This is a genomic window from Collinsella sp. CLA-ER-H6 (genome assembly GCF_040092305.1).
GTDB lineage: Bacteria > Actinomycetota > Coriobacteriia > Coriobacteriales > Coriobacteriaceae > Collinsella.
Genome location: NZ_JBBNLS010000005.1, coordinates 1 through 57,671 on the forward strand (window position 1 = coordinate 1; position 57,671 = coordinate 57,671).

Here is a 57,671-nt window from a genome sequence, read left to right on the forward strand (position 1 = left end):
TCCGGGGAACGCGCCGTCTCCCATCTCCTCGTATTCGCGGGCCCACCTTCTCAGCGTCGAATCCTTTATGCCGAGTTCCTCCGATAGGCCTTTGACCGTCATTTCCCCGGACAGGACCACCTTTGCCTCCGAGACCTTGAACTGCCTGTCGTATCGCTTTCTTCTTTGGGTCATCTTGAACACCTTTCGCTCTTAACTAGGTGTCCAATTCATCATACCCACTCCAGCCTAGTCGCTATTTAGGGCGTCCAAGATTTGGGGCGCAGTTCAAATTCGGACGGGCTTCTGTGCTCGATATAAGGTTTACGCGGCGGGGCTGCAAGGCCCGGCGGTGTAGCTTAGCGTCGACGCTTCCAGATAATGCCGAGGATGATGACGATGATGCCGCCGATAAGGCACGCGCCAACTACTGCCAGCGTGCGGTCTCCCGTTGCGGCAAGCTTACCGGTCGTCTTCTTGGTGATGACCTTCGTGGTCGTCGTGTCCGTCTTAGGCGAGGGCTTAGGCGTCGGGGCCGGTGTGGGCGTGGGGTCCACGGCAGCGGAGCCGAAGCCGATGGTGCCCGCGAGCGAGGCCATCTTGCTCTCCCAGCTGTTCTGCCCGATCAGCGCCCTCAGCGCCGCCTCGCACGTGCCCCACTCGGTGTACTTGGTGGCGTGTGCAAAGGTGGGAAAGTCGGTCGTGTTGGTGATGATGTAGTTGTTGGTGGCGACGGTATAGGTCTTGGCGGGGTCGAGCGTGCTGCCGTCTTTGGTGAGTGTGGCACTCACAATGCGCTTGCCCTCGGGCTGTGTCCAATCAATCGTCACGTTGATGCCGCCAAAGGAGAGAACGCTGCCAGAGTCATCGCGCCACTTGTACTTGTCTTGCGCCTCCTGCTCGGTGTGACCGGCCGCCACATAAGCCTGCTGAAGCTCGTAGCTGTCGTTGCAATCGTCGCTGATTTGTAGCGAGTGCTCGAGCGCTGCGAGGAAGTCCGCGCCGGTCATGGCCCAGGTCTCCACGGTGTTGCCGTAGGGCGAGATGGCGATGACGTTGCCGGCGGCCACGTTGCCCGCCGCGATGCCGCCGCGGATGCCGCCAGCGTTTTCGATAGCGAGGTCCGCGCCCGTCAGGTCAAGATAGGAGCTGCAAATCACGTGGCCGATGGTCTGGGCCTTGGTGGTGTCGCCCTCCTTGCTGGGACGGAAATCGGTGGTGCGCACCATTTCCCAACCATGCGTGCCTGCGGCGTCCTCGCCGTAGAAATAGTTGGTGGTGGATGTGCCGAGCACCTTGTTCGATTCGTTTTCAAAGTCCTCGTCGAGCGGCTTGATCTTGTTGCGGACGGCTTCAAGGCAGCTTTGGTAGTCGGAGCCCTTGTCGGGGTCTGCCAAAAGGTCGTTGACGTTCTTGGCGGTGTAGAGCTTCTCGTCGCTGCCGTCTGCAGGGACCGTGACCGTGTCATCGTCGGTCGTCTCGGTGCCATTGGTGTCGTACTTGTACGGAATGGAAAGCAGCCCCACCTCGGCAAAGGCGCTGCCTGCCTCGACAACGTGGATCGTCTTGCCGTCGGCTCCCGTCACCTTCTCGTTAAGGTTGATGTGCTCGTGGCCTGCGATAAGGGCATCGATGCCACGGAGCCGTGTGGCAAAGGTCTTGGCGTTGAGCGTATGCGCGATACAGACGACAACGTTGCAGCCCTCCTTGCGCAGCTGCTCTGCCTCGGTATTGATGGCGTTCGTGGCACTCGAGAACGACGTGCCCGCGACCAGGTCCGCGCGCAGCGAGGATCCCAGCGACTCATCCATGGCACCCACGACGCCGACCTTGATTTTGTAGTCGAATGTGGAGTGATCCTCGCTATCCTCCCAGGTGCGATCGAGCGTTTTCGTGATGCTCGAGCTCCATACGCCGCTCGTAGACTTCGCGTTCGCGCAGAGCATGGCGAAGGGCGTGCCGGTGGTGCTGTAGCCGGTCATGGTGCGGAGCTTGTCCGCGCCGTAGCTCCAGTCGTGGTTGCCCGGCGTGGTCGCGTCGTAGCCGTCTACATAGAAGGTGTCCATGAGCTCGGCGATGCTCTTGCCCTCGCTCATGGTGGCGAAGGACTGCCCGTGGAAGGTGTCGCCCGCATCGAGCAAAAGATCGGGGGCGCTGTTTTGGGCGCTATAGAGAACCGCCAGCCCATCAAAGCCCACAGTGCCGGTGCCCTTGCTTGCGTTGTAGCTGTACTTGTAGCTGCCGTGGATGTCGTTGGTGTGCATGACGGCCACGGAGCCGTCAATAGCGGCGGGCAGGTTCCCCGCGAAAGCGAGGCTTGGGATGCCTGCGAGCGCGCCGGCAAACAACGCGGTGGCTAACGCAAGGCGGGGGAGTCTTTTCATGGCAGTTTCCTTAGTCCTTAGCCAGAATGTCTGGTTGAATATCGGATTATCGACATAATATGCGAAAACCGCCGCAAGGGCGCCTGTCCCTTAGCGGCGGTTTTGACGTTTGCGCAGATAAAACCTGCCAAAATAAACCTGTCCCTTTTTAGTAGGTTTAGCTTAGCAGCATGCGGTCGTTGGCGAGCTCGCCACCCGAGACCTCCTCGAATTTCTGCAGCAGGTCGGCTACGGTGAGCGACTTCTTCTCATCGCCCGCCACGTCGTAGATCACGTGGCCTTCGTGCATCATGATCAGACGGTTGCCCAGACGGATGGCGTCGTTCATGTTGTGCGTGACCATGAGCGTGGTCAGGTGGTTCTCGTCGACGATCTCCTCGGTCAGGTTGAGCACCTTAGAGGCCGTCTTGGGGTCGAGGGCCGCCGTGTGCTCGTCGAGCAGCAGCAGGCGCGGCCTGGTGAGCGTGGCCATCAGCAGGGTGAGTGCCTGGCGCTGGCCGCCCGAGAGCAGGCCGACCTTGGCGTTGAGACGCGTGTCAAGACCAAGGTCCAGGCGCTTGAGCAGCTCAACGTACTCGTCCTTCTCGGCCTTGGTGACGCCCCACGAAAGGCCGCGACGCTGGCCACGGCGCTTGGCGAGGGCCAGGTTCTCGGCGATCTGCATGTCGGCAGCGGTACCGCGCATGGGATCCTGAAACACGCGGCCCAGGTACTTGGCGCGCTGCGACTCGCTCAGGCGCGAGATGTCGGTGCCGTCGAGCTCGATAACGCCCGAATCGAGCGGGTACACGCCGGCGATCATGTTGAGCAGCGTGGACTTGCCGGCGCCATTGCCGCCGATCACGGTTACAAAGTCGCCGTCATTCAGGGTGAGGTCGACGCCGGTGAGCGCGCGCTTCTCGGTGACGGTGCCCTTGTTAAAGGTCTTCTTGACGTGCGAGAGCTTAAGCATCTGCCTCATCCCCCTTCGTGTAGGAGCTGCGGAGCTTATAGCGCTCCCAAACCACGGGCACGCACAGGGCCACAGCGACAATCACGGCGGAGAGCAGCTTCATGTCGTTGGCGTCCATGCCCAACTGCAGCACGATGGCGCGGATAAGGAAGTACACCACGGAGCCAAAGACGGCGGAGGCAAGACGGACGCTAAACTGCGTGAGGCCGCCGGGAAGCAGACGGCCGAGCACCTCGCCGATAACAATGGCGGCAAGACCGATAACGATGGCACCGGTGCCCATACCAATGTCGGCATACTTTTGGCTCTGGCAGATGAGCGCGCCCGAAAGGCCGATGAGGGCGTTGGAGAGCACGAGGGCGATCATCTTGGTGGAGTTGGTGTTGACGCCCAGAGCGCGGATCATGTACTCGTTGTTGCCGGTGGCTCGCAGCGCCGAGCCGATCTCGGTGCCAAAGAACCAATACAGGATGGCAACGATAGCCACGGCGAGCAGGATGCCCAAGATGATGGCAACGGTGGACTGCGGCAGACCGGTCATATTGCTGACGGCCGAGAACACGGTGCCTTTGGCAAGAATGGGCGTATTGGACTTGCCCATGATGCGCAGGTTGATGGACCACAGGCTGATCTGGGTGAGGATTCCGGCGAGGATCGCGGGAATCTCGAAGACGGTGGTCAGAATGCCCGTGACGGCGCCCGCGATGGCGCCGGCGCACATGCCGGCCAGCACGGCGAGCAGCGGGTCGACGTTGTTATTGACGATGAGCACAGCGCAGACGCAGCCGCCGAGGGCAAAGCTGCCGTCGCAGGTCATATCGGGAATGTCGAGCAGGCGGAACGTGATAAACACGCCAAGCACCATAATGCCCCAGAGGACGCCCTGCGAAACGGCGCCCTGCAATGCAATGAGCATGCTTCATACCTCCTAGGATAGGGTGGACACGTGATTCACCATAATAGCGGTAACAATGCATAGAAGAGCTACGGACAGACGTTTTGTTTTACCTGAAACAAGCAGGGCGGACGCCGGTCTACAGCGCCCGCCCCTGTGGCTCAGATATTGAATAACGCGGCTAAAGCGCGAGCACGGGCTCTAGACGCATGCCGCGTATGGCATTACGCGTCCAGGGCGGAAAGGTCGATGCCCAGGGCCTCGGCCATTTCGTCGTTCTTGACGACGACCAGGTCCTTGCTCGAGAGGTGCTTGATCGGCATGTCTTCGGGCTTGGCCTCGCCCTTCAGGATCTTAACGGCCATCTCGCCCGCGGCGTAGCCCAGATCCTCATAGTTGATGGAGAGGGTGAACAGGCCGCCGGCCATGCACATGCCCTCCTCGCCGGTCACGAAGGGGAGCTTGTTCTCCTTGCAGATCTGGCCGACCTGCGAGGCGCCCGCGGCGATGGTGTTGTCGGTGGGGGAGTACAGCGCATCGACCTTGCCCACGGCAGACTCGACGACGGACTGAATCTCGTTGGAGCTCGAGACGGTGAAATCGGTGTACTCCAGGCCCAGCTTGTCGAGCTCTTTCTTGGCGGCCTTGATCTGGACGTCGGAGTTGGACTCGGCGGTGCAGTAGAGCAGGCCGACCTTTTTAACGTCGGGCAGGACCTTCTGCGTCATCTCGAGCTGCTCGGCGACCGGGGTGAGGTCGGAAGCGCCCGTGACGTTGGTGCCGGGCTTGTCGTTGTCCTGGACCAGGCCGGAGGCGGCGTAGTCGGTGATGGCGCAGCCCACGATGGGGATATCGGCCGTGGCGCCGGCGGCAGCCTGCGCGGCGGGCGTGGCGATGGCATAAATCAGGTTGACGTTGTCGCCCACAAACTTGTCGGCAATGGACTTACACGTGGACTGGTCGTTCTGGGCATTCTTCTGGTCGATCTTGACCTTAAGGCCGCTCTCTTTGATGGCCTTGACAAAGCCGTCGTTGGCGGCATCGAGTGCGGAGTGCTCGGTGAGCTGCAGAACGCCGATGGTGTAGTCGGAACCGGCGGCAGCAGAGCCGGAGCCAGAGTTGCCGCCGCATCCGGCGAGCGGGGCGAGCGCGAGCAGGCCGGCGGAGACCAGAAGGCTCCTGCGGCTGATGGTGATGTCCTTCATATCATTACCCCCAGTATAAAAATGGCTGGAAACACTGCACTGGGACAAAGTGCAAGTGGAACTATAGTAGCGCTGATGTCCATTTTTACAACAGCCTGGCGGGTTTTTTAATACAGAATCGGATGGGCGGTACGGGTAGTCGAATGGGCGGCGGAGGGTCTTATGCGGCGGAGGAGGCGTCGTCCTCGTCTAGGGCGGCGAAGAGCTTCTTGCCGTCGAGGAGACGTGTGGTGACGTTTCTCATTCGGCCAATCTCTACGGTACGCAACGTGTCATCGGCGCCTCGGGCGTCGTAGACCGTTCCCAGTAGATACGAGATGCCATCGCGCTGCCTGATGGCAAAGGGACGGAGTGTCATCCGTGCTGCTTCGGTTTCGCCACGCGTCGTGACGCTCGAAATATCAAAACTCACCGTGGTTCCGTGGTCGATGGCCTGCTCGACGAGCTCGCACGTGTCGATGCGCTTGATGGGCGTGCGTGTTGCCTTGGTAGCCTTGCTGCCTGCGCTTGGAACGGGTTCGGGTGTATCGAGGTAGCCGCGAACGTCGGCACTCGCCATGGCAACTAAGTGCTGCGCCATGCTCTTGCGGATAGCGATAGGCGTGGAGCGGTTGCGCATGACCATACCGTGGAGCCGGATGATCTCTTCATCGGTGAGCGGACGGGTAAGAAGTTTGTAGCCCACGCCGCGTTTGTACTCAATTTCGTATCCGGCATGGCGAAGCGCGGAGATGGCGGTGTAGATGCTGCGCCGCGCCGCCGAGATGGGCATGCGGGCGGGGTCGTCGGGATGGGCGAGGCGCCGGATCAACTCATCGGAAAGCATGGCCTTGTCCTCGCCAGTGTTTTCGCTTAATAGTTGCAGGATGCGAACGGCGCGATAGGCTGCCATCGAGGCGGCGCCTCTCGTCGTGGTGTCGTAGGTTTCAACAGCGGCTTCGGTCATCGTGCCCACGTCCTTTCCGTTTTGGGTGGCGACGGTATGGAGCCTAGGACGCGGGGCTTTCCCAGGGGCGCAGGGCGCTCTGGGCGGTCGGTAGTCGTCGGCAAACGGCGGGTCGAGTTATCAACAGCCCTGCTCAACTGACCAAAAACTTGCCAAAAGCTTGACGGATGCTGTTGAAAAAAGCGTCTCTCGACCGATGTCGAGAGACGCTTGTGCGATGAGCGTTGGCGTGTGGCGACGCGAGCTAGCGTTCGACAATTAGAAGTCGGCGTTGCCCACGGTGCGCGGGTGCGGCAGGACGTCGCGGATGTTGCCCACGCCGGTCAGATACATGACCAAGCGCTCGAAGCCCAGGCCGTAGCCGGCGTGCTTGCAGGAACCGTAGCGGCGCAGGTCAAGGTAGTACTTGTACTGCTCGGGATTCATGCCCAGGTCCTTGATGCGGGCCTCGAGCAGATCCAGGCGCTCTTCGCGCTGGGAGCCGCCGATAATCTCGCCGATACCGGGAACCAGGCAGTCGGCGGCGGCGACGGTCTTGCCGTCCTCGTTCATGCGCATATAGAACGCCTTGATTTCGGCCGGGTAGTCGGTTACGAAGGTCGGGCGCTTAAAGTGCTCCTCGGTCAGGAAGCGCTCGTGCTCGGTCTGCAGATCGATGCCCCAGCTGACGGGGTAGTCGAACTTGTGGCCGGCGGCGACGGCCTGCTCCAGGATCTCGACGGCCTCGGTGTAGGTGACGCGGGCAAAGTCGGAGTTGGCGACATGGTCCAGGCGCTCGATCAGACCCTTGTCCACAAACTTGTTGAGCATATTGAGCTCGTCGGGGCAGGTGGCCATAACGTCCTTAAGAACGTACTTGAGCATGGCCTCGGCGTTGTCCATGTAGTCGTTGAGGTCGGCGAAGGCCATCTCGGGCTCAATCATCCAAAACTCGGCGGCGTGGCGCGTGGTGTTGGAGTTTTCGGCGCGGAAGGTGGGGCCAAAGGTGTACACGTCGCCAAAGGCCATGGCAAAGTTCTCGGCATTGAGCTGGCCGGACACAGTGAGGCTCGCATGCTTGCCAAAGAAGTCCTGGCTCCAGTCGACCTCGCCGGACTCGGTGAGGGGCGGATTTTTGGGGTCGAGCGTGGTCACGCGGAACATCTCGCCGGCGCCCTCGCAGTCACTCGTGGTGATGATGGGGGTGTTGACGTAGACAAAGCCCTGCTCCTGGAAGAAGCGGTGGATAGCGGCAGCCGCGACAGAGCGGATGCGGAACACAGCGCGGAACAGGTTGGTGCGCGGGCGCAGGTGCTGCTGGGTGCGCAGGAACTCGACGGTTGCGCGCTTCTTCTGCAGCGGGTAACCCGGGGCGCTGACGCCCTCGACCTCGATGGAGGTGGCAGAAAGTTCGAAGGGCTGGGGCGCATCGGGGGTCAGCTTGACGGTGCCGGTGCAGATGAGGGCGGCAGAGACGTTTTGGTGGGCGATCTCGTCGTAGTTGTCGAGCGCCTCGCGGTTCATGACGACCTGCAGGTCGCGGAAGCAGCTGCCGTCGTTGAGTGTGACGAAGCCAAAGTTCTTCATGTCGCGGACAGACTTGACCCAGCCGGCAACGGTGACGGTCTGGCCACCGAGCGACTCGGCATCGGCATAGAGCTGCGCGATTTTGGTGCGGTTCACGTATCCTCCCATAACGGTTGAATGATAGTTATCCATACAGTTCGATATTCTAGCAGCTCGGCTCATTTGAGCTATACAGATAAAGCATTGGCGGGATGGTTTTTCAAACGAAAAGCGCCCGCGGCCAAATGGTCGCGGGCGCTTGACGAGGTGCCTTTTGGCTGTGTGGCGTGGGGCCTGGCTACTTGGTCTTGGCAACCAGCAGCGGGTCGCCAAGCTTGACGAGCGGGTTGCCGCCGATAAGCGTTCCAGACTCGCCGACATGGTCGATGCTCTTAAGACGATCGAGCTCGGAGACGATGACGGTCACGATGTCCTCGTGACCAGCGGCCTTAATGGCCTCGCGGTCGAAGCTGATGAGCGGCTGGCCTGCCTTGACCACATCGCCCATCTCGACAAAGCGGGCAAAACCCTTGCCGTTCATTTCCACGGTGCCCAGGCCAACATGGATGAACACGCGCAGGCCGTCCTCGGTGATCATGCCGATGGAGTGGTTGGTGACAGTGGTGGCACCGATGCGGCCGTTGGCGGGCGCATAGATGGTGCCGGTAATGGGCTCGATGCCATAGCCCTGGCCAAGCATGCCCGAGGCGATCGTCTCGTCGGGAACCTCGTCCAGGTTGACGAGCACGCCGTTGACGGGGGCATAGATGACGCCTTCGCGGGTAGCGAAGCTTGCTGCGGGCGGAACGGACGCCTCGCCGGCCGAGGTGAAGGTGGACTTAAGCGAATCGAGCAGACCCATAGTTGCCTCCAACTTAAATAGGCGCATATCGCGCGTTTGGTTTGCCGGAAACGTTTCACATGTGTTTCGCGGCTTGGTCAACGCCCCTATTCTACGCTGCTCAACGATACCTCTGAACTGGGATTATGTGATATATCAGTTGAAGGGAAACTTATTGCCGGTGTGTTTCTGCTCCACGGGTTCAAGTGGGGTACGCTTGAAGGCGAAAAACAAGGGCGCATAATTTGCGCGAAGGGAGCACATATGATTGTCGAGAACCATGCGCTGTGGGGCGAGGAGCCGACCGAGGATTATCCGGCGACGTTTACGTATTTGGGTGCCGAGCCGCTGCCCGATAAACCGAATGGCCGCCGCCCCGCGGTGATCATCTGCGGCGGAGGCGGGTTTACGCATATCGCTCCGCACGAGCAGGACCCGGTGGCGTTTGCATTTTTGGATCGCGGCTACCAGGCCTTTGTGCTCAACTATGTCACGAGTTCTACGGGTGACGTGAGCTTTCCGCACCCCCAGGCAGATCTTGCCAAGATGGTCGCCACGGTGCGCGCCAACGCCGACGAGTGGCATGTCGATCCTAAGCGCGTGTGCGTCGTGGGATTCTCGGCGGGCGGCATGATCTGTGCCTCGCTGGCAACGCAATGGAAGACTGGTCCCTTCGCGGGCCTGGCAGGGGCGCGTCCGGACGACATTCGTCCCGATGCCGTGGTGCTGGGCTATCCATTGCTCGACTTTGCCTATGTGCGCGACATGCAGACGCGCGATCCGCGCATTGACTTGCGCGTGCCCAAGACGGGCGGCAAGACGGGGCGCGATTTGCTCAACGACTACCTGTCGATGGTGACGGGCGGCGAGGCAACTGACGAGCATTTGGCCGATATCTGCCCCACCACGCATGTTTCGCGTCAGATGCCACCGACCTTTGTGTGGGGCGTGTCCGACGACAAGACGGCGCCGATCGCGCAGGTCTACCCGTTTGCGCAGCGCATGGCCGAGGAGGGCGTTGCATGCGAGATGCACGTCTTCGACCAGGGCGGTCACGGCCTTTCGCTCGGCAACGCCAACACCGCGGTCGACAACGAGGACAAGCAGGTGGCAGTCCGTCCCTGGATTCGCCTAGCCTTCCGCTTCCTGGAGCGCCATCTGTAAGAGTCCCGGCATCCCAGCCCTTCAATAACTTGCGGTGAAATAGTTCCTATCTGGGGCATCAACCAGTCCATCCAGGAACTATTTCACCGCAATTTCGTTTTTGATGCCCCGCCCGGAAACTGCGTCCCAGTTTTGCCTTTCAAGGTGGGACGCAGTTTCCCATAGGGCCTCGACTGGGAAAGCGCGTCCCGTTTCGAGCGGGGATTCCGGGATGCATTTTCCGTAAGAGGCCTGTTTGGGAAACCATATCCCGTTTCGAGCCGGAATTCTGGGATGTAGTTTCCCCGAGAGGCCTCATCGGGAAACTATGGCCCTGAACTCTCCTGCCTGTCCCCATTGCGCCAATTTGCTGATTGAACATCGTTGCATGTTCGCGCTATCATGCATGGTTAAAATTGGTTAGCCATGGCAAACGGTTAGCCTTGGTGAACATAAATGCAACGCCCTGTGGGCGCCGGGGGAGGAACGCGGACGTGAGACTCGATACACTCGAGATTGGAAAGGACGCCGTTGTCGCATCGGTGGCATCGGACGACCAGGCACTCCGACAACATATTTTGGACATGGGCCTAACACCGGGCACCGAAGTCACCATGATGAAGTATGCCCCCATGGGCGACCCACTCGAGATTCGCCTACGCGGCTACGAGTTGACGCTGCGCAAGGACGATGCCGCTCGCATTGAGCTCGTAGATGTCCACGACACCGATACGGGTCCGCGCGCTAACGCCGCAATCGGCACGACGGAGCACCCGGCACTCGGCGAGGGGACGTATTCTCCCCGTGCGGCAAAAACGGCCGTGCCCGAGGGCGCACCGCTTCATTTTGCCCTCGCTGGCAACCAAAACTGCGGTAAGACCACGCTGTTCAACCAGCTGACGGGCTCCAACCAGCACGTTGGTAACTTTCCCGGCGTGACGGTCGACCGCAAAGATGGCACCATCCGCAACCATCCCGAGGCGAGTGTTACCGACCTGCCCGGCATTTATTCGTTGTCGCCGTACACGGGTGAAGAGATCGTGAGCCGCCAGTTTATCCTGGATGAGCATCCCGACGCCATCATCGACATCATCGACGCTACCAACATCGAGCGCAATCTGTACCTAACGCTGCAGCTTATGGAGCTTGATCGCCCCATGGTCATCGCGCTCAACATGATGGACGAGGTGACGACCAACGGCGGTGCCATTGACGTCAACCTGCTCGAGAGTCTGCTGGGCGTGCCGGTCGTTCCCATTAGCGCCGCGCGCAACGAGGGTATCGGCGAGCTGGTGGACCATGCCTTGCACGTGGCGCGGTTCCGCGAGCGCCCCGGCCGCCTGGACTTCTGCGCGCCCGATGGCCCAGACGGCGGCGCGCTGCATCGCTGCATTCACGGCATCGCCAACCTTATCGAGGACCATGCCGCGACGGCACACATTCCCGTGCGTTTTGCGGCGACCAAGCTGGTTGAGGGCGACGAGCTGGTGACCGAGGCGCTTCACCTGGATCGCAACGAGCTCGACGCTATCGAGCACATCATTACCCAGATGGAGGGCGAGGCGGGCACCGACCGCCTATCTGCGCTGGCCGATATGCGCTTTAGCTTTATCGGCGACGTGTGTGGGCGCTGCGTCGTCAAGCCACACGAGAGCCGCGAGCACGTGCGCTCCGTCAAGATCGACCGCATCCTGACGGGTCGCTACACGGCCATTCCGGCGTTTCTGGTGATCATGGGACTCGTTTTTTGGCTGACGTTTGGCGTGATCGGCGCGGCGTTGCAAGGGCTCATGGAGGACGGCATCGCTGCCATCATCGCTTCGGCCGATGCGGGCCTCAAGGCGTTCGGCACCAACGACGTGGTGCGTTCGCTAGCCGTCGACGGTGTACTCACGGGCGTGGGCAGCGTGCTGACCTTCCTGCCGATTATCGTCGTGCTCTTTTTGTTCCTCTCCATTCTGGAAGACTCGGGCTACATGGCGCGCGTCGCCTTTGTCATGGACAAAGTCCTACGTCGCTTTGGCCTGTCGGGCCGCAGCTTTGTGCCCATGCTCGTCGGTTTTGGCTGCACCGTGCCGGCTATCATGTCGACCCGTACACTCCCATCCGAGCACGACCGCAAGATGACGGTCATGCTCACGCCGTTCATGAGCTGCTCGGCCAAGTTGCCGGTCTACGGTCTGCTGTGCGGGGCGTTTTTCCCACAGGCAACGGTTCCCGCCATGGTCTCGCTCTATCTGATCGGCATTGCGGTTGGCTGTATCGCGGCTTTGGTGCTCAACCGCACGGCATTTAAGGGCGACCCAGTGCCGTTTATCATGGAGCTCCCCAACTACCGCCTGCCGAGCGTCAAGACGACGGTGATGCTGGCATGGGATAAGGCCAAGGATTTTATTACCAAGGCCTTTACCATTATCTTTGCCGCTACGGTGGTCATCTGGTTCCTCCAGACGTTCGATATCCGCTTTAATGTGGTCGCCGATCAGTCGCAAAGCCTGCTTGCGGGCCTCGGCAGCATTATCGCGCCGGCGCTGGCGCCGCTTGGCTTTGGCGATTGGCGCGCATCCACGGCGCTCGTCACCGGACTTATCGCCAAGGAGAGTGTCATCTCGACCCTCACCGTGCTTTTGGGCGCGACCTCGCCCGCGGCACTGTCGACCATGTTTTCGCCGTTTACCGCTTACGTGTTCCTGGTCTTTACGTTGCTGTACCCGCCCTGCGTGGCGGCCATCGGCGCCGTCAGGAGCGAGTTGGGCGCGCGCTATGCCGTTGCCGTGTTCGCGTTTCAAGTGACGGTCGCCTGGATCGTGGCGTTTGTCGTGCATTCGGCGGGCATATTGCTGGGGTTGGCTTAGTTATTTATTGACGGCGCAACCTCTGTGTATCGAATTGTTTCGGTCCCGTGTCCGTTACTGACGGATGCGGGACCGTTGCTATATAATCGCCTCCGCTCAAAATGATTGGAGATGTTATATATGAGTCAGGCAAGGCAAGACGGCATCACGCTCAGGCAGTGGCTCCCGCTCGTCGGGCTCACCTGCTGTGCGTTCGTGTTCAACACGTCGGAGTTTATGCCCATCGGCCTTTTGACTGATATCGCCGCGTCGTTCTCGCTTACCGAGGCCCAAGCTGGCATCATGATCTCGGTCTATGCCTGGGGCGTCATGCTGCTGTCGTTGCCGCTCATGGTGTTTGCCTCGCGCTTCGAGTTCAAGCGGATGCTGCTGGGCGTGCTTGCCGTGTTCTCGCTCGGCCAGTTCCTGTCCGCCGTGGCGCCCACCTATCCCATCCTGGTCTGCGCGCGCCTGGTGGTCGCTTGCGCACATGCCGTGTTCTGGTCAGTCGCCTCGATTATGGCCTCGCGCCTGGTCGACACTCGCCACGGCGCGCTCGCCATCAGCATGATCGCTACGGGCTCGTCCATCGCGCAGATCTTTGGCCTGCCTCTCGGTCGCGCCATTGGCTTGGCCGTGGGCTGGCGCATGACGTTTGCCGTGGTCGGGGGCCTCTCAGCCATCGCGGCCGTCTACCAGGCAGCGGTGTTCCCGGCCATGCCGGCGGGTGAGCGCTTTACCGTCAAACAGCTGCCCGAGCTGCTCAAGAACCCGCTCCTCATCGCGCTCTACGCAGTCACGGTCTTCATGGCGACCGGCTATTACGCAAGCTACAGCTACATCGAGCCCTTCCTGGCGCAGGTCGCTCACGTCGACGCGGGCGCCATCACCATGACGCTGACGGCGTTTGGCTGCTCTGGTCTGCTCGGAAGCTGGCTGTTTGGCCGCCTGTTCGATGGGCACCGGTTCCCGTTCTTGGCTATTACGCTCTCCGGTGTGCCGGCGGCCCTGCTGCTCATGGGTCCGGCCGCATCGTCGCTCGTGGCAGTGCTTGCCGTCTGTGCGCTGTGGGGCTGCTGCGCCACGGCCTTTAACGTGGCGTTTCAGGCCGAGCTCATCAAGCACACGCCGGCAGATTCATCGGCCGTCGCCATGTCGATCTTCTCGGGCCTGTTTAACCTCGGTATTGGCACGGGTACCGCGATCGGCGGCGCCGTGGTTTCGGGTCCCGGTATCGCCTGGATTGGCTGCGCGGGTGGCGCAATCGCCGCCGTGGGCGTCATCCTCGCCATCACGGTGATGTTCCCGGCCATTCGCCGCGCAAAGCCCGTCGCCTAATCACGTTTCCTCATCAGTTGCGGTGGAATAGTTCCTGTTTAAGGCCTCTGAAGGTCCAAGCAGGAACTATTCCACCGCAACTTATTTTGGGGGAGAGGATACAAGCTGGGCATACAATGGATGTCGTTGTGTTGAGCTTACCGGGAGGCTGTTATGTGGGCATACGAGACGACGTTCTATCAGATCTATCCGCTGGGCTTTTGCGGGGCTCCGCGCGAAAACGCCGCGCCCGTTGCCGAGGATGAGCTCGCCCAGGCTGCCAACGCCGCGCCCAACCCCGATGCTCCTATCATGAAGGTCGCCCAATGGGCCGACTACATGCAGGAACTCGGCGTTGGCGCTGTGCTTATCAACCCACCGCTCGAATCTGATAGCCACGGCTACGATACACGCAGCCTGCGCCATATCGACCGTCGCCTGGGTGGGGACGCCGACTTTGCCGCCGTATGCGACACGCTGCATGCCCATGGCATCCGCGTGGTGCTCGATGCCGTCTTCAACCACGTCGGCCGCGGTTTTTGGGCCTTCCGCGATGTGCAGGAGCGCAAGTGGGACTCGCCGTACAAGGACTGGTTCCACATTAGCTTTGACGGCGATTCCTGCTATGGCGATGGCTTTTGGTACGAGGGCTGGGAAGGCCATTTTGAGCTTGTGAAGCTCAACCTGCAAAATCCCGCTGTGGTCGATTACCTGCTCGAGTCCGTGCGCCGTTGGGCCGACGTCTTTGGCGTCGACGGCCTGCGCCTGGACGTCGCCTATATGCTCGACCGCGACTTTATGCGCCGCCTGCACGCCTTTACCCGTGAGCTCAAGCCCGACTTTGTGCTGATCGGCGAGACGCTCCACGGCGACTACAACCAGATCGTCAACGACGAGATGCTCGACTCCTGCACCAACTACGAGTGCTACAAGGGCCTGTACTCTAGCTTTAACTCGGTCAACATGTTCGAGATCGCCCATTCGCTGCATCGCCAGTTTGGCGGCGACCCGTGGTGCATCTACCGCGGCAAGCACCTGCTGTCGTTTGTCGACAACCACGATGTGCCGCGCCTGGCGAGCATCCTGACCGACAAGTCCTGCCTGCGTCCCGCTTATGGGATGCTGTTTGGCATGCCGGGCATCCCGTGCGTCTACTATGGCAGCGAATGGGGAATTGCTGGCGAAAAGGGCGGCCCCGATGGCGACTGGGCGTTGCGCCCTGCGCTCGATGGGCCTGCGCCCAACGAGCTGACGGCGTTCATCACGCAACTCGCACACCTTCGCTCGGCCGACGACGCGGCTGCCCGTGCTCTCAACTACGGTGCCTATCGCAACGTGGTGATCCAGAACAAGCAGCTGCTGTTCGAGCGCGCCTGTGACGGCGCGACGGTACTCGTGGCGGTGAATGCCGTGGGTGAGCCTTACACCTTTGGCACCGGCGAACTCAACGGCTCCTTTGTCGATCTGCTTGCCGACGATGCGCCCACGGTCGAGCTGACGGGCACCCTTGAGCTTGCATCCTACGAGGTGCGTTATCTGCTGAGGGCCTAGGCCATGGCAGCGTCTGACGAGGGCTATCAACATATTGAGCATGGGTTTGAGCCTGTGTTCGACCAGCACTCGCGCGTTTTGGTGCTGGGGTCGTTTCCCTCGGTGCTTTCGCGCGCCAATGCCTTTTATTACGGCAACCCTCAGAATCGCTTTTGGCGCGTGATGGCCGCGTGCCTCGGTGTGCCTGTTCCGCCCAACGAGGGCGATCCTTTGGCAGGCGGTGAGCCCGCGATGCTCGATGCCTCCATTGCCGCCAAGCGGGCCATGCTGCTGAACGGCGGCGTGGCCCTGTGGGATGCAACCGAGAGCTGCGACATTAAGGGCTCGAGCGACGCGAGCATTCGCAACGTTGTGCCGGCACATATCGAGCGCATTACCGATGCCGCGCCGATCGAGGTCGTTGTCTGTAACGGCGGTACGGCAGGGCGACTCTACAAACGCTACTTGCAAGATCGGACGGGGTTGCCCGCCGTCGTCCTGCCCTCGACAAGTCCTGCTAATGCCGCTTGGCGTCTGGAGCGTCTTGTCGAGCGTTGGCATGAAGCCGTTGACTGGGCTGTTATTTAATTTAGATTTTTGTTTGAGCGTGGGCGCCCAGACGTTTCAGAACGCCTCGCCAGATCGGCGCGGGCACGGCTGGCTCGGCGCAAACCATGCCGTCGGCGTTGACGTTGGCGGCATTGCCGCCGCCAAGTCGCTGTGCATGCTTGACGGAGCAACCCATGCGCACAGCGCCCACGAGCTTGTCCATGGCCTCAGAAAACGGCCGCCGCAAGAGTCCCATGCGCGGAGAGCGACGAAGCGCTGCAATGCCGCTGCCGGCGCAGATGGCAACGCCGCCACACCACAATTGGCCATGGCGCTCACATGCCTTGTGCAGGCGAACGGCGGTCCCACGCGCCTGCTCAGTGCCCTCTTGTGCGGCTCGAATCGCGGCATAGACGCGCGTTCCTGTACCGCCAAAGCGCTCAAGCGCCTGCTCGATGGCTGTCAACGTCTCATCGTCAGCCACATCTTCAATGGCCAGCACGATGCCATCGGCAACGTTGCCGGCGTCATTTGCCTTCAAGTCGACCGGGCGGGGGAGTGCGGTGCCGGAAAGTTGAGCATAGGCGGCGATGGCATCCTGCAGGTCCCAGAGCAAAAAATCAAGATCGGCGCTATTGGGAATACTGATATACGCAATGGTGTGCAGTGTTTTTGGTACGTCGCCGCGCGCGGTCGTCTCCATGCCATCTCCTTTCCGGCTCGTTTCCGTTTAGGTTACACCGTCTGGTGGCGCCCCGCCGCGCTATCCTAGTGCAACCCTTACGAAAGGAACGCCATGCGTCTGCCCATGAATACCTCGCTTGCCATGCTCAAGCCCTCCGGTATCCGCCGGATTAACGCGCTCGCCGCCCAGCATCCGGGGTGCATCGCGCTCGCGCTCGGCGAGCCCGATTTTCCCACGCCCGATGTGATTAGCGCCGAGGTGACCGCCGCACTGGACCGCGGTGACACGCACTATCCGCCCAACAACGGTCGCCCCGTCCTGCGTGAGGCGTTATCTGCCTACATGGGGGACGCGGGCCTTACGTTTTCGGCCGACGAGGTCATCCTAACCGACGGCGCGACCGAGGCCCTGTCGGCAACATTCATGGCTATGCTCAACCCCGGCGACGAGGTCATCATCCCCACGCCGGCCTTTGGCCTGTACGAAAGCATCGTCGTGGCCAACCACGCCAAGGCGGTCTTTTTGGATACGGAGCCTGCGCAATTTCAGATTGACGAGGATGCGCTTTGTGCTTGCGTGACGCCGGCGACCAAGGCCATCGTCATCTGCTCGCCCAACAATCCTACGGGCTGTATCCTCAACGCGGCATCGCTCGACGCCGTGGCACACGTGGCAGAGCAGGCGGGCATCTACGTGATCTGCGACGACGTATACAACCGCCTGGTCTACGTGGACGGCTACGAGCGCTTTGCCCAGCGCCACCCGGAACTGCGTGAGCAGACGGTAGTCATCGAGAGCTTCTCCAAGCCCTGGGCCATGACCGGCTGGCGCTTGGGCTGGCTCGCAGCGGCAACCCCCGTCATCGCCGAGATCGCAAAAGCCCACCAATACCTAGTATCGAGTGCCGTCTCCTTCGAGATGGACGCCGCAGTCCGAGCCCTCACCGTCGACCCAACCCCCATGCTCAAAGTCTACCGAGCCCGCCGCGAGCGCGTACTCGAAGCCTTAAACGCCATGGGCCTCGACGTAGTGGAACCAGCCGGCGCCTTCTATGCCTTCCCCAGCATCAAAAAGTTCGGCCTAACCAGCGAAGATTTCTGCATCAAAGCTATCAAAGAGGCAAACGTAGCCCTAGTTCCCGGAGACTGCTTCGGCACCGAAGGCCACGTCCGTCTCAGCTATTGCGTTTCCGACCAAGATCTGGACGAAGGCCTCCACCGCCTGTCCACCTTCATTTCAACCTTGTAGCCCAACGGGACGCAACACATCAGCCCACCGACCCAAGCACTATGAGTGGGGGCGTCAGCCAACGAAAACCCGGGCTGCCCAAAGTCAACGCAGGCACGCGCCGCCGAAGGCCAGGCGCAAGGTTTTCGTAGATTCCGCACGAGCCGAAGAGCACTTAATGTGCTCTTCGTGCGAGCCAGGACTTGACCGAGCGAAAACCTTGCGCCTGGCCTTCGGCGGCGCGTGCCGGATGGTGGAATTGTGTACAGCCCGGTTTTCCGTTGACCGACGCCGGGGTCCCCGCCATAATACTTTCGGTTCACGCACGAATCCGCTGCCAGAGACAGCCGGCGCAAACGGGTCTTACCCGCGAGCTTAATGGGACTTCCCGCCAGCCGAGGTGGTCGAGTAGATATGTCTTCTCGCCCCCGTCGCTCATGCAGCGCGGGGGCTTTCTTTTTGGACATGCCCCCGTCACGTCCTTGTGGCGGACCGTGCCTGGAAAGAATTCGAGGAGGTGTAATTCATGCCCCAGCAGTACAAAATCGACAAGGTTGCAGAGATCGAGTCCCGTATCGCCGAGAACGCCGGTCTGTTCGTCGTCAACTACAACGGTCTGACGGTTAAGCAGGCTCAGGAGCTGCGTCATCAGCTTCGCGAGTGCGGCGCCGAGATGAAGGTCTACAAGAACAACCTGGTCAAGATCGCTCTCAAGAACCAGGAGCAGCCCGAGATCGACGAGATCCTCGCCGGCCCCGTCGCTTATGTGTTCTACGAGACCGAGCCGGTCGAGGCCGCTAAGGCCCTTAAGGACTTCTCCGCTCAGTCCAAGGGCGTCCTTGAGATCAAGGGCGGTATCTCCGACGGCAAGGCCGTTTCCGCTGATGATGTTAAGGCTATCGCCGAGCTGCCCACCAAGGATCAGCTTCTCGGCCAGATCGCCGGTCTCATCTCCGGTTTCGCTCGCGACATCGCTGTCTGCGTCAACGGCGTTTCCTCTGGTCTCGCTCGTTCGATTCAGCAGGTCTCCGAGCAGAAGGCAGCCTAGTTGCTGTTTTCACCCGCGGCGGCAACGCCGCACCCCTGGCGCATTCGCGCTGTGTTTTAACTGATCTCCGTGCATCCGCACGGAAACCGAAAGGACTTAGAAATGGCTAAGCTTACCACCGATGAGATCATCGATGCTCTTAAGGAAATGACCCTTCTCGAGGCTTCCGAGCTCGTCAAGGCTATCGAGGACACCTTCGGCGTTTCCGCCGCTGCTCCTGCCGCTGTTGTCGCCGCTCCCGCTGCTGGCGCTGCTGAGGCTGAGGAGAAGACCGAGTTTGACGTCGTGCTCGAGGGCTTCGGCGACAACAAGATTCAGGTCATCAAGGCCGTCCGTGAGCTCACCAACCTTGGCCTGAAGGAGGCCAAGGAGGTCGTCGAGGGCGCTCCCAAGGCTGTTCTCGAGGGTGCCAAGAAGGAGGACGCCGAGGCTGCCAAGGAGAAGCTCGAGGCTGCTGGCGCTGCTGTCACCCTCAAGTAATCAGGCTTTCTCGCCAGATTTCTTTGCAGACGGGGTTCGCATTGCGAGCCCCGTCTTTTTTGTTTTGGCTCCTCATTCCCATTGCTCGGCACGCAGAGCACCGTTGTCTTCGCCGTGCCAATCCCGTTACCGCTGGGGCGTAAAATTGCACCATTCGAGCAATAATTTGCGTTGACCTGCTGAAGAATTGCGTTTGCCTTACGGCGACGTATGTCTCCGGCGGTAAGATACTTCGGTATCGCAATTTGGTCTGCGGCCGCTGTGCCGCACGCATAGGGCGCATTCTACGCCTGCGAAAGGATCCTTGAATAACATGAAGGCAATCATCCCCGCCGCCGGTCTTGGCACGCGTTTTCTGCCTGGCACTAAGTGCACACCCAAAGAGATGCTGCCGGTGCTCGACAAGCCGGTCATTCAGTATGTCGTCGAGGAGGCACTCGACCCCGAGGAGGTCGACGACGCCATCATCGTTACCTCTCCCGGTAAGCCCGAGCTGCTGAGCTACTTCCAGCCCGATCGTTCGCTCGAGAACCTGCTGCGCGAGCGCGGTAAGGATGCTTATGCGGACGCCGTCGCCCATGCGGGCGGTATGCCGGTCGACTTCCGTTATCAGTACGAGCCCAAGGGTCTCGGTCATGCCATTCGCTCTGCTGCCGACGCCGTGGCAGGGGAGAACTTCCTGGTTCTTCTGGGCGACTACGTTGTGCCCAACCGTGACATCTGCGACAAGATGCTTGCTGTCTCCAAGGAGCACGGTGGCGCTTCGGTTATCGCCGTTGCCGCGTGCGCTCCCGAGGAAGTCAGCCGCTATGGCGTCATCGCCGGCGATCGCGTGGGCTCGCTCGAGGGCTTCGAGAATGCTGCCGACGACGAGCCCGGTGCCGTTTGGCGCATCGGCGGTCTGGTCGAGAAGCCCGCTCCCGAGGCGGCTCCGTCCAACCTGTACATCGTCGGTCGCTACCTGCTGAGCCCGCTGGTCATGGACCTGCTGGCAGATCAGCAGGCCGGCAAGGGCGGCGAGATCCAGCTCACCGACGCCATGGCCCGTTCGCTTGACCGTGAGGCCATGTATGCAGTCGTCATCGACCCGCTGTCGGGCTACGACACCGGTACCCCGTCTGGCTGGATGGCCACCAACGCCCTCATGGCTGCAAGCGACCCTCGCTTTGCAAGCGCCTTCTGGGACGCCATCGACGAGCGCGGCGGATTGATGCGCAAGTAAGCCTACGGGCATCGACATTTATGGGCGCGGACCTCGGTTCGCGCCCGTTTTTTATAAGAGCCGCGATTGCCGGCTCTCTGTTCACAGAAAATATATGAACAGATGTTCGATACACATACATCTACCTGCGTGTTTTCTGTCGAAAAACTTTGCTACTCCAAAAACTCAATCGCGTCAAGGCTTTTCTTGCCCAACGGTCGGTACCTGATAAACTATTAGGTTGCGATAACTGGCGAAGCTATGCCTCGCCAACCCACCGAGCATTTCCGTGAAGGAGGAAAAACCTGGTGACCTACGCATACACTGCCACTGAGCGCAAGCGCGTCAGCTTCGGGAAAATCCCGGAGGCCATGGAGCTCCCCAACCTTATCTCTGTTCAAAGGGAATCCTTTGAGCGTTTTAAGGACGAGGGCCTTCGTGAGGCGTTCAAGGAATCCAGCCCCATCCAGAGCCAGAACCATGTTCTCGAGGTTACCTTCGGCGAGCATCAGTTCGGCGACCCCGCGCACACCGTCGAGGAGTGCCGCGAGAAGGACATGACCTATCAGGCCCCGCTTCTGACCGACGTCCGTCTCACCAACAAGGAGACCGGCGAGATCAAGGAGCAACTCGTCTTTATGGGCGACTTCCCCATGATGACCGATCAGGGCACCTTCATCATCAACGGTACCGAGCGCATCGTCGTCTCGCAGCTCGTCCGTTCCCCGGGTGTGTACTACAGCTCCGAGATGGATTCGGGCAAGCAGATCTACAAGGCCCAGATCATCCCGTCCCGCGGTGCCTGGCTTGAGTTTGAGGTCGACAAGCGCGACCAGCTCATGGTCTCCATCGACCGTAAGCGCAAGCAGAGCGCCACGATGTTCCTGCGCGCCCTTGGCATTGCCGTCACCAACGACGACATCATCGAGCTGCTCGGCAACTCCGATGTGATCAAGCGCACCCTGGAGCGCGACACCGCCCTCACTCGCGAGGATGCCCTTATCGAGATCTACCGTCGCCTGCGCCCGGGCGAGCCTCCCACCGTGGATGCTTCCCGCAGCCTGCTCGAGGGCCTGCTCTTTAACCCGCAGCGCTACGATCTGGCCCGCGTCGGTCGTTACAAGGTCAACAAGAAGCTCAACCTCACCACCGAGGAAGAGGTCACGGTGCTCACCGACGAGGATATCGTCGCGACGCTGCGCTACCTGCTGTCCCTCGCTGCCGGCGAGCAGGGCTTCAAGGTCGACGACATCGATCACTTTGGCAACCGCCGCATCCGCACCGTCGGCGAGCTCGTCGCCAACCAGTTCCGTATCGGCATGAGCCGTATGGAGCGTGTCGTCCGTGAGCGCATGAGCTCCCAGGACATCGACGAGATCACCCCGCAGTCGCTCATCAACATCCGTCCGATCGTGGCCTCCATCAAGGAGTTCTTCGGTTCCTCGCAGCTCTCGCAGTTCATGGACCAGGCGAACCCCCTGACCGGTCTGACCCACAAGCGCCGTCTGTCCGCACTCGGTCCTGGCGGTCTTGCCGGCCACAAGTCCGGCTCCAGCCGCCGCACCAACGTGCCGACGGCCGTCCGCGACGTTCACAACTCGCACTACAGCCGCATGTGCCCGATCGAGACCCCCGAAGGCCCCAACATCGGCCTGATCGGCTCGCTCGCCCTCTACGCCCGCGTCAACGAGTACGGCTTCATCGAGGCTCCGTTCCGCCGCGTCGAGAACGGCGTTGCCACCGATCAGATCGACTGGATGACCGCTGACGAGGAAGAGAAGCACGTCATCGCGCCGGCCAACACGCCGCTCGATCCCAAGACCAACGAGTTCATCACGACCGATGCCGAGGGCAAGATCGTCCGTCCGCACACCGTGATCGCCCGTACCCGCGACTTCGACGGCTCCTTCGGCGCTCCCGCCGACGTGCCCGTCGAGGACGTCGACTACATGGACGTCTCGCCGCGTCAGATGCTCTCCGTCGCAGCCACGCTGATTCCGTTCCTTGAGCACGACGACGCCAAGCGTACGCTGATGGGCGCTAACATGCAGCGTCAGGCCGTGCCGCTGGTTCACCCCGCCGCTCCCTATGTCGGTACCGGCATGGAGCGTCGCGCCGCTCTGGACTCCGGCGAAGTCACCCTGGCCAAGAACGCCGGCGAGGTCATCTTTGCCGACGCCGCCAAGATTATCGTCAAGCATGCCGGCGGCATGGACGAGTATCACCTGGCCAAGTACCAGCGCTCCAACCAGTCCACCTGCATCAACCACCGTCCGCTCGTGCGCGTCGGTGACACCGTTGAGCAGGGCGAGCCTCTGGCCGACGGTCCCTCGACCGATCACGGCGAGCTCGCACTGGGCCAGAACCTCACCGTGGCATACATGCCGTGGGAAGGCTTTAACTACGAGGACGGTATCGTCGTGTCCGAGCGCCTGGTGGCCGAGGACCTGCTGACGACCATCAACATCACCCGTCACGAGATCGACGCCCGCGACACCAAGCTCGGCCCCGAGGAGATCACCCGCGAGATCCCGAACCTCTCCGAGGACATGCTTGCCAACCTCGACGAGGACGGCATCATCCGCATCGGCGCCGAGGTCGGCCCTGGCGACATCCTGGTCGGCAAGGTCACGCCTAAGGGCGAGAGCGCTCTGACCGCCGAGGAGCGCCTGCTGCGCGCCATCTTCGGTGCCAAGGCTCATGATGTCCGCGATACCTCCCTTAAAATGCCTCACGGCGCTTACGGCCGCGTCATCGACGTCGTCCGCTTTAGCCGCGAGAACGGCGACGACCTGGCCCCCGGCGTCAACGAGCAGGTGCGCGTCTACGTCGCCCAGCGTCGTAAGATCCAGCAGGGCGATAAGATCGCCGGCCGCCACGGCAACAAGGGTGTTATTTGTAACGTTCTGCCGGTCGAGGACATGCCCTACATGGCTGACGGTACCCCGATTGACGTTATCCTCAACCCGCTGGGCGTTCCTTCGCGTATGAACGTCGGTCAGCTGCTCGAGTGCCACCTTGGCTGGGCTGCTGCGTGCGGTTGGGATACCGAGCAGGCCGACTCCGACAAGTACGTCCCCGGTCCGTTCTTCACCGCGACGCCCGTCTTCGACGGCGCCAAGGAGGACGAGATCGCCGAGGTCATCCGTCGTGCCAACAAGAACATGCTCAACAAGGCCACCGCTGCCTTTGGCGATCACATGCGCCCCGAGTTCGTCACCCAGCTTGACGAGCGCGGCAAGACCCGTCTGTTCGACGGCCGCACCGGCGAGGAATTCCGCGAGCCCATTACTGTGGGTACGTCCTACATCCTCAAGCTCGGCCACATGGTCGACGACAAGATCCACGCCCGTTCGACCGGCCCTTACAGCCTGGTAACCCAGCAGCCGCTGGGCGGCAAGGCTCAGTTCGGCGGCCAGCGCTTCGGCGAGATGGAAGTTTGGGCACTGTACGCTTACGGTGCTTCCAACGTCCTGCAGGAGATCCTGACCGTCAAGTCCGACGATACCGTGGGCCGCGTCAAGACCTACGAGTCCATCGTCAAGGGCGAGAACGTTCCTGTCCCGGGTATCCCCGAGTCCTTCAAGGTTCTCGTCAAGGAGATTCGCTCCCTCGCACTGGACATCGAGCCCATGCACGATGCTGACGAGGACGCCTCCGCCCCTGTGACCGCCGAGGAGACCTCCGCTCTCGACGACCTGGCTGCGCTCGCCGGCGTTGACGCCGACGTCGAGGCCGAGGATGCCGAGACCGCCGAGGCACCCGAGGCTGTCGCCGCCACGACCACTGATAAGGAGTAGTTGACTGTGGCAGATTTCGAAGCTACTGATTTTGACTCGGTAAAGATCTCCCTTGCCTCCGCCGACCAGATCCGTTCCTGGTCGCACGGTGAGGTCAAGAAGCCGGAGACCATCAATTACCGTACCCTCAAGCCCGAGAAGGACGGCCTGTTCTGCGAGAAGATCTTCGGTCCCGCCAAGGACTGGGAGTGCTCCTGCGGCAAGTACAAGGGCATCCGCTTTAAGGGCATCGTCTGCGAGCGCTGCGGCGTCGAGGTCACCTCGGCCAAGGTGCGTCGCGACCGCATGGGCCACATCGAGCTCGCCGCTCCCGTGTCCCACATCTGGTACTTCAAGAGCCCCACGAGCTTCCCGATGAGCCGTATGCTCGACATCAAGTCCAAGGACCTCGAGAAGGTTCTGTACTTTGCCAGCTACATCATCACCGAGGTCGACTACGAGGCTCGCGAGGCCGACGCCGACGACCTGCGCGAGGAGCTCGCCGCCGATCTGGAAGAGATCGATGCCGAGTGCGCCCGCCAGATCGAGTCCCTCAAGGAGCAGGGCAACCCCGAGAACTTTGACGAGTTCTCCGACGAGGAGCCGCTGACCCCCGAGGAGATCGCCTCTGGCATCGTCGACATCGAGGAAGAGTGCAAGGACGAGAAGCAGCTCCGCACGGACGCCTTCAACGCCTTCATGAAGCTCAGCGAGCGCGACCTCATCTCCGATGAGCCGCTGTTCCGTGAGATGACCCGCTACTACTCCATGTACTTCAAGGGTGGTATGGGTGCCGAGGCCGTCCGCGACCTGCTCGCTGCCATCGACCTTCCTTCCGAGGCCGAGAAGCTCAAGGCCATCATCGCCGACGAGGATTCCCAGAAGCAGAAGCGCGAGAAGGCCGTTAAGCGCCTCGAGGTCGTTGACGCCTTCCTGAAGGGCGGCAACAGCCCCGCGAATATGATTCTGGACGTCATCCCGGTCATTCCGCCCGATCTGCGCCCGATGGTCCAGCTCGACGGCGGTCGCTTCGCCGCGTCCGACCTCAACGACCTGTACCGTCGCGTGATCAACCGTAACAACCGACTCAAGCGCCTGCTCGACCTGGACGCCCCCGCGATCATCGTGAACAACGAGAAGCGCATGCTCCAGGAGTCCGTGGACGCCCTGTTCGACAACGGCCGTCGTGGTCGCCCGGTCTCTGGCCGTGGCGGTCGCCCGCTCAAGTCGCTCGCCGAGGCCCTCAAGGGCAAGCAGGGTCGTTTCCGTCAGAACCTGCTGGGCAAGCGTGTTGACTACTCCGGCCGTTCGGTAATCGTTACCGACCCCAAGCTGCTGCTGCACCAGTGCGGTCTGCCCAAGACCATGGCGCTGGAGCTCTTCAAGCCCTTCGTCATGAAGCGCCTGGTCGAGCTTGGCAAGGTCGAGAACATCAAGGGCGCCAAGCGCGCTATCGACCGTGGTGCCACCTTTGTGTGGGACATCCTCGAAGAGGTCATCGACGGTCGCGTCGTGCTGCTCAACCGTGCACCGACCCTGCACCGTCTGTCCATCCAGGCCTTTGAGCCGGTGCTGGTCGAGGGCAAGGCTATCCACCTGCATCCGCTGGTCTGCTCGCCCTTCAACGCCGACTTCGACGGCGACCAGATGTCTGTCCACGTGCCGCTGTCCAGCCAGGCTCAGGCCGAGGCCCGCGTGCTCATGCTCTCTGCGAACAACCTGCGCTCGCCGGCATCCGGCAAGCCGGTCAACATCCCTTCGCAGGACATGATCATCGGTGTGTACTACCTCACCCAGGTTCGCGAGGGTCTGCCGGGCGAGAACCATGTATTCTCGAGCTTCGACGACGCGCTGCACGCCTATGACTGCCGCTCCGAGGTCGACATGCAGGCCAAGATTCAGGTCCGCGTGTCCGCTGCCGATGCCAACGTCATCAACGAGGACGGCACTTGTATCTTCCGCGTCAAGAACGGCAAGAACGAGTTCGTCGACTACGACGTCACCGGCAACAAGACCGCACGCTTCGAGACCTCTATCGGCCGCATCATTTTCAACCGCCAGTGCCTGCCCGAAGACTATGAGTTCATGAACTACAAGATGGTCAAGGGCGACGTGGCCAAGCTGGTTGCCGACTGCTGCGATCGTTACCCCGAGGCCAAGGTCGGCCCGATCCTCGACGCCATCAAGTACTCCGGCTTCCACTACGCTACCCGCGCCGGCCTCACCATCTCGGTGTGGGACGCTCTCATCCCTGCCGAGAAGCAGGAGCTGCTCGACCGCGCCCAGGCCAACGTCGACCAGATCAACGAGTACTTCGAGGAGGGCTTCATCAACGAGACGGAGCGCCACATCGAAGTCGTTAACGAGTGGACCGCTTGTACCGATAAGGTTGCAGCGCTCATGCTCGACATGTTCGACGAGGAGAACCCGCTGTACATGATGGCCGACTCCGGCGCCCGTGGTTCTAAGACCCAGCTGCGTCAGCTCGGCGGCATGCGTGGCCTGATGGCAGACATGTCCGGCGAGACGATCGACCTTCCCATTAAGGCGAACTTCCGCGAGGGCCTGCTGCCGCTCGAGTACTTCATTTCGACCTACGGCGCCCGTAAGGGCCTGGTCGATACCGCATCCCACACCTCGGACTCTGGTTACCTGACCCGTCGTCTGGTCGACGTGGCCCAGGACGTCATCGTCCGCGAGGAGGACTGCGGTACGCACGAGGGCGTCACTTACAACCTCATCATCCCCGGCACCACCGACCTCAACACCGATCTCGTCGGCCGTTGCTTCATCGAGGACGTCGTGGCTCCCGATGGCACCGTGCTCTTTGAGCAGGATGGCTACATCGAGAAGGTCGCCGACATCCAGAAGATGGTCGATGCGGGCCTCAAGAAGGTCAAGCTCCGCGCGCTGCTCACCTGCCGCTCCAAGTACGGCGTGTGCCAGAAGTGCTACGGCTGGGATCTTTCCACCCGTCGTCCGGTCGCCATCGGTACCGCGGTCGGCATTATTGCCGCCCAGTCCATCGGCGAGCCTGGTACGCAGCTTACGATGCGTACCATTCACTCCGGCGGCGTCGCTGGCGTCGACGATATTACGCAGGGTCTGCCCACGGTCAGCCGTATGTTCGATATCGTCGGCAACGTCAACGAAAAGATTCTGGGTCGCGAGGCCGAGCTGGCTCCGTACTCCGGTCACCTCTCGATTAAGCCCGAGAAGTCCGAGTACGTGCTGACGCTCACCGACTCCGAGGATCACACCCGTGTCCTCGACGAGCGACGCGTCCCCGCTTCGGTGCGCTTTATGCCCGAGATCGAGGACGGCTGCGAGGTTCGCGCCGGCGACCAGATCACCAAGGGCTTCGTCAACTTCCGCAACCTGCGCAAGCTGACCGACATTGAGTCGACGATGCACACCTTCGTCGAGAGCGTCAAGGACGTCTACACCAGCCAGGGCGTCGACCTGAACGACAAGCACATCGAGGTGCTCGCACGTCAGATGCTGCGTCGCGTTCAGATCACCAACCCCGGCGACTCCAAGTACCTGCTTGGTCAGTACGTCGACCGCTACGAGTTCGCCGACGAGGTCGAGCGCGTTGCCCGTCTGGGCGGTCAGGCTCCCGTGGCCGAGCCCGTCATCCTGGGTACGCTCAAGGTCGCGTCCAACATCGACTCCTGGCTGTCGAGCGCTTCGTTCATCCGTACCGCAGGCGTCCTTACCGAGGCTGCCATCGAGGGCAAGGTCGACCACCTGCTCGACCTTAAGTCCAACGTCATCGTCGGTAAGAAGATTCCTGCCGGTACCGGCCTCAAGCCGTACGCCAACGCCAAGCTGACGTATCGTACGGCCGACGGCTATGTCGACATCGATGGCCCGGCTTCGCCCAACGCCAAGTCGCTGCCCGAGTGGGCTCCTGTGGAGCTCAAGGACCTGGACGAGCAGCTCCCGCAGCAGCTCGACTGGGCCGGTTATGACGAGTTTGGTGGTGCTGACGGTTCGTTCACCCGCAACGGCCACACCATCTCCGCCGAGAAGGCTCGCCTGTACCTGTTCGACGACCTGGGCGTGTCGCAGCGCTGGACCAACAAGTTCAGCGAGGTCGGCATCGAGACGGTCGGCGACCTGGTCGGTAAGTCCGAGGAGGATCTGCTGCGCATCGATGGCATCGGTGCCAAGGCGATCGAGGAGCTCCGTGACGGCCTGGAGGCCCACGACCTGCTCTACATCCTCGAGAACAACGACGACGTCGCCGACGAGGAAGACCTCTCGCAGCTGCTGCAGATGGTCTTTAGCCCCGACGGTCCGGACGACATCCTGCTGGGCACCTCCGCCGCGCCGACGCATCACGGCGACGCCGACGAGGAGCTCCTGGGCGCCCCGATCGACGACAAGAAGGCTCCCGCCAACGGTGCCATCAACGAGGACATGGCGTCCCTCGACGAGCTGCTCAACCAGCTCGTGGACACCGACGACGCCGAAGAGGCCAAGGACAACGACGAGGAATAATTTCCTAGTACGTTAACCGCCCTTCCAAAGACCCGCTTCCTAACAGGGGAGCGGGTCTTTTTTGTGAAGAAAACCTGCCAAAAAGGGACAGGTTTATTTTGGTAGGTTTTTCCTGCTTGAATTTGAAACATTTCGTCCGGCCAGAGCGTATCTATGGTGAGGACCTCATCAAGAATCAGTACCGTCACCGGGAGGTGATTATGGAAGAACAAGCATTTAGACAGGCGGTCGAAGATCACCGAGATGTCGTGTTTCGGATCGCATTGACGTATCTGCGCGATCGCGCCGATGCCGATGATGTTGCCCAAGATGTCTTTCTTAAGCTGCTCAAAAGCTATACGCAATTTGAGAGTTGGGAGCATCTTCGCCGCTGGCTTATCCGGGTCACGATCAATGAATGCAAATCGCTCTTTCGAAAGCCATGGAGGCGTGTGGAGGATATTGAGAACCTGGCCGATTCGCTTTCGACGGCGCAGGAGGAGACCAAGGCGGTCCTGTCAGACGTTATGCGACTTCCGGAGCGATTCCGTGTTCCCATCGTGCTCTATTACTATCTGGGCTTTTCGACCGCAGAGATTGCCGAGTTACTGCATGTGCCAGCCGCGACCGTTCGAACGCGTTTAGCTCGTGGTCGATCGAAGCTCAAATTCATCCTAGAGGAGGGCGACCGTGAAATCCAATCAAATCAAGCAGGCCTTCGAGTCCATCCAAGCCGATAGCGATCTTGCAGATCGCGTCCTTAATACCGCTGCGGGTGAGCCGCTTCGTCGAAAGGGTCACGCGAAACCTCTGTATGTTGCCGTAATCGGATGTCTTGCCGGAGTGTTGGCGACCGGAGGGGTCGCCTACGCCGTTGTCAATTCCAGCTATTTTGCCTCAGCCTGGGGAAACCACGGCAATGGGGATTCCATTACCTGGACCAACGGTGGCTCATCGGGGACTAAATATACCTACACCAGAGAGTTTGGTGATGGCATCGCGCCCCAAAGCCTGGAGGGCACAGTCCAGAAGGTTAATCTGTCCGTCGAGGGTAACGGCTATACGCTTGATATCCATGAGATGGCTATCGATAAAAACGGTTGCGGTGCCGTGACGTTTACGCTGTCCAATCCAAATGGCGTTAACTACTACAAGCCGGCAGCAGAGACAGGCGAACTTGTTCTCTATGGTGAAGAAGAACAAGGCATCGGCACGCCCAGCATGAACTTCGGCGAGGAATGGGCTGACACACGCTGCACAATTGATAAGGACACATCAAGCGACACGGTCATTAATGGCACGATGTACTTTGCCTCGTGGGATCGCGAGCGAGATTTGGGACATGCGGTCACCTGGAATATCAGCTGGACGGAGGGCAAAGGTGAGGATGCAAAGGTGATCGAGGTATCGACGCCAGAGTTTAACGTCGGAGCGCACGTCGATATAAAGGAACTCCGCTCCGATGACTCGTCTCTTGAGATTAGCCCGTTTTCCATCCAGACGCACATCGATGATCTGGGCTATGAAGCAGTTGATCATAAACTGACCGTCAGCTACAAGGATGGATCGGAGCAGATTATCGAAGATGACGACGCAGGGGCGTACAATTTCTATGTTTCGATGGCACGCAATAGCGGAGAGAACATTTGGGTGCCAACGAAGTTGATTGATGTCGACCAAGTGGTCTCAGTAGCGCTTGAGGGCACACGCTGCACTTCAACAGGGGACGCCGAAACGTCGGAACCCTTTACCATTGTCTATTCGTAAGATTTGGGGCCGCTTCCTACTAGGGGAAGCGGCCCATTTTGCGTTAAATGGGCGGTTAAAACGAGCAATATACTTCCGAAGACGCCGCCGATTTCCATGCGACAGATGAGAACGGATCACCGCTGGAGCGCGACGTTTCCCCAGATAAAACCGACCAAAATAAACCTGCCCCTTTTTGGCAGGTAGCGTTGCCTCGACGAGCATGTCGGATTCCCGGGCCGGGCGGCACAGGGGTTAAGTTTGTCGCGAGTTCCGCACGAGCCGGAGGCCACTTAATGTGGCCTCCGTGCGAGCCAGGACTGTAGAGCAGCAAACTTAACCCCTGTGCCGCCCGGCCCGGGAATCCTCCCAAGCGCACAGGAGGGGATTCCTTTTGTGTAGGCTTTGCGGAAATGTGCCATTTTTGGGATACGCCCGGCGGCGTGGTCTGTTGACGGCACAGCTAACGCCACGTATCCTATCGAACTGCGTGTTTCGTAGGGGGATGCTGACCCCTCGATTCAAGCCGTTGCACTTTACAGAAAGCTGGAATCATTCGAGAAGGAGTACGCTTTGCCTACTATTAACCAGCTGGTTCGCCAGGGCCGTCGTTCCGTGCCCAAGAAGTCCAAGAACGCTGCTCTGCAGCACAACTCCCAGAAGCGCGGCGTGTGCACCCGCGTCTTCACCACGAGCCCCAAGAAGCCGAACTCGGCTCTTCGTAAGGTTGCCCGTGTTCGCCTTGTCAACGGCATCGAAGTTACTGCTTACATCCCGGGTGAGGGCCACAACCTGCAGGAGCACTCCATCGTGCTCGTCCGCGGCGGTCGTGTCCGTGACCTCCCTGGTGTCCGTTATCACGTCATCCGTGGCGCCTACGACGCTGCTCCGGTCCAGAACCGTATGCAGGCCCGTTCCAAGTACGGTGCTAAGCGCCCCAAGGCCAAATAAGCCAGATAACGTTTTGATACTTTCGCCGTGTGCCGCCTAAGCGCCGCACGGTAGACACTTAAGGAGATTTCACATGCCGCGTCGTGCAGCAGCTAATCGTCGTGAGGTTCAGCCTGACGCCGTTTACAACAACCGCCTGGTGACTCAGCTCATCAACAAGGTCCTTCTTGACGGCAAGAAGGCCACCGCTGAGCGCATCGTTTACACCGCTTTCGAGATCGTTGCCGAGAAGTCCGAGGGTGGCGACGCTCTTGCTACCTTCAAGAAGGCTATGGACAACGTCAAGCCCACGCTCGAGGTCAAGCCCAAGCGTGTCGGTGGCGCTACCTATCAGGTCCCGATGGAGGTCAACTCCCGTCGTTCCACCGCTCTGGGTATCCGCTGGATCGTCAACTTCTCCCGCGCTCGCAAGGAGAAGACCATGGCCGAGCGTCTCGCCAACGAGATCCTCGACGCTTCCAACGGCCTGGGCGCTTCCGTCAAGAAGCGTGAGGACGTCTTCAAGATGGCCGAGGCCAACCGCGCGTTCTCTCACTATCGTTGGTAAGTTAAGGTAAGGAACTAACATGGCTAAGCCTAAGTACAAGCTTTCCGATACCCGTAACATCGGCATCATGGCTCACATCGATGCCGGTAAGACCACCACGACCGAGCGTATTCTTTACTACACCGGTAAGACCCACAAGATCGGTGAGGTCCATGAGGGCGCTGCCACCATGGACTGGATGGTTCAGGAGCAGGAGCGCGGCGTAACCATTACCTCCGCTGCTACCACGTGCTTCTGGAAGAAGGACGGTACCGACTACCGCATCCAGATCATCGACACCCCGGGCCACGTTGACTTCACCGCCGAGGTCGAGCGCTGCCTGCGCGTCCTCGATGGCGCTGTCGCCGTCTTCGACGCCGTTGCCGGCGTTCAGCCCCAGTCTGAGACCGTTTGGCGTCAGGCTTCTACCTTCAACGTCCCCCGCATCGCCTTCATCAACAAGTATGACCGCGTGGGCGCTGACTTCTTCAACGCTATCGAGACCATGAAGGATCGTCTCGATGCCAACGCAGTGGCCGCTCAGGTCCCGATGGGCGCCGAGGACAACTTCTGGGGCGTCATCGACCTGGTCACCATGACTGCTTGGGACTTCAAGGCCGACGACAAGGGCATGACCTACCCCGAGCCGATGGACGAGATCCCGGCTGAGTTCGCTGACATCGCTGCCACCAAGCGCGAGGAGCTCCTCGACGCTGCTGCCAGCTTTGACGACGAGCTCATGGAGAAGATCCTCATGGAGGAGGACTTCACCGTCGAGGAGCTCAAGGCTGCTCTGCGCAAGGGCGTTCTGGCCAACGAGCTTAACCTCGTCTTCGTGGGCTCCGCCTACAAGAACAAGGGCGTCCAGGAGCTGCTCGACGCTGTCGTCGACTACCTGCCCAGCCCGCTCGACGTTGAGGCCGTCACCGGTACCGATCCGGACACCGGCGAGGAGATCGAGCGTCATCCTTCCTTCGACGAGCCCTTCTCCGGCCTGGTCTTCAAGATCATGACCGACCCGTTCGTCGGTAAGCTCACCTACGTCCGCGTTTACTCCGGCCGTGCCGAGTCCGGCTCCTACGTGATCAACGCTTCCAACGGTCAGCGCGAGCGCCTCGGCCGCATCCTCGAGATGAACGCCGCCGAGCGTATCGACCGTGACGACGCTGCCGCCGGCGACATCGTCGCTTGCGTCGGCTTCAAGAACTCCACCACCGGTGACACCCTGTGCGAAGAGGGCAAGGAGATCGTCCTCGAGAAGATCGAGTTCGCTAAGCCCGTTATCGACGTTGCCATCGAGCCCAAGACCAAGGCCGAGCAGGACAAGATGTCCCTGGCTCTGACCAAGCTCGCCGAGGAGGACCCGACCTTCCAGGTGTCCACCAACCACGAGACCGGCCAGACCATCATCGCCGGCATGGGCGAGCTGCACCTCGAGATCATCGTCGACCGTCTGCTCCGCGAGTTCAAGGTTGACGCTAACGTTGGTAAGCCCCAGGTTGCCTACCGCGAGACCGCTGGTCACGACGTCGAGAAGGCTGAGGGCAAGTTCGTCCGTCAGTCCGGTGGTCGCGGTCAGTACGGCCACGCCGTCATCAAGCTCGAGAAGATGGAGGAGGGCTTCGGCTACGAGTTCGTCAACGCTATCGTCGGCGGCGTCGTGCCCAAGGAGTACATCCCGTCCATCGATAAGGGCATCCAGGAGGCCCTGAACACCGGTGTTATCGCCGGCTTCCCGGTCCTCGACGTCAAGGTCACCCTGTTCGATGGTTCTTACCACGAGGTCGACTCCTCCGAGGCCGCCTTCAAGATCGCCGGTTCCATGGCTATCAAGGACGCCCTCAAGAAGTCCGATCCGCAGCTGCTCGAGCCGATCATGGCTGTCGAGGTCGAGACCCCCGAGCAGTACATGGGCGACGTTATGGGCAACCTCTCCGGTCGCCGCGGCAAGATCGAGGGCATGGAGGATCGCAAGAACAGCAAGCTCATCCGTGCCAAGGTGCCGCTGGGCGAGATGTTCGGTTACGCTACCGACCTTCGCTCCCAGACCCAGGGCCGTGCATCCTACACGATGCAGTTCGACTCTTATGAGCCCGCGCCCAAGTCCATCGTGGACGAGGTCATGAGCAAGAACGCCTAAGTTCGAGCTCCCTGTTACGTAATCCTGCGAGAACACTTCTCGCACTCTTTGGAGGTTTAAGTTGGCTACCCAGAAGATCCGCATTCGCCTCAAGGGCTATGATCACGAGGTCGTCGATCAGTCCGCGAAGCTCATCGTCGAGACCGCTCAGAAGACCGGCGCTCGCGTTTCCGGTCCTGTCCCCCTGCCCACCGAGCGCAACCTGTACACGGTTATCCGCTCGCCGCACGTGAACAAGGACTCCCGTGAGCAGTTCGAGATGCGCACCCACAAGCGCCTCATCGACATCCTCGACCCCACCTCGGGCACCGTTGATTCGCTCATGCGTCTCGACCTCCCCGCTGGCGTCGACATCGACATCAAGCTCTAAGCGATATCGCTCATAGCTTAAAGAGCCCCGCTGCCATTACGGTAGCGGGGCTCTTTTGTTTTGAATGATGGTTTGGACTACTGGGTAATGCTGCCGAGTAGGTGGCTGCGGTGCCCTATTCGCTCAAGGGACGCAGCGATGCCTCCTCAAAATGGAAGGGACGCAAGCCGTCTTCCGTTTCGATACACGCGCGACCAAAGGCGTCGACGGTTTTAAAGACGCCTCGCGCCAGTTCGTCTCCTGCGGGGGAGCGGGCGATAACGTGCTCCCCAATCCAATTGAGGTGAGCGACATATTCGCCGTGGATGGGCGCGAGCGGTCCAGTGTTTTCTTCCATGGCGTTGAGGCGCTCTGCCCACGCATCTACAGCGTTTACGACGGTGTGATAGACCTCCTTGAGTAGCGCGTCGACGACGGGAACGTTCTCGTTGAGGTCGGAGAGACCGATTGCCGGCAGGCCGCCATCGGGAACCTCCGAGGGCACATAGTTCACATTGACGCCAATGCCGCAGACGGCGAAAGGTTTGCCTTCGTTATCGCGTGCGGCTTCGACCAGAATGCCGCCGAGCTTGCATCCTCGCGCGACCAGGTCATTGGGCCATTTGAGGGCTATTTCGCTTGCAAGGCCCTGCTTTTCGAGCGCTTCGAGCACTGCTAGGCCGCTGTCGGCGGCAAGACCAGAGTACTTTGCAGGATTAACGCATGGACGCAGGACAATCGAAAGCAATAGGTTGCCGGCGGTTGAATCCCACTTATGGCCGCGCCGGCCGCGTCCTGCTGTCTGAGCCCGTGCGGCAAGTCCCGTGCCGTGCGGCGCTCCCTGTTTTCCTGCTTCGAGCAGGTCATCGTTGGTCGATCCGGTTACTTCGACCACTGTTAAACGTGAATCCATAGCAGCTGGTACCTCCTAAGGTAATAAGGCAATCTCGTAATGGTGTCGAGAGATAGACACAATGTGAAGCCTTTGTCGCATTTGGACAATTTAATGTTAACACGTCAACAACGACTGAAATGCGTTATCCTCTCTTGGTCGATGTAAACACATCAACAACTCAAAGGAGGTTAGTGATGGGTTTCACGATTCTTGGAACAGGTTCGGCGCTTCCTAAGCGCAGTGTTTCCAATGACGAGCTGTCCGAGTTCCTCGATACCTCGGATGAGTGGATTTTTACGCGCACAGGTATCAAGAGCCGCCATGTCTGCACCACCGAGTCGCTCGACGACCTTGCCGTAGCAGCGAGCGAGCGGGCGCTCCAGGTATCCGGAATCGACGCGAGCCAGCTGGATCTGATCGTCTGCTCGACAACAACGGGTGACCATCTTGTTCCCGCCGAGGCATGCGCCGTTGCCGAGCGTCTGGGCGCGACGTGTCCCGCCTTTGATGTCTCGGCCGCCTGTGCTGGCTTTGTTTTTGCGCTCGATGTTGCCGAGGGCTATATCGCCCGAGGACGAGCCAAGCATGTGCTTGTCGTTGCTGCCGAGCAGATGACGCGCGCGCTTGACTGGACCGACCGTGCCACGTGCGTGCTCTTTGGCGATGGCGCGGGTGCTGCCGTTATTGGGGCCGGCGGGGTGAATCCCCTTGCCGTCGAGCTTGCAACCAATCCCGATGTCGAGACACTGCGTGTTCCCGGCTTAGCGGGTACCTCGCCATTTAAGACGGCGGGCGATCGGGAGAGCGTGCTGTCCATGAATGGCCGCCGCGTGTTCAAGTTCGGCGTCAACGCCATCTGCGACACGGTCCATAAGCTTGCGATCGATGCGGGCATTTCGGTCGAAGACATCGATCATTTTGTATTCCATCAGGCTAACGAACGAATCCTGAGTCAGGCGGTCAAGCGTCTCGGCGTGCCAGACGAGCGCGTGGTTCGAACGCTGCGCGAGACCGGCAACATTTCGAGCGCCTGCATTCCGCTTGCTCTCGATCGACTGGCAAATACCGGCGCGCTGCACGCGGGCGACACCATCGCCCTCGTTGGATTTGGCGCCGGCCTGGATATAGGTGGCTATCTGCTTCGTTGGAAGTAGTCGCACATAGGAAATAAAAACGCCCCTAGGGCACAAACAAAGGAGAACTACCATGGCAGATCAGAAGACCTTCGAGCGCGTTTGCGACGTTATCCGCGAGACCGCCGGCCTTGACGACGTCGAGATGAAGCCCGAGTCCACGCTCGAGGAGATTGGCCTCGACAGCCTGGGCACCGTCGAGATCCTCGTCGCCGTCGAGGACGAGTTTGGCATCCAGCTCGATACCGAGGAGAACCCCAAGACGGTTGGCGAGTTCGCCGATACGGTCGAGGCTGCATTGGAGAAGTAGAGATGCTCAAGACTCCTCTCTGCGAGCTGCTCGGCATCGAAAAGCCCGTGTTCCAAGGCGGCATGGCCTGGATTGCGGATGCCTCGCTGGCGTCGGCCGTGTCCGAGGCAGGTGGGTTGGGAATCATCGCGGCCATGAATGCCGACGCCAAATGGCTGCGCGATCAGATTCACGAACTGCGCACCAAGACGGATAAGCCCTTTGGCGTCAACGTCATGCTTATGAGCCCGTTTGTCGACGAGGTCGCACAGGTTGTGATCGACGAGCAGGTGCCGGTCGTCGTGACGGGTGCCGGCAATCCCACCAAGTACATGAAGGCTTGGAACGACGCCGGCATCACGGTCATCCCGGTCGTTGCTTCGGTGGCGCTGGCGCGTCTCGTGGCGCGTCGCGGGGCCGCCGCCGTGGTTGCCGAAGGCACTGAATCTGGTGGACATATTGGCGAGACATCGACGATGGCGCTCGTTCCGCAGGTTGTCGACGCGGTCGATATCCCCGTTGTGGCAGCTGGCGGTATCGCCGATGGTCGCGGCGTGGCAGCGGCCTTTATGCTCGGTGCCGCCGGCGTCCAGGTGGGTACACGCTTCCTCGTTGCAAACGAATGCACTGTTTCTGAGCAGTACAAAGAGCTGGTGCTCAAGGCGGGCGACACGTCGACGCGTGCGACCGGTCGCTCGACGGGACATCCGGTTCGCGCCCTCAAGAGCCCCTTCACCAACGCGTATGCCAAGAACGAGGCAGCGGGCGCAAGCCCCGAGGAACTCGGGGCCATGGGCGCGGGCGCGCTTCGCAAGGCCGCAAAGGATGGTAATTACGAAGAGGGTTCGTATCTGTGCGGACAGGTTGCCGGTATGGTCAACGAACGCCAGAGCGCGCGCGAAATCGTCGACGATCTGGTCGAGGGTGCCGAGCGCGTCATGAAGGGTGCGTGCGCATGGGTAGCGTAGCGTTTTTGTTCGCCGGCCAGGGTGCCCAACACCCCGCGATGGGCGTCGACCTGATCGAGGCATCGCCGGCGGCTGCCGAGGTGTTCGCGATCGCCGAGGAGGTGCGTCCGGGAACCAGCGAGCAGTGCCGGAACTCCTCAAAGGAGGAGCTCTCGCAGACCGTGAACACGCAGCCTTGCGTGTTCGTTCATGACCTGGCAGCGGCTGTCGCCCTGCGTGAGCGCGGCGTGGTGCCTGCTGCCTGTGCGGGATTTTCGCTGGGTGAGGTCGCTGCACTCACCTTTGCGGGGGCGTTCGATACGCGAGCGGGTTTTGAGCTCGTGTGTGAGCGCGCGGCATTGATGACCGCGGCTGCCGAGCGCCATCCGGGCGGCATGCGCGCCGTCATCAAGCTCGATGCAGCGCAAGTCGAGAACCTGGCTGCGCAGGCCGGCGAGGACTGCTGGCCGGTCAACTACAACAGCCCGCAGCAGACGGTTGTGGCCGGAGCGCCCGATGCGTTGCAGACCCTCGACGTCCTAGTAAAAGAGGCTGGCGGTCGCGCTATGAAAGTCGCGGTGTCGGGTGCATTTCATAGCCCCTATATGGCCGAGGCGACTGAGGGGCTGGCGACGTATATCCAAGACGGCCACGCGCCGTCTCCGCTGCTGATTCCGGTCATGGCAAACATGACGGCGGCGCCCTATCCGGCGGACCCACGAGCGGCATCGGATGTCTTGGCCAACCAGGTGAGTCATGCCGTGCGCTGGGTCGACACGCTGCATACTCTGCAGGATCAGGGCATCGACACGTTTATTGAGGTCGGCCCTGGCAAAACGCTGTCGGGCTTGGTCAAGCGTACGTTGAGCGACGTTCGCGTGTATTCGTGCGAAACGGCCGAACAGGTCGCAGCTATTGCCGACGAGCTCGCATAGCCCACAGGGCTGTAACCCGAAAGGAATGACATGGGCAACTTGAACAACGGCACGCTCGAGCGCAACGACTCACGTCGCGTGGCACTGGTCACGGGCGGCTCGCGGGGTATCGGCCGCGCCTGCGCTGTCGGTCTGGCGGAGGACGGCTTTGATATCGCCGTCGTCTATGCCGGTAGCGTCGATGCAGCGCGCGAGACGTGCGAAGCCTGCGAGGCGGTTGGCGCCACGGCGCGCGCATATCAATGCGACGTGGCCGACCCCGCTGCCGTCAACGCATGTATGGAGACGGTCCTCAACGACTTTGGTTCGATTTGGGCGCTCGTCAACAACGCCGGCATCACCCGCGATGGCCTGCTCATGCGCATGGGCGATGAGGCCTTCAATCGCGTGCTCGATGTCAATCTCAAGGGAACATTCAATATGACGCGCGCGCTCACCAAGACCTTTATGCGTCAGCGGGGCGGCTGCATCGTCAACATGAGCTCGGTTGTGGGGCTGATGGGTAACGCCGGACAGGCCAATTACGCTGCCTCCAAGGCGGGCGTGATCGGCCTGACCAAGGCGGTAGCGCGCGAGCTTGCGCCTCGCGGCGTACGAGTGAACGCGGTCGCCCCCGGGTTTGTCGAGACGGATATGACGGCAAAGCTATCGGATAAGGTGCGTGCGGCCACGGAGGACCAGATTCCCCTTAAGCGTATGGCGCAGCCCGAGGAGGTGGCCGGTGTGGTGCGCTTTTTAGCGAGCGATGCGGCCGCTTACATTACGGGCGAAGTCATACGCGTCGACGGCGGAATGGCGATGTAGAAAGCAAGCCGGGTAAGCGGCTTGGATGAGGAGACCATGATGGAACAGAGAGTTGCAATCACCGGTATCGGTGCCGTGTCGCCGCTCGGCAACACCGCGCTTGCCACCTGGGCGGCCATGTGCGCCGGAACGTGTGGCATCGGTCCGATCACGCACTTTGATACCGATGCATTTGCCGTCAAGGTGGCGGCCGAGGTCAAGGGTTTTGACGGCAACGAGTACTTTGGCAAGCATGACGCCAAGCACCTGGATCCTTGCGTTCAGTTTGCGATGGCGGCGTCGGACGAGGCCATGCACGATGCGGGCTTTGATGTCGAAGGCGCGGTCGATCGCGAGCGCCTGGGCGTCTATGTGGGCTCGGGCGTGGGCGGCATGCAGACGCTCGTCGACAACGTCCACACGATTGCCGATCGCGGGCCTCGTCGCGCATCGCCCTACATGATCGCGATGATGATCCCCAACATGGCTTCGGGCAATATCGCGATCCGCCACAAGGCAAAAGGCCCGACCCTGCCCGTGGTGACCGCGTGTGCAACCTCGGCCCATGCGGTGGGTGAGGCGTTCCGCGCCATCAAGCACGGCTATGCCGATGCAATCCTGGCCGGCGGCGCCGAGGCCGCCATTATCCCCGATGCCGTTGCGGGCTTTACGTCCTGCCGCGCGTTGACCACCAATCCTGACCCGTCGACGGCTTGCCGCCCGTTCGATGCAGACCGCGACGGTTTTGTGATGGGCGAGGGCGCCTGCGTGCTCGTGCTCGAGGGTATGGAGCACGCACAGGCCCGCGGTGCGCACATTTACGCCGAGGTCGTGGGCTACGGCAACACCGATGATGCTTATCACATCACGAGCCCCGATCCCGAGGCTGCCGGCATTGCCCGCGCGATATCGCTGGCGGTTGCCGAGGGCGACGTCAAGCCTTCCGAGGGCCTCTACATCAACGCTCACGGCACCTCGACCAAGCTCAACGATTCGTCCGAGACGGCGGGCATAAAGCGTGCGCTCGGCGAGGACGCGGCACGCGCCGCGCACGTCTCATCGACCAAGTCGATGACCGGCCACATGATCGGTGCCACGGGCGCCATCGAGGTCATGGCCTGTGCCATGGCGCTCGAGCAAGGCGTGGTGCCCCCGACCATTAACTACCACACGCCCGATCCCGTCTGCGATCTTGATTACACGCCCAATCGAGCGGTTCGCGCCGACCTTACCTGGGCGCTTTCGACCAATCTGGGCTTTGGCGGACACAATGCCGCCATCGCGCTGCGTAGATATGCAAGGAGCTAGAGCATGGATTCCAAAAGACTTGCCGAGATAGCCGATGTTATGGAGGACCGCGGCCTCACGCGCGTGCGCGTTGAGGAGCCCGATGGCACCGCGGTCGAACTCGAGCGCGCGAGCGCCGCGCGGCCGGTTGCCGTGCCCATGCCTATGCCGGGTGCCGTGACTGCTCCGGCGGTGGCTCCTGTCGCCATGCCTGCCGCCGCACCGGAGCCCGCCGCGCAGGCGCCTGCCGCCGCACCGGAGCCCAAGGGCACCGAGGTGACCGCTCCCATGGTCGGCGTTTTCTATGCTGCCCCGGCGCCGGGCGATGAGCCGTTTGTGCACGTGGGCTCCAAGGTCAAGGCCGGCGAGACCCTCTGCATCATCGAGGCCATGAAGGTTCTCAACGAGGTGACGGCAGAGGCGGATGGCGAGGTACTCGAGATCTGCGTGGCCGACGGCGACCTCGTGGAGTTTGGCAGCTGCCTCATGAGGATCGGATAGGTGATATCCATGAACAAAGAAGAGCTCAAGAAGCTGTTACCGCATCGCGAGCCGATGCTCTTGCTCGACGAGGCCGAGCTGGTGGGCGACGAGGCCCACGGCAAGATCAAGATTACGGGCGACGAGTACTTTTTGCAGGGGCATTTTCCGGGAAACCCGGTCGTCCCCGGCGTGATTCAGTGCGAGATGCTCGCCCAAAACTGCTGCGTGCTGCTGATGGGCGATGAGGAGACGCGTGGTGCGACGCCGTTCTACACGAGTCTGGACAAGGTGCGTTTTAAGCGTCCGGTGCGCCCGGGAGACACGGTGGATCTGGTGTGCTCCATCACGCGTGCGCGCGGGCCGTTCCGCTTTGCGACGGGTACCGCGAGCGTCAACGGTGAGGTTTGCTGCCGCGCCGATATGTCTTTTGCACTCATGCACGAAAGTTAAGGAAGGCTCCATGTTCGACAAAGTGCTCATCGCCAACCGCGGCGAAGTCGCGGTCCGTGTTATCCGCGCGTGCCGCGATATGGGCATCAAGACCGTCGCTGTTTATTCCACGGCCGATGCGGACGCGCTGCACGTGCAGCTTGCCGACGAGGCGTATTGCATCGGTGGCCCGCGTCTTGCCGAGAGCTACCTCAATGACGATGCCGTGCTCGCCTGTGCCGTAAAGTCGGGAGCTAAGGCAATTCATCCCGGCTATGGCTTCTTTTCCGAGAAGGCGAGCTTCGTGCGCGACTGCGACAAGTATGGCCTGGCGTTTGTTGGTCCTTCGGCCAAGGTGATCGACAGCATGGGCGACAAGGACGCCGCACGTCGAACGGCTGCCGCGGCGGGCGTGCCCATCGTGCCGGGCTGCGATTTGCTCAAAAGCCCCGAGGAGGCAACGGCCGAGGCCGAGCGCATTGGCTGTCCCGTGCTCATTAAGGCGCGTGCAGGTGGCGGCGGTCGCGGTATTCGCAAGGTCGAGCGCGTGGAAGATGCGGCAAAGGCGTTCATCGAGGCGCGTGCCGAGGGCGAGGCCGTCTTTGGCGACGGCGAGTGCTACATGGAGAAGTTCGTCGCGCCGGCGCACCATGTCGAGGTGCAGATTATGGCCGATAAGCAGGGCCATGTGTTTTCGCTCGGCGAGCGCGAGTGCTCGGTGCAGCGTCGCAACCAAAAGCTGATCGAGGAGAGCCCCGCGCCGTGCCTCGACGGACACGACGACATTCGTGCTCGCATGCACAAGGCAGCGCGTGACCTGGCTCGTGCCGTCGGCTACGAAGGAGCCGGTACCATCGAGTTCCTGTATTCGGACGACGGCAATTTCTACTTTATGGAAATGAACACGCGCTTGCAGGTGGAGCATCCGGTTACGGAGTTTGTGACCGATACCGACTTGGTCAAGTGGCAGCTGCGCGTGGCAGCCGGCCAGCCTCTGCCCTTTGAGCAGGAGGACATGCCGGTCTGCAACCACGCCATGGAGTGCCGCATCAATGCCGAAACGCCGGACTTTCTGCCGTCATGCGGAACGGTCACCGCGTTGCGTGTGCCGGGTGGTCCGCGCGTGCGCTGGGATTCCGCCATGTTTACCGGTGCGAAAGTTCCGCCGTACTACGACTCCATGCTTGGCAAGCTCATCGTGTGTGCGCCCACGCGTGACGGCGCCATTCGCAAGATGCGCTCGGCCCTGGGCGAGCTCGTGATTGAGGGCGTGAGCGAAAACAGCGAGCTTCAGCTCGACGTGCTGGCAAACGACGAGTTCTTGTCGGGCATGTACCACACCGATCTGATGGGGCATCTCTATGCTGATGAATAGAAAAGCGAAGACGGTCAATGTCCTTGAGGGGCCGATAACCGAGTCGTGCGCCGAGTTTCCCGCACGCCACGTGTTTATCAAGTGCCCGGAGTGCCGCCGCGTGATCGATGAGGCGCGCCTGCACGACAACCTCGAGGTCTGCCCTCGTTGCGGCAAACACTTTCGTGTGAGCGGTCGCGCGCGCATGCGCATGACGGTCGACGAGGGCACGTTTGGGGAATGGGATGCCAATCTGGCGTCGGAGGATTTCCTCTCGTTTCCCGGTTATGCTGACAAGCTCAAGAGCGTGAGCGAGCGTTCGGGCGAGCGCGATGCCGTTGTGTGCGGCAGGGGCAAAATCTGCGGTTGCGATACCGCGCTCTTCTTTATGGATGCCAACTTTATGATGGGCTCGATGGGCTCCGTGGTGGGCGAGAAGATTTGTCGCACATTTGAGCGTGCGACCGAGCTGGGATTGCCAGTTGTCGGCTTTACCGTATCGGGTGGCGCCCGCATGCAGGAGGGCGTGACCTCGCTCATGCAGATGGCCAAAATCTCTGCGGCGGTTAGGCGCCACAGCGAGGCGGGCGGCCTGTATATCACGGTGCTCACCGACCCCACGACCGGCGGCGTAACCGCGAGCTTTGCCATGGAGGGCGACATTATCCTGGCCGAGCCCGATGCCCTGACGGCATTTGCCGGCCCGCGCGTGATCGAGCAGAACATGCACAAGCGCCTGCCCAAGGGATTCCAGCGCTCCGAGTTTTTGCTGGAGCACGGCTTTTGCGATGCCGTTGTTCCGCGTGGCGAGATTGCGCTCACGGTAGGCGAGCTGCTGGCGCTGCACGAAGGGCACGCGCCCGGCCTGGGGGCTCCGCATGAGATCGTGCATACGGGTCACCGCGGCAAAAAGCTGGGACACTTGTTTAAGCGCTCGGCGGCACCAAAAACCGCGCTCGAGATTGTCAAGCAGACCCGCTCGGCGAACCGCACCACGGCAGGCGAGATGATCTCGCTGGGCCTGGATGGATTTGTGGAGCTGCACGGCGACCGTTACTTTGGCGACGATGCTGCCGTGGTGGGCGGCATCGGCTGGAAGGACGGACGACCCGTGACGGTCATCGCCATCGAGCGCGGCACCACGACCAAAGAGCGTATGCGCCGCAACTTTGGCATGGCGCATCCCGAGGGCTACCGCAAGGCGCGTCGCCTGATGCGCCAGGCCGAAAAGTTTGGTCGACCGGTTCTGTGTCTGGTCGATACTTCGGGCGCGTTTTGCGGCATCGGTGCCGAGGAGCGCGGCCAGGGCGAGGCGATTGCCAAGAATCTCATGGAGATGAGCGGCCTTAAGACGCCGATTGTCTCGGTGGTGACAGGCGAGGGCGGCTCTGGTGGCGCGCTGGCGCTGTCCGTGGCCGACCGCATCCTGATGCTCTCGAGTTCGGCCTATTCGGTCGTGAGCCCCGAGGCCTGTGCGTCGATCCTGTGGAAGGATACCGAGCGCGCGAATGAGGCCGCCGAGGCGCTTAAGCTCACGGCCCCCGATCTGTTGGCGCTCGGCATTATCGACGGCATTGTTGACGATAGGGGCCTGTCGCATGAGGAGATCGCCGGTGCCGTCATGTCCTCGGCATTTGATGCCTTCGGTACGCTTGGGCAGCTCGACGACGCGACCCTCACAAACCTCCGCTACGAAAAGTACCGCGCAATCGGTCAGTACCGCACGATGTGACAAAGGGACAGCCCGCATGTCACATTGGGAAAGGCGTTCCATGCCTCAAGTTTCTAACACCTCGTTTACAACGACGGTTTCATCAAACGCCATGGCTGTGGTGGATTATCTGTCCAAAAGCATGATGTCGGCGCTGCCGTTTATTGTCTGCGCGGCGTTGTTCCGCACCGTCGCCGTCATTATGGGCGAAGGCATGCTGGGCCTGTGGTCTGCCGATTCCGATATCTATCGCCTGTTCTACAGTTGGCTCTATAACGCCGGCTACTACTTTTTGCCCATTTATCTTGGTTGGGCGGCCGCCCGCCAGCTCGGTTGCTCGGAGCAGCTGGGCATGATGCTGGGCGGCGTATTGATTGCACCCGATCTGCTTAAGCTCGTTGATGCCGCCTCGACGACGGGGGCATCGATGACTTCCGTGTATGGCCTGCTTCCCGCGCCGGTCAACGATTACACGACGACTGTTATTCCGGTTCTCATCTCGGTGCCCGTGCTATGGCGAGTGGAGTGTTTTTTTCAGCGCGTTATCCCTAAGGCCGTGGCGTTTTCGTTCGTTCCGTTTGCAACCATGCTCGTCATGGTTCCGGTTTCGCTGTGCATTACGGCGCCGGCGGGCAGCTATCTGGGCATGCTGTTGGGCCAGCTTATGTTTATGCTTGGCAATTCCGGTGGCATCGTGTCGCTGCTCACGCTCATAGGGCTTGCCGCGGGCTGGGAGTTCCTTAAGATCGCGGGCGTCAGCAACGTTGTCCTATCGCTCGCCTATGCACAGTTTATGAGTGTGGGAACGGATTCGTGCATTCTGATCGCCGCGACGATGGCAACGTTCGCCGTTTGGGGTATGCCCTTTGGCGCGTCGCTCCGCGTTGCGGATAAGGACGAGAAGGGACTCATGCTGGGCTATTCGATCTCGGGTGTTCTTGGCGGCGTAAGCGAGCCGGCGCTGTACGGTTGCGGCTTTAAATATGGCAGGTGCCTGACGTGCATGGCCATTGGCGGCGCCGTCGGAGGCCTTGTTGCGGCCGTGGGCCACGTTACGGCCTATACCATCGGCATGACGAATGTCCTTATGGTCATTGGCTTTGCCACGGGCGGCATTTCGAACCTACTGTGGTGCTGCGTTGCCGGCGGTGTGGCATTTGCGGTGTCTGCGGCGCTGAGCTACTGCTTTGGCGTGGTGCCGGCGAAGGGACAGGCGACGGGGAACGGAGCCGATTCGTCCGAAGCCTCGAAGAGCGTGGCCGGAGCAAGCGCATAAATCGATCGACAAAGGGGCAGTCCCGCATGTCATGTTCCAAGGCCGTGACCCGTGTGGGTTGCGGCCTCTTTGTATCTGGAGGACAAAGTGGCTACACTACAATCCGTTTGAGCAATAGATATATAAGTAGAACCGTGGGGGCGGATGTAGATGGTCGAGTGGATAGTTAAGCGCGCGCAGGGCGACCGTGCGCGTGTGGGCACGTTAGCGGGCATGGTGTGTATTGTTGCCAATGTGGCGCTCTGTGCTGCGAAGGGCGCAATCGGTGTGGTTTCGGGATCGGTTTCGATCGTGGCGGATGCCATGAACAACCTATCCGATGCCAGCTCGAATATCGTGAGCGTGCTGGGCTTTAAGCTGGCGAGCAAGCCTGCCGACCCCGAGCATCCTTACGGCCACGGTCGCTACGAGTATCTCTCGGGTCTGGTCGTGGCGGCACTCGTGCTGCTGATTGGCCTTGAGCTTATCAAGTCCTCGGTTGAGCGCGTCATCCACCCCGAACCTGTCGAGTTCTCGCTTGCCTTGGTGGCAGTTCTAGTGCTTTCGATGGTTGTTAAGCTGTGGATGGCGGCCCTCAATCAAAAGCTCGGCGATCGCATTGAGTCCGAGACGCTGCATGCGACCGCGCAAGATTCCAAGAACGATGTCCTTGCCACAGGCGCCGTGCTAGCGTGCGCAATTGTTTCGCAGATGACGCACATCAATCTTGACGCGTGGGTCGGCCTTGCCGTTGGCGCTTATATTGGCTGGAGCGGTTTTGAACTCATCCAGGATACGGTGAGCCCGCTTTTGGGCCAGACGCCCGATCCTAAGCTGGTCAAGCACATTCGAGACAAGATCATGAGCTACCCCGGCGTTTTGGGCGTTCACGATCTGATGGTTCACGACTACGGCCCGGGCAGGAAGTTCGCAAGCGCTCACGCCGAGATGGCAGCCGAGGCCAGCCCGCTGGAAAGTCACGACACGCTCGATAACATCGAGCAGGCGTTTAGGAACGAAGACGGCATGATCGTCACGCTCCATTACGATCCCATCGTGACCGACGATCCAAAGGTGGCGAGCATGCGTTTACGCATTAACGCCATGGCCCAACAGATCGATAGCCGCCTTTCGATTCACGATCTGCGCTGTGTGCCGGGTCCCACGCACACCAACGTGATCTTTGACTGCGTGCGTCCCTCGGATCTGCAGATGAGTGCCGAAGACGTAAAACACGCGCTGGCACAACGAGTCGAATCGGAATACCCCAAGTCGATTGCCAAAATTACGATCGACGAGGACTATGTCGGCCATACCCACGAGTAGGGCTGTGCCGGCAAAGCAAATTATGCAGAAGGGGAGAGCATGAAGCGCCTATACCTACTCCGCCACGGCCAGACGGAATTCAACGTCAAAAAGCTGGTCCAGGGCCGCTGCGATTCACCGCTTACCGATCTGGGCCGTCAGCAAGCCGGGATGGCAGCCGCATGGCTCAAAGCCCACAACGTCGTTCCCGACAAAGTGGCCTCATCACCCTTAGGCCGAGCCATGGACACAGCTCAGCTCGTCGCATGCGAGCTCCTCGGCCCGGACGCAGCAGTCGAGCCCTGCGAAGGCATTATCGAGCGCTGCTACGGCACCTTCGAAGAAGGCCCGCACGACGCACTGCCTACCGACGTCTGGGATCCGGGCGAGGACTTAATCCCCTTCGGAGGGGAGGGAAGTCAGGCGCTGCAAGAGCGTATGGTAAGCACGCTCGCTAATCTCATGAGCGCCGATGATGTTGAAACCGTCCTGGCAGTAAGCCACGGCAGCGCCAGCCGCCAATTCATCAAAGCCGCCGCCCCAGAGGGCTTCGAACTCCCAGCAAAGCTCCCCAACTGCGCCATCATGATCTTTGATTTTGAGGATTCGCAAGAAGAATGCGACACGTCCCAATGTAAGTTCACCTTGCAGCAGATCATCGATCCTCAACAAAGTCTTTAGCCTGAGCGAGCAGAGTTAAGCAGGCATCAACGTGTCGTCTCCCGAGCTTTGGCTTGACACGCTGAACATCTACAAGGATAACCTTGAGGCCGTCGAGGCGTTCCTGGCCGACGCCCGCGCCATGGGCGACGGTCGCCTCAATGTGGTGCTCACCGGTGCCGGCACCTCCGATTACGTGGGTGAGGTTGTCGTCCTCAACCCCGACCTATCCCTCGTCGAGACCTATCTCGGTGGCGAGAGCGTCTACACTGAGAAGTAGCTGCTGACCTATTTGCGATTTGATGCGAATAATGAGACCCCGATTCGGCTTTATCGAATCGGGGTCTTTGCTGTGGTGTCCAGCTAAATCAAAACAGGCCTATTCTGCGACGATGATGCGAGTTGATTCGAGAACCATGGAACGCTGTTTGTCGTTGACATTTGCATCGGTGATGAGTGCGTCCATTTGATCGAGATTGAAGAAGCCGAAGAAGTCCATCTGTCCGATCTTGCTTGAATCGCAGACAAGGTAACGCTTGGCGGCGCGATCGCAAGCGAGCGCCTGTAAGCGTCCTTCCTCAAGGTTAGAACAGGAGATGGATTGGGCGAGTACGCCGTTGGTGCCGATAAAGCAAGTGTCGATACCGAGCGGGGCGAGAGCATCTTCGGCGATGGGCCCGACGAAAGAACCCGATCGTTTGCGATACTGTCCTCCCAGGGCCCAGATCTCCACATCGTTACGCGTCTGGAGCATGTTCAGCACGATGATGCTGTTTGTGATGACGCGCAGCCGCATGCGCGGCAGCGCACGGGCGATGAGAGCGCAAGTCGAACCGGGTCCGAGGAAGATGGTGTCGCGCTCTCTGATGAGGTTGACAGCGGTGCGTGCGATATGCTCTTTTTCAGGGGAGCGGATTGAGAGCTTTTCAAAAAACGGGACCTCTTCGGCAATGGGGGAGCCGCTTGAAAGTCGGATGCCACCGTACTCGCGGATGACGCCAGCGCGTCGCGAGAGCTCATCGAAGTCTCTTCGAGCGGTCATTTCAGATATACCAAAGATTGTTGCGGCTTGGGCAACAGTGACCATTCCGCGCTGAGCGCACAGCTCAAGTAATTGTTCGTGACGTTCGGGTTTAAGCATGGCTTGCCAATTGGATTATGCGGTAATGACGGAGGTATAGGCGCGGAGGGCCTCGATGGTCCGGGGGTCTGCGTCCTCGTTAATGAATGCCGCGGTCATATCCTCCAGTGTGGTGAAAAGGCAGAAGTCGCGCCTTCCGACTTTTTCAGCATCTACAACAAGATAACGCTCCTGAGCTCGAGAAAGAGCGTCTGAGAGGACCATGGCTGCATCGGGACGAGAGCCAAAGACCTCGTTTCCAAAAATACCGGTTGCCGAGACGTAGGCCTTGGGAGCGGATAGACCGTAGGGGCCGCGGCCGTTGTATGGCATGGTGAAAACTCGCGTGTCGTGACGCATCATGCCACCAACAAAGAATAGATCTATATGTGGATTGTCGGCTAGCAGGTTCAGCACGGGAAGACTGTTGGTGACGACGCGTATGTCCTCCTGGGGCAAATACGAACACATGAGCTCGAGAGTGGAGCCTCCACCGAGAAAGATCGTATCGCCGGCTGAGACGGTTTGGGCGGCGGCTATAGCAGCGGCACGTTTCTGATCAACTTGAAAACGACGTTTCTCCTCATGCGGGGTCAAACGTGAAAGGGCTGTTCCGTGGGCGGAGTGTGGAAGCTGAGCCCCTCCGTGTACGCGCACAAGAAGGCCCTTGTCGGCAAGCTCGGTCAGGTCACGCCTGATGGTCATATCCGAAACAGATAGGGTATTAGATATCTCGTTTACCGATACCGAATGATGTTGATCGAGCAAGTCGAGAATGGCCTGCTGGCGTTCGGATTTCATGAGTGCCGACTCCCTCATCGAGCGTTTGTTCTTATTTCAATGTAAACGAACAACATAAATAAACGCAAACCGTTCACGAAGGCACATTACCTTTCACCGGTCAAAACATAACGCTCACGGAAAAAACCATCAAATAGGAGGTAAATAGAGCTCATTCCAAAAATCATCTCTTGACCAATAAACAAATATAGACGAACATAGACGAACATAAACGAACAGAACGAACAGAACGAACAGAACGAAGAGAATTAATAAGTATGAAAGGACAGAAGATGCGTATCGGTGTCATCCTTGCAAGTCACGGAGAGTTCGCTCAGGCCGCCCTCGGCGCCGTCGAGATGATTGCGGGCAAGCAGCCTGATGTCATCGCTCTTGGTCTCACCGCCGAGAAGAGCCTGGAGTCTTTCGAGTCCGAGATGCGCGAGGCTTACGAGACCCTCAGCGCCGAGTGCGAACTCGTCGTCACCCTATGCGACATCTACGGCGGCACCCCATTCAACGTGACTACCCGCTGCCTGCTCAACGGCATGAACATGGTTGCCTACACTGGCCTGTCCATGCCCGTTGCGGTCGAGCTCCTGCTCACCCGCGATGGCCTCGATTCCGCCGACGCGGTCCGTGCCCAGCTCACTGCCGCTCACGCCGGGGCCCAGCAGGAGATCAAGGCTCCCGCTCCGGCCGTGGAGGCAGACGAGGACGATTTGGACCTCTAGGCTCGTTAGCCCGTCGATTCGAGTGGCGCTCACCCGTATCCCCCGAGTGGGCGCCTCGATCGAGCAGAGCATTCGTAAACGGTACTGAAGGAACGTGCAAACGAAAAGGAGAACATCATGGCACTCAAACTCGTCGACATCGATGACCGCCTGATCCACGGTCAGGTCGCCACCACTTGGATTCCCGACTTCGGCATCGAATCGGCAATCATTGTCTCGGATAAGGTCGCCAACGACCCCGTCCAGAAGTCCGTCGCCGGCCTCGCCGCCCCCGACATCAAGGTCTCCGTCTTCGGTGTCGAGAAGTTCATTGAGGTCCTCAAGAAGACCGAGCTCAAGAAGGCCACGATGGTGCTCTTCACCAACCCCATCGACGCCCTCAAGCTGCACGAGAACGGCTTGCCGTTCGACTACCTGAACGTCTCCGGCATGCGCTTCAACGAGCAGCGTCATCGCCTGCACAAGAACATGTCCGTCACCGCCGAGGAAAAGGCCGCCTTCGAGGAGCTCATTGGCCTCGGCGTCGACTGCTGGATGCAGACCACCACGCGCGATTCCAAGGAGCCCGTGTCCGAGCTCCTCAAGAACTACTAAGTAAGTAACCATCTCCGGGCATGTGAACCCGGGGCGTGCCCATCGGAGGGAACGATGGGCGAATAGGGAAGGAGAGGCTTATGCTTCAGGCACTTCTGCTCGCCATCTGGGCGGGTCTGTGCACTTGGGACCAGTTCGGTCCCCACCTGGGCTTCCGCAAGCCCCTGCTGGCATCCGTCGGCGTCGGCATCATCCTCGGTGACATGACGACCGCCATCATGATCGGCGCGACCATGGAGCTCATGTGGCTCGGCGTCAACAACATCGGCGCTTATGTTCCGCCGGATGTCATCTCCGGCACCATCGTCGGTGCCGCCCTGGGCATCATGGGTTCCACCGACACCGCCAGCGCCATCGCCCTGGCAGTCGCCATCGGCATCCCCACCGCCACCTTGGTTCAGCAGCTGAACATCTTGGTCATGACCACTAACGTCTCGCTTGTCCACGGTGCCGACAAGGCCATCGAGTCCGGTAAGTTCAACGCCGTCAACAAGTTCTTCTGGACCGGCGCCCTGTGCTTCTTCCTGACCCGCGCCGTTCCCGTCTTCATCGCCACGGGCATCGGCTCCTTCGTGATCGAGGACATCATGGCCTTCCTGCAGAACCAGGTTCCGTGGGTCCTCACCGGCTTCTCCACCGCCGGTGGCATGATGCCCGCCGTCGGTCTGGCCATGCTCCTCACCATGATGATGAAGAAGAACATGTGGATCTTCCTGCTGCTCGGCTTTATCATGGCCGCCTTCCTCAACGTCCCGACCGTGGGCACGCGCTCGCCGCTTGCGCCGCCGCCGGCGTGTGGGACGTCATTACCGAGGGCCAGAAGAATCAACCCGCCCCTGCCGCCGCCTCTGCCGCCGGCTCCGATGATGACGAGGAGTACGATCTCTAATGGGTAAGATCTCCAACTCCACCCTGAACAAGGTCCTGCTGCGCACCCAGGGTTGCCAATTCGCGCACAACTACGAGCGCATGCAGTCGCTGTCCCTGACCTACTGCTTTGCCCCTGTCCTCGAGGAGCTCTACAAGGACGCCCCCAAGGAGGAGCGCGTTAACGCCATGAAGCGCCACCTCGAGTACTTCAACACCCACCCGCTCGCGATCCCCTTCATCCTTGGCATCACCGCCGCCCTGGAGGAGACCACGGATGAGGATCAGAAGGACACCGTCGTCGGCATCAAGACCTCCCTCATGGGTCCCTTCGCCGGCCTTGGTGACTCCCTGCTGAACCTCACCTGGTTCCCGATCGCCGGCTCCATCGGCGCATCTATGTGCGTCGACAACGGCTCCATTGTGGGTCCGCTCGTGATGTTCTTGCTCATCAACCTGCTGTACTGGCCGCTGAAGTACTTCGGCCTGCACAAGGGTTACGAGATGGGCATGGAGCTCGTCGAGAAGGCGGGCGTCCAGGTCTTCGACCGTCTGGGCAACCTCGCCAACGTGCTGGGCGTCATGGTCACCGGCGGCCTGATCGCCACGACCGTTAAGCTCAAGCTTGCCGTGCAGTTCGCCTTCGGTGAGGGTGACCCGCTGGTGCTCCAGGACCAGCTCGATAAGGTGTTGCCCTTCCTGCTGCCTGTCGTTCTGACTTTCATCTGCTATCGCCTGCTCAAGAAGGGCCAGGGCAAGAACTCCGCCCAGATCATCATCGGTCTGATTGTGTTCTCCCTTGTGTTCGCCGCTATCGGTTTCTACTTCCCGGCGTTCAAGATCTTCGCCTAATCGCGAGCTTATCAAAAGGCAAATCGTTTGATGCCCGTGCCCCGCATGCCGGGCGCGGGCCTCGTTGTCTCATGTGCTCTCCATCGTGCGCGATCGGGGTGCGCTCCATTATGCCCATGTGCCTTTGGCGTATCGCCATCTGGCAAATCCAACTATCGAAAGGATGCCAATGAGAACCGTCCTCGTGCTCATGGATACTCTGCGTCGCGACGTCCTGTCGTGCTACAACCCCGCAACCGACGTCCAGACCCCCAATCTCGATGCCTTTGCCGAGCGTTCCTGCGTGTTCGACAACCACTGGATCGGCTCGGCTCCCTGCATACCTGCCCGCCGCGACATCCTCACCGGTCGCTACAACTTCCTCGAGCGCCCCTGGGGCCCCATCGAGCCCTTCGATGTGACGCTGCCGGCCTGCCTGCGCGCGAACGGCAACTTCTGCCACATCACCACCGACCACTGCCACTACCTACGCACCGGTGGCGAGGGCTACCTCCAGGAGTTCAACACCTGGGATTACTACCGCGGCCAGGAGGGCGACCCGTGGGTCAGCCGCATCGATGAGCCGAATAACATGCCCGAGACCTTCTACGGGCGCGTGCGCGAGCAGTACCAGAAGAACCGTCAGCTCTGGCCCAACGAAGAGGACATGCCGAGCCCCAAGACCTTCCAGTCCGCCTGCGACTGGATCGACGGCAATGCTGGGGCCGACGACTTCTTCCTTATGGTTGAGGCCTTCGACCCGCACGAGCCCTTCGATGTGCCCGACAAGTACATGGAGATGTACGGCGGCACTGGCGAGCTCGACCGCGACTACTTCGAGATTCCTGAGTACAAGCGCGTCTCCGCCACCGACGTCAACAAGGGCGCGGAGGACTACCTGCAGCGCCGCTACAAGGCCCTCGTCACCATGACCGACCGCTGGTTTGGTAGGCTCATCGACAAGCTCGAGGAGCGCGGGATGCTGGACGATACCATGGTCATGGTCACCACCGACCACGGCTATTTCCTGGGCGAGCGCGACTACATGGGCAAAAACTACATGCACCTGTATAACGAGCTCGCGCATCTGCCGTTCATTGTGCACTTCCCGGGTAACGCCCGCGCCGGCGAGCATGCCCGCCAGCTCACTCAGGCAATCGACATCATGCCCACGGTGCTTGAAGCCCACGGCTGCGAGATTCCCGCAGATGTGTGCGGCACCTCCCTCGTGCCGCTCATGACGGATGCTGACGCGCCCACGCGTGGCTATGCCCTGTACGGCGTGCACGCCATGACCGTCAACGTCACCGACGGCCGCTACACCTACTTCCGCGCGCCGGTCGCCGGCAACCAGCCGTGCTTCGAGTACACCGCACTGCCGCACACCATCCGCAAAAAGATGGGTTCGGACTGCCCGGAGGAGATTGAGTGTGGCCGCTACTTCAAACGCACCAAGTACCCGCTGTTCAAGATCCCCTGTAAGAAGCCGGCCCAGATCGAGGGAGCCACGCCGCTCGCCGAGGTCGAGCAGACGATGCTGTTCGACCTTGAGAGTGACTACGGCCAGGTTAATAATCTCGCCGGCAAGGACGACCACGCCGAACAGCGCATGATTGACCTGCTGCTGCGCGGCCTGGAGGAGCATGAGTCCCCGGCCGAGCAAAAGGAGCGCCTGGGCTTGGCCTAAGATTCATGCGGTGATTGTGCGGGCCGGATGCGCCGCCTCGGGTAAGGAGGTGGTTTCCGGCCCGATGAGTGAGGGCTAGCCTGTGCGAAGGGGGGGTATGTGCCATGTGCGCGAAGCATATTGGCTTTTTGATAAAACCGGCATCGAGTGCTTGCAACATGCGGTGCAGGTACTGCTTTTACTGCGATGTCGCTGCTCATCGCGAGGAGCGGAGCACCCGCGTCATGGGCGAAGACGTGGCAAGTGCCATCATCGACCGTGCACTCGCCGTGGCGAGTGATGCGCACATTTCTTTCGCCTTCCAGGGCGGCGAGCCCACCCTGGCCGGCCTTGACTTCTTCCATTCGTTCGTCGCGCGGGTGGAGGAGCGCCGTGAGAACCAGCGGGTGAGCTGGGCGTTGCAGACCAACGGCTACCTGATCGAAGAGGAATGGGCCGAGTTCTTCCGCGAGCACGGGTTCCTCATCGGAGTCTCGGTTGACGCTTATCGCGACCTGCACGATTCGATGCGTCCCGATGCGCACGGTGCCGCTACGTACGCGCGCGTCATGAGCGGCGTTCGCCTGCTGCGCGAGCGCGGCGTGGACGTCAACATACTCTCGGTCCTCACCTCGCAGATGGCGGCGCATCCACAGCGCGTCTTCTCCTTCATCAAGCAGGAGAAGATCACCCATATCCAGTTCATCCCGTGCCTGCCGGGCCTCGACGATGAGCGGGACACGTTCTCGCTCGACCCGCGTGCCTTCTCCTCGTTCTACCGCCGCTTGTTCGACTTGTGGTGGCGCGAGCTCGGTGCTGGGCGCTATGTGAGCATCTGGCTGTTCGAGAACGTCATGCAGATGGCGCTCGGGCAGTTTCCGTCGCAGTGCGGTATGCTCGGCCGCTGCGCTCCGCAGTTCGTGGTGGAAAGCGACGGTTCGGTGTATCCGTGCGACTTCTATGCGCTGGATGAGTACCGCGTGGGCGATATTCGCGTCGATTCCCTTGAGGCAATGGCGACCTGTGAGACCATGCGCATGTTTTTGAACGAGCCGCGTCGCGATTGCGCGCGGTGCGCCGATTGCCCCTTTGAGGGCATTTGCCATCGCAACTGCAAGCGCCTGAACATCGCCTATTACGATGCGGGCTACTGCGGGCTGCGTGAGTTTTTGGAGTACGCCTATCCCGGCCTGCAGCGCGTGGCTCGCATGTTCACGCGGCGCTGATCCTGCCCGGGTTTTGCCTCGTCGTAGTTGTGTGGGGCTCTGCGCCCCTCCCGCCTTGACCACTCAATCTTCATCCCGTTCCCGTGAGTTTGGAGTTCCCTATGCCCCAGCAACCCAACGTTCTCCTTATCATGTGCGACCAGATGCGCGGCGACTGCCTGGGTATCGACGGCCATCCGGACGTGCAGACGCCCTACTTGGACACGCTCGCCGCCGACGGCATGCTGTTCGAGAACGCCTACTCCGCCTGCCCGAGTTGCATCCCGGCGCGCGCCGCCCTCTTTTGCGGCAAGACGCCCGCGGGCACGGGCCGCGTGGGTTACCAGGACGGTATCGCGTGGGAGTACGACCATATGCTCGCGCAGGAGATGCGCGACGGCGGCTACCAGACCGCCGTGGTAGGCAAGATGCACGTGCATCCGCCGCGTTTGGGCTGCGGCTTCGAGCACATGCGCCTGCATGACGGCTACATCGGCCACTACCGCAAGGCGAACCTGCCGTACTGGATGCACCAGAACGTCTCCGACGACTACATGCGCTTCCTCAAAAATGAACTGGGCGAATTCGCCGACGTGAACGGTTCGGGCGTTGAGAACAACTCCTGGATCACCCATCCCTGGGCCTACGAGGAGCGCCTGCACCCCACCAACTGGGTGGTGGACGAGTCCATCCGCTTTTTGGAGACCCGCGATCGCACGCGCCCGTTCTTCCTCATGACGAGCTTCGTGCGGCCCCACCCGCCCTTCGACGCGCCGCAGACCTACTTCGATCTGTACCGCGACATGGAGCTGCGCGCGCCTGCCGCTGGCGATTGGGATGACGCCGATGCCACCGAGCGCGATGGCATGATCTTGGACAGCGTGCACGGCTGCCGCGACGCCGAGCTGCGCCGCGAGGCCATGGCGGGCTATTATGCCTGCATCACACATATGGACCACCAGATCGGCCGGCTCATCACGGCGCTCGAGAACGACGAGACCTACCACGACACCGTGATCGTGTTCTGCTCCGACCACGGCGAGATGCTCTTTGACCACAGTCTCTTTCGCAAGGTGTTGCCCTACGAGGGCTCCGCGCGCATCCCCTTCATCGTGCACGTGGGCAAAAACGTCGATGTGCCGGGCGGCGAGCGCGTTCGCGGCGTGAGCGAGAGCACGGTGGAACTCATGGACCTTATGCCCACCATCCTCGAGGCGTGCGACCTGCCCGTGCCCGAGGGCGTGGAGGGCGCCTCGCTCATGGGCGAGCTTACCGGCGCCGCGCCGCTGAACCGTGCATACCTGCACGGCGAGCACAGCGGCAGCCGCGAGCAGTCCAACCAGTGGATCGTGACCCCGCATGACAAGTACATCTGGTTCACACGGACCGGGGTGGAGCAGTATTTCGACCTGGACGCCGATCCGCGTGAGGAGCACGACCTCATCGACGCTCCGGAGCGCGCCGCGCGCATCGCCGTGCTCCGTGCCTGCCTGATTGAGGAGCTCGCTGGTCGCGAAGAGGGATATGTTCGTGACGGCGAGTTGGTGGCGGGACGTGCGCCCGCCGTTATGCTTGAGCGCCCCCGGCCCTCGCGCCTCCAACGTTAAGAGAAAGGCCTATCCATGGATATGAAGACGATCGGCATTGTGGTCGTAGTGGTTGCGGTCGGGT

General features: G+C 60.9%; 51 protein-coding genes (1 of these 51 running past the window's edge). 39 read left to right on the forward strand and 12 right to left on the reverse strand.

Annotation, left to right across the window (positions count from 1 at the left end):
• From AAAX77_RS02970 to AAAX77_RS03005, 8 genes are all read right to left on the reverse strand, one after another.
• Positions 1 to 174 (reverse strand): transposase (locus AAAX77_RS02970; RefSeq protein ID WP_349104813.1); only part of this gene is annotated, 174 nt, incomplete at its 3' end.
• 164 nt (positions 175 to 338) lie between these two features.
• A complete protein-coding gene (locus AAAX77_RS02975) occupies positions 339 to 2,363 on the reverse strand; it encodes a 5'-nucleotidase C-terminal domain-containing protein (protein ID WP_349104730.1) in 2,025 nt (674 codons plus the stop codon).
• A gap of 157 nt (positions 2,364 to 2,520) precedes the next feature.
• A complete protein-coding gene (locus AAAX77_RS02980) occupies positions 2,521 to 3,315 on the reverse strand; it encodes an ATP-binding cassette domain-containing protein (RefSeq protein WP_055250279.1) in 795 nt (264 codons plus the stop codon).
• A complete protein-coding gene (locus AAAX77_RS02985) occupies positions 3,308 to 4,231 on the reverse strand; it encodes an ABC transporter permease (protein ID WP_006234992.1) in 924 nt (307 codons plus the stop codon). The genes AAAX77_RS02980 and AAAX77_RS02985 overlap by 8 nt, the downstream gene beginning before the upstream one ends.
• 203 nt (positions 4,232 to 4,434) lie before the next feature.
• Entirely contained in the window at positions 4,435 to 5,415 is a 981-nt protein-coding gene (locus AAAX77_RS02990) for an ABC transporter substrate-binding protein (RefSeq protein WP_349104731.1), read from the reverse strand.
• Between the two features lie 160 nt (positions 5,416 to 5,575).
• Positions 5,576 to 6,361 carry a hypothetical protein gene (locus AAAX77_RS02995; protein ID WP_138339603.1) on the reverse strand — a complete coding sequence of 262 codons (786 nt, stop codon included), beginning with the start codon at positions 6,359 to 6,361 and terminating at the stop codon, positions 5,576 to 5,578.
• A 258-nt stretch (positions 6,362 to 6,619) separates the two neighbouring features.
• A complete protein-coding gene (asnS, locus tag AAAX77_RS03000; protein ID WP_349104733.1) occupies positions 6,620 to 8,023 on the reverse strand; it encodes an asparagine--tRNA ligase in 1,404 nt (467 codons plus the stop codon).
• Between the two features lie 181 nt (positions 8,024 to 8,204).
• Positions 8,205 to 8,768, reverse strand: a complete 564-nt coding sequence (locus AAAX77_RS03005) for a PTS glucose transporter subunit IIA (protein WP_226812400.1) — start codon at positions 8,766 to 8,768, stop codon at positions 8,205 to 8,207.
• Between the two features lie 243 nt (positions 8,769 to 9,011).
• On the opposite strand from AAAX77_RS03005, the gene AAAX77_RS03010 reads away from it, so the two are divergent.
• The 5 genes from AAAX77_RS03010 (at position 9,012) to AAAX77_RS03030 (ending at position 16,159) form a co-directional block, all read left to right on the forward strand.
• On the forward strand, positions 9,012 to 9,911 hold the full coding sequence (locus AAAX77_RS03010) for an alpha/beta hydrolase (protein WP_349104735.1): 900 nt from the start codon (positions 9,012 to 9,014) through the stop codon (positions 9,909 to 9,911).
• A gap of 473 nt (positions 9,912 to 10,384) precedes the next feature.
• Positions 10,385 to 12,745 carry a ferrous iron transport protein B gene (gene feoB / locus AAAX77_RS03015; RefSeq protein WP_349104737.1) on the forward strand — a complete coding sequence of 787 codons (2,361 nt, stop codon included), beginning with the start codon at positions 10,385 to 10,387 and terminating at the stop codon, positions 12,743 to 12,745.
• Positions 12,746 to 12,865: 120 nt separating this feature from the next.
• Positions 12,866 to 14,062: an MFS transporter gene (locus AAAX77_RS03020; RefSeq protein ID WP_349104738.1), complete on the forward strand. Its 1,197-nt coding sequence runs from the start codon at positions 12,866 to 12,868 to the stop codon at positions 14,060 to 14,062.
• Between the two features lie 153 nt (positions 14,063 to 14,215).
• Positions 14,216 to 15,592 (forward strand): alpha-amylase family glycosyl hydrolase, encoded by a 1,377-nt coding sequence (locus AAAX77_RS03025; protein WP_349104739.1) that lies wholly within the window; start codon positions 14,216 to 14,218, stop codon positions 15,590 to 15,592.
• Between the two features lie 3 nt (positions 15,593 to 15,595).
• On the forward strand, positions 15,596 to 16,159 hold the full coding sequence (locus AAAX77_RS03030) for a uracil-DNA glycosylase family protein (RefSeq protein WP_349104740.1): 564 nt from the start codon (positions 15,596 to 15,598) through the stop codon (positions 16,157 to 16,159).
• A gap of 1 nt (position 16,160) precedes the next feature.
• On the opposite strand, the gene AAAX77_RS03035 is transcribed toward AAAX77_RS03030, so the two are convergent.
• Positions 16,161 to 16,823: a hypothetical protein gene (locus tag AAAX77_RS03035; protein ID WP_349104741.1), complete on the reverse strand. Its 663-nt coding sequence runs from the start codon at positions 16,821 to 16,823 to the stop codon at positions 16,161 to 16,163.
• A gap of 93 nt (positions 16,824 to 16,916) precedes the next feature.
• On the opposite strand from AAAX77_RS03035, the gene AAAX77_RS03040 reads away from it, so the two are divergent.
• From AAAX77_RS03040 to rpsJ, 12 genes are all read left to right on the forward strand, one after another.
• Complete coding sequence (locus AAAX77_RS03040; protein WP_349104742.1) at positions 16,917 to 18,053, forward strand: aminotransferase class I/II-fold pyridoxal phosphate-dependent enzyme; 1,137 nt, start codon at positions 16,917 to 16,919, stop codon at positions 18,051 to 18,053.
• A gap of 505 nt (positions 18,054 to 18,558) precedes the next feature.
• Positions 18,559 to 19,080 carry a 50S ribosomal protein L10 gene (rplJ, locus tag AAAX77_RS03045; RefSeq protein ID WP_035137512.1) on the forward strand — a complete coding sequence of 174 codons (522 nt, stop codon included), beginning with the start codon at positions 18,559 to 18,561 and terminating at the stop codon, positions 19,078 to 19,080.
• 102 nt (positions 19,081 to 19,182) lie between these two features.
• Positions 19,183 to 19,560: a 50S ribosomal protein L7/L12 gene (rplL, locus tag AAAX77_RS03050; protein ID WP_006235005.1), complete on the forward strand. Its 378-nt coding sequence runs from the start codon at positions 19,183 to 19,185 to the stop codon at positions 19,558 to 19,560.
• Between the two features lie 313 nt (positions 19,561 to 19,873).
• The gene (locus AAAX77_RS03055; RefSeq protein ID WP_118079369.1) at positions 19,874 to 20,782 is read left to right on the forward strand and encodes a UTP--glucose-1-phosphate uridylyltransferase; all 909 of its coding nucleotides are present in this window, start codon (positions 19,874 to 19,876) and stop codon (positions 20,780 to 20,782) included.
• A 287-nt stretch (positions 20,783 to 21,069) separates the two neighbouring features.
• Positions 21,070 to 24,561, forward strand: coding sequence for a DNA-directed RNA polymerase subunit beta (locus AAAX77_RS03060; protein ID WP_199408987.1), 3,492 nt, complete (start codon positions 21,070 to 21,072; stop codon positions 24,559 to 24,561).
• Positions 24,562 to 24,567: 6 nt separating this feature from the next.
• Positions 24,568 to 29,046, forward strand: coding sequence for a DNA-directed RNA polymerase subunit beta' (locus AAAX77_RS03065; RefSeq protein WP_349104744.1), 4,479 nt, complete (start codon positions 24,568 to 24,570; stop codon positions 29,044 to 29,046).
• Between the two features lie 200 nt (positions 29,047 to 29,246).
• The gene (locus tag AAAX77_RS03070) at positions 29,247 to 29,765 is read left to right on the forward strand and encodes an RNA polymerase sigma factor (RefSeq protein WP_349104746.1); all 519 of its coding nucleotides are present in this window, start codon (positions 29,247 to 29,249) and stop codon (positions 29,763 to 29,765) included.
• Positions 29,716 to 30,792, forward strand: coding sequence for a DUF4179 domain-containing protein (locus AAAX77_RS03075; protein ID WP_349104747.1), 1,077 nt, complete (start codon positions 29,716 to 29,718; stop codon positions 30,790 to 30,792). The genes AAAX77_RS03070 and AAAX77_RS03075 overlap by 50 nt, the downstream gene beginning before the upstream one ends.
• Before the next feature lie 552 nt (positions 30,793 to 31,344).
• A complete protein-coding gene (gene rpsL, locus AAAX77_RS03080) occupies positions 31,345 to 31,722 on the forward strand; it encodes a 30S ribosomal protein S12 (RefSeq protein ID WP_006235012.1) in 378 nt (125 codons plus the stop codon).
• A gap of 73 nt (positions 31,723 to 31,795) precedes the next feature.
• Positions 31,796 to 32,269, forward strand: coding sequence for a 30S ribosomal protein S7 (rpsG, locus tag AAAX77_RS03085; protein ID WP_006235013.1), 474 nt, complete (start codon positions 31,796 to 31,798; stop codon positions 32,267 to 32,269).
• Positions 32,270 to 32,288: 19 nt separating this feature from the next.
• Positions 32,289 to 34,388: an elongation factor G gene (gene fusA, locus AAAX77_RS03090; protein WP_156600535.1), complete on the forward strand. Its 2,100-nt coding sequence runs from the start codon at positions 32,289 to 32,291 to the stop codon at positions 34,386 to 34,388.
• Positions 34,389 to 34,449: 61 nt separating this feature from the next.
• A complete protein-coding gene (gene rpsJ, locus AAAX77_RS03095) occupies positions 34,450 to 34,758 on the forward strand; it encodes a 30S ribosomal protein S10 (protein ID WP_022094184.1) in 309 nt (102 codons plus the stop codon).
• A gap of 115 nt (positions 34,759 to 34,873) precedes the next feature.
• Here the strand turns inward: rpsJ and AAAX77_RS03100 are convergent, their stop codons facing one another.
• Positions 34,874 to 35,650, reverse strand: coding sequence for a biotin--[acetyl-CoA-carboxylase] ligase (locus AAAX77_RS03100; RefSeq protein ID WP_349104748.1), 777 nt, complete (start codon positions 35,648 to 35,650; stop codon positions 34,874 to 34,876).
• 176 nt (positions 35,651 to 35,826) lie between these two features.
• Here AAAX77_RS03100 and AAAX77_RS03105 point away from each other — a divergent pair, with 176 nt between their 5' ends.
• The 14 genes from AAAX77_RS03105 (at position 35,827) to AAAX77_RS03170 (ending at position 48,483) form a co-directional block, all read left to right on the forward strand.
• Positions 35,827 to 36,786, forward strand: a complete 960-nt coding sequence (locus AAAX77_RS03105; protein WP_349104749.1) for a beta-ketoacyl-ACP synthase 3 — start codon at positions 35,827 to 35,829, stop codon at positions 36,784 to 36,786.
• A gap of 52 nt (positions 36,787 to 36,838) precedes the next feature.
• Positions 36,839 to 37,075 carry an acyl carrier protein gene (locus AAAX77_RS03110; RefSeq protein ID WP_006235019.1) on the forward strand — a complete coding sequence of 79 codons (237 nt, stop codon included), beginning with the start codon at positions 36,839 to 36,841 and terminating at the stop codon, positions 37,073 to 37,075.
• A gap of 2 nt (positions 37,076 to 37,077) precedes the next feature.
• Entirely contained in the window at positions 37,078 to 38,022 is a 945-nt protein-coding gene (fabK, locus tag AAAX77_RS03115) for an enoyl-[acyl-carrier-protein] reductase FabK (protein WP_349104750.1), read from the forward strand.
• Positions 38,010 to 38,936 carry an ACP S-malonyltransferase gene (locus AAAX77_RS03120; RefSeq protein WP_349104752.1) on the forward strand — a complete coding sequence of 309 codons (927 nt, stop codon included), beginning with the start codon at positions 38,010 to 38,012 and terminating at the stop codon, positions 38,934 to 38,936. The genes fabK and AAAX77_RS03120 overlap by 13 nt, the downstream gene beginning before the upstream one ends.
• Before the next feature lie 30 nt (positions 38,937 to 38,966).
• Positions 38,967 to 39,740: a 3-oxoacyl-[acyl-carrier-protein] reductase gene (fabG, locus tag AAAX77_RS03125; protein WP_349104753.1), complete on the forward strand. Its 774-nt coding sequence runs from the start codon at positions 38,967 to 38,969 to the stop codon at positions 39,738 to 39,740.
• 39 nt (positions 39,741 to 39,779) lie between these two features.
• Positions 39,780 to 41,027 (forward strand): beta-ketoacyl-ACP synthase II, encoded by a 1,248-nt coding sequence (gene fabF / locus AAAX77_RS03130; RefSeq protein WP_349104754.1) that lies wholly within the window; start codon positions 39,780 to 39,782, stop codon positions 41,025 to 41,027.
• Between the two features lie 3 nt (positions 41,028 to 41,030).
• Positions 41,031 to 41,507 carry an acetyl-CoA carboxylase biotin carboxyl carrier protein gene (accB, locus tag AAAX77_RS03135; protein ID WP_117769363.1) on the forward strand — a complete coding sequence of 159 codons (477 nt, stop codon included), beginning with the start codon at positions 41,031 to 41,033 and terminating at the stop codon, positions 41,505 to 41,507.
• Between the two features lie 9 nt (positions 41,508 to 41,516).
• On the forward strand, positions 41,517 to 41,939 hold the full coding sequence (gene fabZ, locus AAAX77_RS03140) for a 3-hydroxyacyl-ACP dehydratase FabZ (protein WP_349104755.1): 423 nt from the start codon (positions 41,517 to 41,519) through the stop codon (positions 41,937 to 41,939).
• A 10-nt stretch (positions 41,940 to 41,949) separates the two neighbouring features.
• Positions 41,950 to 43,293: an acetyl-CoA carboxylase biotin carboxylase subunit gene (locus AAAX77_RS03145; RefSeq protein ID WP_349104756.1), complete on the forward strand. Its 1,344-nt coding sequence runs from the start codon at positions 41,950 to 41,952 to the stop codon at positions 43,291 to 43,293.
• On the forward strand, positions 43,280 to 45,004 hold the full coding sequence (gene accD, locus AAAX77_RS03150; protein ID WP_349104758.1) for an acetyl-CoA carboxylase, carboxyltransferase subunit beta: 1,725 nt from the start codon (positions 43,280 to 43,282) through the stop codon (positions 45,002 to 45,004). The genes AAAX77_RS03145 and accD overlap by 14 nt, the downstream gene beginning before the upstream one ends.
• A gap of 40 nt (positions 45,005 to 45,044) precedes the next feature.
• Positions 45,045 to 46,259, forward strand: coding sequence for a PTS transporter subunit EIIC (locus AAAX77_RS03155; RefSeq protein WP_349104759.1), 1,215 nt, complete (start codon positions 45,045 to 45,047; stop codon positions 46,257 to 46,259).
• 150 nt (positions 46,260 to 46,409) lie between these two features.
• On the forward strand, positions 46,410 to 47,564 hold the full coding sequence (locus AAAX77_RS03160) for a cation diffusion facilitator family transporter (protein WP_349104760.1): 1,155 nt from the start codon (positions 46,410 to 46,412) through the stop codon (positions 47,562 to 47,564).
• Positions 47,565 to 47,603: 39 nt separating this feature from the next.
• Positions 47,604 to 48,224, forward strand: a complete 621-nt coding sequence (locus AAAX77_RS03165) for a histidine phosphatase family protein (protein WP_349104761.1) — start codon at positions 47,604 to 47,606, stop codon at positions 48,222 to 48,224.
• A gap of 31 nt (positions 48,225 to 48,255) precedes the next feature.
• Positions 48,256 to 48,483 (forward strand): hypothetical protein, encoded by a 228-nt coding sequence (locus AAAX77_RS03170; RefSeq protein ID WP_233506705.1) that lies wholly within the window; start codon positions 48,256 to 48,258, stop codon positions 48,481 to 48,483.
• A 99-nt stretch (positions 48,484 to 48,582) separates the two neighbouring features.
• On the opposite strand, the gene AAAX77_RS03175 is transcribed toward AAAX77_RS03170, so the two are convergent.
• Both AAAX77_RS03175 and AAAX77_RS03180 read right to left on the reverse strand, forming a co-directional pair.
• Complete coding sequence (locus tag AAAX77_RS03175; protein ID WP_117862215.1) at positions 48,583 to 49,344, reverse strand: DeoR/GlpR family DNA-binding transcription regulator; 762 nt, start codon at positions 49,342 to 49,344, stop codon at positions 48,583 to 48,585.
• 15 nt (positions 49,345 to 49,359) lie between these two features.
• Positions 49,360 to 50,124, reverse strand: coding sequence for a DeoR/GlpR family DNA-binding transcription regulator (locus AAAX77_RS03180; protein WP_349104762.1), 765 nt, complete (start codon positions 50,122 to 50,124; stop codon positions 49,360 to 49,362).
• Positions 50,125 to 50,381: 257 nt separating this feature from the next.
• Between AAAX77_RS03180 and AAAX77_RS03185 the strand changes: the two genes are divergently transcribed.
• The 8 genes from AAAX77_RS03185 to AAAX77_RS03220 all read left to right on the forward strand — a co-directional run.
• Positions 50,382 to 50,837, forward strand: a complete 456-nt coding sequence (locus tag AAAX77_RS03185; protein ID WP_233543591.1) for a hypothetical protein — start codon at positions 50,382 to 50,384, stop codon at positions 50,835 to 50,837.
• A 117-nt stretch (positions 50,838 to 50,954) separates the two neighbouring features.
• Positions 50,955 to 51,431 (forward strand): PTS sugar transporter subunit IIB, encoded by a 477-nt coding sequence (locus AAAX77_RS03190; RefSeq protein WP_117647588.1) that lies wholly within the window; start codon positions 50,955 to 50,957, stop codon positions 51,429 to 51,431.
• 80 nt (positions 51,432 to 51,511) lie between these two features.
• Complete coding sequence (locus AAAX77_RS03195) at positions 51,512 to 52,327, forward strand: PTS sugar transporter subunit IIC (protein WP_349104763.1); 816 nt, start codon at positions 51,512 to 51,514, stop codon at positions 52,325 to 52,327.
• Positions 52,320 to 53,150, forward strand: coding sequence for a PTS system mannose/fructose/sorbose family transporter subunit IID (locus AAAX77_RS03200; protein ID WP_117862213.1), 831 nt, complete (start codon positions 52,320 to 52,322; stop codon positions 53,148 to 53,150). Before AAAX77_RS03195 ends, AAAX77_RS03200 begins: the two co-directional genes overlap by 8 nt.
• A gap of 169 nt (positions 53,151 to 53,319) precedes the next feature.
• Positions 53,320 to 54,816 carry a sulfatase gene (locus AAAX77_RS03205; protein ID WP_349104764.1) on the forward strand — a complete coding sequence of 499 codons (1,497 nt, stop codon included), beginning with the start codon at positions 53,320 to 53,322 and terminating at the stop codon, positions 54,814 to 54,816.
• A gap of 158 nt (positions 54,817 to 54,974) precedes the next feature.
• Positions 54,975 to 56,021: a radical SAM protein gene (locus tag AAAX77_RS03210; protein WP_349104765.1), complete on the forward strand. Its 1,047-nt coding sequence runs from the start codon at positions 54,975 to 54,977 to the stop codon at positions 56,019 to 56,021.
• A 101-nt stretch (positions 56,022 to 56,122) separates the two neighbouring features.
• Positions 56,123 to 57,607 carry an arylsulfatase gene (locus AAAX77_RS03215; protein ID WP_117862211.1) on the forward strand — a complete coding sequence of 495 codons (1,485 nt, stop codon included), beginning with the start codon at positions 56,123 to 56,125 and terminating at the stop codon, positions 57,605 to 57,607.
• 15 nt (positions 57,608 to 57,622) lie between these two features.
• Positions 57,623 to 57,671 carry the 5' end (the start) of a hypothetical protein gene (locus tag AAAX77_RS03220; protein WP_117647577.1) on the forward strand. Its footprint extends 563 nt past the window's final position, so only the first 49 of its 612 coding nucleotides appear in the window; the start codon lies at positions 57,623 to 57,625; the stop codon falls past the right edge of the window.

What these genes read in the sequence shown, in the direction of transcription:
- AAAX77_RS03195 (WP_349104763.1), top strand. Translation starts at nt 51,512, where the DNA reads ATGCTTCAGGCACTTCTGCTCGCCATCTGGGCGGGTCTGTGCACTTGG.
- AAAX77_RS03175 (WP_117862215.1), bottom strand. Translation starts at nt 49,344, where the DNA reads ATGCTTAAACCCGAACGTCACGAACAATTACTTGAGCTGTGCGCTCAG.
- AAAX77_RS03005 (WP_226812400.1), bottom strand. Translation starts at nt 8,768, where the DNA reads ATGGGTCTGCTCGATTCGCTTAAGTCCACCTTCACCTCGGCCGGCGAG.
- AAAX77_RS03020 (WP_349104738.1), top strand. Translation starts at nt 12,866, where the DNA reads ATGAGTCAGGCAAGGCAAGACGGCATCACGCTCAGGCAGTGGCTCCCG.
- AAAX77_RS02980 (WP_055250279.1), bottom strand. Translation starts at nt 3,315, where the DNA reads ATGCTTAAGCTCTCGCACGTCAAGAAGACCTTTAACAAGGGCACCGTC.
- rplJ (WP_035137512.1), top strand. Translation starts at nt 18,559, where the DNA reads ATGCCCCAGCAGTACAAAATCGACAAGGTTGCAGAGATCGAGTCCCGT.
- AAAX77_RS03155 (WP_349104759.1), top strand. Translation starts at nt 45,045, where the DNA reads ATGCCTCAAGTTTCTAACACCTCGTTTACAACGACGGTTTCATCAAAC.
- fusA (WP_156600535.1), top strand. Translation starts at nt 32,289, where the DNA reads ATGGCTAAGCCTAAGTACAAGCTTTCCGATACCCGTAACATCGGCATC.
- AAAX77_RS03035 (WP_349104741.1), bottom strand. Translation starts at nt 16,823, where the DNA reads ATGGAGACGACCGCGCGCGGCGACGTACCAAAAACACTGCACACCATT.
- AAAX77_RS03120 (WP_349104752.1), top strand. Translation starts at nt 38,010, where the DNA reads ATGGGTAGCGTAGCGTTTTTGTTCGCCGGCCAGGGTGCCCAACACCCC.
- AAAX77_RS02975 (WP_349104730.1), bottom strand. Translation starts at nt 2,363, where the DNA reads ATGAAAAGACTCCCCCGCCTTGCGTTAGCCACCGCGTTGTTTGCCGGC.
- accB (WP_117769363.1), top strand. Translation starts at nt 41,031, where the DNA reads ATGGATTCCAAAAGACTTGCCGAGATAGCCGATGTTATGGAGGACCGC.
- AAAX77_RS03040 (WP_349104742.1), top strand. Translation starts at nt 16,917, where the DNA reads ATGCGTCTGCCCATGAATACCTCGCTTGCCATGCTCAAGCCCTCCGGT.
- AAAX77_RS03055 (WP_118079369.1), top strand. Translation starts at nt 19,874, where the DNA reads ATGAAGGCAATCATCCCCGCCGCCGGTCTTGGCACGCGTTTTCTGCCT.
- AAAX77_RS03205 (WP_349104764.1), top strand. Translation starts at nt 53,320, where the DNA reads ATGAGAACCGTCCTCGTGCTCATGGATACTCTGCGTCGCGACGTCCTG.
- fabF (WP_349104754.1), top strand. Translation starts at nt 39,780, where the DNA reads ATGGAACAGAGAGTTGCAATCACCGGTATCGGTGCCGTGTCGCCGCTC.
- AAAX77_RS03145 (WP_349104756.1), top strand. Translation starts at nt 41,950, where the DNA reads ATGTTCGACAAAGTGCTCATCGCCAACCGCGGCGAAGTCGCGGTCCGT.
- AAAX77_RS03215 (WP_117862211.1), top strand. Translation starts at nt 56,123, where the DNA reads ATGCCCCAGCAACCCAACGTTCTCCTTATCATGTGCGACCAGATGCGC.
- AAAX77_RS03185 (WP_233543591.1), top strand. Translation starts at nt 50,382, where the DNA reads ATGAAAGGACAGAAGATGCGTATCGGTGTCATCCTTGCAAGTCACGGA.
- fabG (WP_349104753.1), top strand. Translation starts at nt 38,967, where the DNA reads ATGGGCAACTTGAACAACGGCACGCTCGAGCGCAACGACTCACGTCGC.
- fabZ (WP_349104755.1), top strand. Translation starts at nt 41,517, where the DNA reads ATGAACAAAGAAGAGCTCAAGAAGCTGTTACCGCATCGCGAGCCGATG.
- accD (WP_349104758.1), top strand. Translation starts at nt 43,280, where the DNA reads ATGCTGATGAATAGAAAAGCGAAGACGGTCAATGTCCTTGAGGGGCCG.
- fabK (WP_349104750.1), top strand. Translation starts at nt 37,078, where the DNA reads ATGCTCAAGACTCCTCTCTGCGAGCTGCTCGGCATCGAAAAGCCCGTG.
- AAAX77_RS03105 (WP_349104749.1), top strand. Translation starts at nt 35,827, where the DNA reads ATGGGTTTCACGATTCTTGGAACAGGTTCGGCGCTTCCTAAGCGCAGT.
- AAAX77_RS03160 (WP_349104760.1), top strand. Translation starts at nt 46,410, where the DNA reads ATGGTCGAGTGGATAGTTAAGCGCGCGCAGGGCGACCGTGCGCGTGTG.
- AAAX77_RS03070 (WP_349104746.1), top strand. Translation starts at nt 29,247, where the DNA reads ATGGAAGAACAAGCATTTAGACAGGCGGTCGAAGATCACCGAGATGTC.
- AAAX77_RS02985 (WP_006234992.1), bottom strand. Translation starts at nt 4,231, where the DNA reads ATGCTCATTGCATTGCAGGGCGCCGTTTCGCAGGGCGTCCTCTGGGGC.
- AAAX77_RS03210 (WP_349104765.1), top strand. Translation starts at nt 54,975, where the DNA reads ATGCGGTGCAGGTACTGCTTTTACTGCGATGTCGCTGCTCATCGCGAG.
- rplL (WP_006235005.1), top strand. Translation starts at nt 19,183, where the DNA reads ATGGCTAAGCTTACCACCGATGAGATCATCGATGCTCTTAAGGAAATG.
- AAAX77_RS02990 (WP_349104731.1), bottom strand. Translation starts at nt 5,415, where the DNA reads ATGAAGGACATCACCATCAGCCGCAGGAGCCTTCTGGTCTCCGCCGGC.
- AAAX77_RS03010 (WP_349104735.1), top strand. Translation starts at nt 9,012, where the DNA reads ATGATTGTCGAGAACCATGCGCTGTGGGGCGAGGAGCCGACCGAGGAT.
- AAAX77_RS02995 (WP_138339603.1), bottom strand. Translation starts at nt 6,361, where the DNA reads ATGACCGAAGCCGCTGTTGAAACCTACGACACCACGACGAGAGGCGCC.
- AAAX77_RS03165 (WP_349104761.1), top strand. Translation starts at nt 47,604, where the DNA reads ATGAAGCGCCTATACCTACTCCGCCACGGCCAGACGGAATTCAACGTC.
- rpsG (WP_006235013.1), top strand. Translation starts at nt 31,796, where the DNA reads ATGCCGCGTCGTGCAGCAGCTAATCGTCGTGAGGTTCAGCCTGACGCC.
- AAAX77_RS03100 (WP_349104748.1), bottom strand. Translation starts at nt 35,650, where the DNA reads ATGGATTCACGTTTAACAGTGGTCGAAGTAACCGGATCGACCAACGAT.
- AAAX77_RS03180 (WP_349104762.1), bottom strand. Translation starts at nt 50,124, where the DNA reads ATGAAATCCGAACGCCAGCAGGCCATTCTCGACTTGCTCGATCAACAT.
- AAAX77_RS03110 (WP_006235019.1), top strand. Translation starts at nt 36,839, where the DNA reads ATGGCAGATCAGAAGACCTTCGAGCGCGTTTGCGACGTTATCCGCGAG.
- AAAX77_RS03200 (WP_117862213.1), top strand. Translation starts at nt 52,320, where the DNA reads ATGGGTAAGATCTCCAACTCCACCCTGAACAAGGTCCTGCTGCGCACC.
- AAAX77_RS03190 (WP_117647588.1), top strand. Translation starts at nt 50,955, where the DNA reads ATGGCACTCAAACTCGTCGACATCGATGACCGCCTGATCCACGGTCAG.
- AAAX77_RS03030 (WP_349104740.1), top strand. Translation starts at nt 15,596, where the DNA reads ATGGCAGCGTCTGACGAGGGCTATCAACATATTGAGCATGGGTTTGAG.
- AAAX77_RS03025 (WP_349104739.1), top strand. Translation starts at nt 14,216, where the DNA reads ATGTGGGCATACGAGACGACGTTCTATCAGATCTATCCGCTGGGCTTT.